The organism is Streptomyces sp. NPDC001604 (assembly GCF_042893475.1).
Lineage (GTDB): Bacteria > Actinomycetota > Actinomycetes > Streptomycetales > Streptomycetaceae > Streptomyces.
In genome coordinates this window covers 57,672-114,403 of record NZ_JBIAUY010000004.1, presented here as the reverse complement: position 1 = coordinate 114,403, position 56,732 = coordinate 57,672, and the positions used below count along the sequence as shown (strand labels likewise).

The following is a 56,732-nucleotide window of genomic DNA, read 5'->3' as shown; positions in this document are numbered from 1 at the left end:
CAACAACGAGGGCTCGCTGGCCGTCGCGGCCCGTCTCGCGTCCCGTGAACCGGTCTTCAGGACCGTCGTGGGCGTCAACATCGGCAAGACGAAGGTCGTGCCGGAGGCGGACGCCGTGGGCGACTACGTGAAGTCGACCGAGCGGCTGGCACCGTACGCCGACTACCTGGTCGTGAACGTCTCCTCGCCGAACACGCCCGGTCTGCGCAACCTGCAGGCCACCGAGGCGCTGCGGCCGCTCCTGAGCGCCGTCCGCGAGGCCGCCGACCGCACGGTGACCTCCCGCCGCGTCCCGCTGCTGGTGAAGATCGCACCGGACCTCGCCGACGAGGACGTCGACGCCGTCGCCGACCTGGCCGTCGAGCTCGGCCTGGACGGGATCATCGCCACGAACACCACCATCGCGCGCGAGGGCCTCGGTTTGAAATCCGAACCCTCTCTGGTGAAGGAGACCGGCGGATTGTCCGGCGCGCCCCTGAAGACCCGCTCCCTGGAGGTGCTGCGCCGCCTCTACGCGCGCGTGGGCGACCGCATCACACTCGTGGGCGTCGGCGGCATCGAGAACGCCGAGGACGCCTGGCAGCGCATCCTGGCCGGCGCCACGCTGGTCCAGGGCTACAGCGCCTTCATCTACGAAGGGCCCTTCTGGGGCCGCGCCATCCACAAGGGTCTCGCCGCCCGTCTGGGCACCAGCCCGTACGCCACCCTCGCCGACGCTGTCGGCGCCGACGTGAGGAAGACCGCATGAGTGGCCTCGAACCCTTCGGTTCACGGCTTCGCCGCGCCATGGACGAGCGCGGGGCGCTCTGCGTCGGCATCGACCCGCACGCCTCCCTGCTGGCCGAGTGGGGCCTGAACGACGACGTCGCAGGTCTGGAGCGGTTCAGCCGCACGGTCGTCGAGGCGATGGCCGACCGGGTCGCGGTCCTCAAGCCGCAGAGCGCGTTCTTCGAGCGCTTCGGCTCGCGTGGCATCGCGGTCCTGGAGAAGTCGGTGGCGGAGGCCCGCGCGGCCGGTGCGCTGGTCGTGATGGACGCCAAGCGCGGCGACATCGGCTCGACCATGGCCGCGTACGCCGAGACCTTCCTGCACAAGGACTCCCCGCTCTTCTCGGACGCGCTCACCGTCTCGCCCTATCTCGGCTACGGCTCGCTCTCCCCGGCCGTCGCGCTCGCCCGTGAGAGCGGCACCGGCCTGTTCGTGCTCGCGCTGACCTCCAACCCGGAGGGCGGCGAGGTGCAGCACGCGGTGCGCACCGACGGACGGAACATCGGTGCGACGATGCTGGCGCACCTCGCCGCCGAGAACGCGGGGGAGGAGCCCCTGGGGTCCTTCGGGGCCGTCGTCGGCGCCACGCTGGGTGACCTGTCGTCGTACGACCTGGACATCAACGGGCCGCTCCTGGCGCCCGGCATCGGCGCCCAGGGTGCCACCGCGGCCGACCTTCCCGCCGTCTTCGGTGCCGCGGTCCGCAACGTCGTGCCGAACGTCAGCCGGGGGGTGCTGCGGCACGGGCCCGACGCCGGGGCACTGCGCGCGGCCGCGGAGCGCTTCGCCGAGGAGATCAGGACCGCCGTGGGAGCCGTATGAGGCTTTCGCGACGGTCGTAGCGGGTGTTCGATGCGCTCGCCCGAGTCCTCCGATGAGTGCCGGTTGGGTGCTTCCAGGCCCGCTTGAGTCTGAATACATCCTCAAATCCGGGGCATTATGTCCTAAATGTCCGGCCTGGCAGAGGCTGACCAGGACTTTTCCGCTGTTCTCGCTGACTCTGGCGCGCTCGCCCGCTAGTCTCCGACGAGTGGGGACACCCCCACACCCTTAGGTAGTGGGGGACAACGGGCAAGCGTGTTGCTCGTGGCTCCCCAGGTGTGGGGCGACTAGGTTCCTCACCGGTCCGTATCCGACAGTTCGACATCCGAGGTGACGTAGGCGTGGCTCTTCCGCCCCTTACCCCTGAACAGCGCGCAGCCGCGCTCGAAAAGGCCGCCGCGGCTCGCCGGGAGCGGGCCGAGGTCAAGAATCGACTCAAGCACTCCGGCGCCTCCCTGCACGAGGTCATCAAGCAGGGCCAGGAGAACGACGTCATCGGCAAGATGAAGGTCTCCGCCCTGCTCGAGTCCCTGCCGGGCGTGGGCAAGGTCCGCGCCAAGCAGATCATGGAGCGTCTGGGCATCTCCGAGAGCCGCCGTGTACGCGGCCTCGGTTCCAACCAGATCGCTTCCCTGGAGCGTGAGTTCGGCAGCACCGGCTCCTGAGTCCGGCCGCTGCGGACCGGGGGTCCCGGGCACTCCGGGATTGCTGGAATAATCGCTGCATGGCTGCAACATTCCGGGGGACGACCCCCGAGCCCCCGGACGTACGTCCGCGGCTGACCGTGCTCTCCGGCCCCTCCGGGGTCGGCAAGAGCACGGTCGTCGCCCATATGCGCAAGGAACACCCCGAGGTCTGGCTCTCGGTGTCGGCGACGACCCGCAAGCCCCGCCCCGGCGAGAAGCACGGAGTCCACTACTTCTTCGTCACCGACGAGGAGATGGACAAGCTGATCGCCAACGGCGAGCTGCTGGAGTGGGCCGAGTTCGCCGGCAACCGCTACGGCACACCGCGTGCGGCCGTGCTGGAGCACCTGGAGGACGGCGTGCCGGTCCTCCTGGAGATCGACCTCCAGGGCGCCCGGCAGGTCCGCGAGACCATGCCGGACGGCCGGCTGGTGTTCCTGGCTCCGCCCTCCTGGGAGGAGCTCGTGCGCAGACTCACCGGCCGGGGGACCGAGCCGCCAGAGGTGATCGAGCGCCGTCTCGACGCAGCCAGGATCGAGCTGGCGGCCGAGCCGGAGTTCGACATGACCTTGGTCAACACCTCCGTCGAGGACGTGGCTCGCGAGCTGCTAGCCTTGATGGATGTTCTGTGATCACCAGCGCTGGAACAACCGGTGCTGTGATCACGACCGATCTTTTCCCATCCATCGGAAGGTAGAGCGTGTCCTCTTCCATCTCCGCGCCCGAGGGCATCATCAACCCGCCGATCGACGAGCTCCTCGAGGCCACCGACTCGAAGTACAGCCTCGTGATCTACGCGGCCAAGCGTGCCCGCCAGATCAACGCGTACTACTCGCAGCTCGGCGAGGGCCTCCTCGAGTACGTCGGTCCGCTCGTCGACACCCACGTCCACGAGAAGCCGCTCTCGATCGCCCTGCGTGAGATCAACGCCGGTCTGCTGACGTCCGAGGCCATCGAGGGCCCGGCCCAGTAGTACTTTCGTATTGCAGTTGGCTTTTCCACAGGCCCGACAGCGCGACTGTCGGGCCTGTGGTGTGTGATGGAGTCGTTGATGGACTCGTACGTTGCCGAGCCGGGGAGAGACGGTGGACAAGCCCAAGGTCGTGCTGGGGGTCAGCGGTGGCATCGCCGCCTACAAGGCCTGTGAGCTGCTGCGCAGACTGAGCGAGTCCGGCCATGACGTACGCGTGGTCCCCACCGCTTCCGCGCTGCACTTCGTCGGCGCCGCCACCTGGTCCGCCCTCTCCGGAAACCCCGTTTCCACCGAGGTCTGGGACGACGTCCACGAGGTTCCGCACGTCCGCATCGGGCAGCACGCCGACCTGGTCGTCGTCGCCCCGGCGACCGCGGACATCCTCGCGAAGGCCGCCCACGGCCTGGCCGACGACCTGCTCACGAACACGCTCCTGACCGCGCGCTGTCCCGTCGTCTTCGCGCCCGCCATGCACACCGAGATGTGGGAACACCCGGCCACCCAGGAGAACGTGGCCACGCTGCGCCGCCGCGGCGCCGTCGTCATCGAACCGGCCGTCGGCCGTCTGACCGGCGTCGACACCGGCAAGGGCCGCCTGCCCGACCCGACGGAGATCTATGCGATCTGCCGCCGGGTGCTGTCCAGAGGCGTCACCGAGCCCGACCTCAGGGGCCGGCACGTCGTCGTCAGCGCCGGCGGCACCCGCGAACCCCTGGACCCGGTGCGCTTCCTCGGCAACCGCTCCTCCGGCAAGCAGGGCTACGCCCTCGCCCGCACCGCCGCCGCGCGCGGTGCCCGTGTCACGCTCATCGCCGCGAACACCGGTCTGCCGGACCCGGCGGGCGTGGACGTCGTCCAGGTGGGCACGGCCGTTCAGCTGCGCGAGGCGGTGCTGAAGGCGACCCCGGACGCGGACGCCGTCGTCATGGCCGCAGCGGTCGCCGACTTCCGGCCGGAGACCTACGCGGCCGGGAAGATCAAGAAGAAGGACGGCCAGGACCCGGACCCCATCGTGCTGGTGCGGAATCCGGACATCCTCGCGGAGATCTCGGCGGAGCGCGCCCGCCCCGGACAGGTGATCGTCGGCTTCGCCGCCGAGACCGACGACGTCCTGGCCAACGGCCGCACCAAGCTGGAGCGCAAGGGCTGCGACCTCCTCGTGGTGAACGAGGTGGGGGAGCGCAAGACCTTCGGCTCCGAAGAGAACGAGGCCGTGGTGCTGGGCGCCGACGGCAGCGAGACCCCCGTGCACCGCGGGCCGAAGGAACATCTGGCCGAAACCGTCTGGGACCTGGTGGCGGAGCGGCTCGGCTGAATGTTTCATTCGCCTCTCGGTCCCCTCAAACCTCTGCAACCTCTGTGACAGGAGCGTGGCAACCCTGGCCAAGAGCGCTCGGAATTGGGCAGAATGCCCGTGCCGCAGGTCACAGCACTCCCGAGGGGCGAGATGGGGGGGCCGGTGGCCGAGCACGACCGATAAACTGTTCTCGGACGACCACGGGCGCAGCCTCCGGGCCGTCCGCCAATGATCAGCCAGCAGCCGCTGCAACCCCAGGGAGCGTTGTGTCCCGTCGCCTGTTCACCTCGGAGTCCGTGACCGAGGGTCACCCCGACAAGATCGCTGACCAGATCAGCGACACCATTCTCGACGCGCTTCTGCGCGAGGACCCGTCCTCCCGGGTCGCCGTCGAGACGCTGATCACCACCGGTCTGGTGCACGTCGCCGGTGAAGTCACCACCAAGACCTACGCGGACATCGCGACCCTCGTCCGCAACAAGATCCTCGAGATCGGCTACGACTCCTCGAAGAAGGGCTTCGACGGCGCCTCCTGCGGCGTCTCGGTGTCCATCGGCGCGCAGTCCCCCGACATCGCTCAGGGTGTCGACACGGCGTACGAGTCCCGGGTCGAGGGCGACGAGGACGAGCTGGACCGCCAGGGCGCCGGCGACCAGGGCCTGATGTTCGGGTACGCGACCGACGAGACGCCCACCCTGATGCCGCTGCCGATCTTCCTGGCGCACCGGCTGGCGAACCGGCTGTCCGAGGTCCGCAAGAACGGCACCATCCCCTACCTGCGCCCGGACGGCAAGACGCAGGTCACCATCGAGTACGACGGCGACAAGGCCGTCCGCCTCGACACCGTCGTCGTCTCCTCGCAGCACGCCAGCGACATCGACCTGGAGTCACTCCTCGCCCCCGACATCCGCGAGTTCGTCGTCGAGGCCGAGCTGAAGGCGCTCCTGGACGACGGCATCAAGCTCGACACCGAGAACTACCGCCTGCTGGTCAACCCGACCGGCCGCTTCGAGATCGGCGGCCCGATGGGCGACGCCGGCCTCACCGGCCGCAAGATCATCATCGACACGTACGGCGGTATGGCCCGCCACGGCGGCGGCGCCTTCTCCGGCAAGGACCCCTCCAAGGTGGACCGCTCCGCCGCGTACGCGATGCGCTGGGTGGCGAAGAACGTGGTCGCCGCGGGTCTGGCCTCCCGCTGCGAGGTGCAGGTGGCGTACGCCATCGGCAAGGCCGAGCCGGTCGGTCTGTTCGTGGAGACCTTCGGCACCGCCAAGATCGACCACGAGAAGATCGAGAAGGCGATCGACGAGGTCTTCGACCTGCGTCCGGCCGCGATCATCCGCGACCTGGACCTGCTGCGCCCCATCTACGCCCAGACGGCCGCCTACGGCCACTTCGGCCGTGAGCTGCCCGACTTCACCTGGGAGAAGACGGACCGCGTGGACGCGCTGCGCAAGGCGGCGGGGCTCTAGGCTCCGCGGTTCCCATCGGGCCCGGTTCCCTCGGGGAGCCGGGCCTCGGTGTGTTCCGGTCGTAAATCGCTCGCCCGCCGTGCCGGTCGCTCCCTACGCTGATCATCTCCCGGTGCGATGGCCGTGGTTCCTTCGGTGGAGTGCGCCTCGTGCGCGCGGTGATTCTGGAAACGTGTGCCGCTGCCGTGCCGATCTCGGGAGAGCCGACCAGGTCCGGTGCGATGGTTGCGGATACTTCTGGGTTGACCCCTCGCAGGTTCGAATCCTGCTGCCGGTCCTGGACCGGTATGGCCGAGTGGCCCAAGGCGGAAGCGCCTGACGGCGTTCGTGATCCGCGGCCGGACTGATCTCGGGCGGCGTCGGTTGTCAGTGGCGTTTGGTAAGAATGCAAGCGTGAGCAGCGAGAACGGGCGGACGGACGGCGGGGCGGAGGGTGCGCCGCCCGAGCAGCTTGCGCTCATCAGGGAGAGCGTGCGCAAGGCCGAGGTGCCCAGGGCCAAGCCACGGACCTGGCGGGGCGCTGCGCTGGCCAAGGAGCTGCCGGTCGCCCGGGTGCTGGTCGACAAGGGAGTGCTGCATCTCGACCGGTACTTCGACTATGCGGTGCCCGAGGAGCTCGATGCGGATGCTCAGCCCGGGGTGCGGGTGCGGGTGCGGTTCGGGGCCGGACGGCATCGAGTGCGGGAAGGGCGGCGTGAGGGCGGCGGGCTGATCGACGGGTTCCTCGTCGAGAGGCTTGCCGAGTCCGACTACTCCGGGCCGCTTGCCGCGCTGGCCCAGGTCGTGTCTCCCGAGCGGGTGTTGAGCGAGGAGTTGCTGGGGCTGGCCCGGGCCGTCGCCGATCGGTATGCGGGAAGCCTGGCCGATGTGCTCCAGCTGGCCGTGCCGCCGCGCAGCGCGCGGGCCGAGCAACGGCCCTCGCCCGAGCCACTGCCGCCGCCGGCGATGCCGGAGGCGGCGTCCTGGGTGCGGTACGAGCGGGGGGCCGCCTTTCTCGAGTCGCTCGCCTCGGGGGCCGCGCCGCGTGCGGTGTGGAATGCGCTGCCGGGGCCCGAGTGGAGCGACGAGCTGGCGCGGGCCGTGGCGGCGACGCTGGTCTCCGGGCGCGGTGCGCTCGTGGTGCTGCCCGACGGGCGGACGGTCGCCCGGGTCGATGCCGCGCTGACCGCGCTGCTCGGGGAGGGACGGCACGCGGTGCTCACCGCCGACGCAGGTCCCGAGAAGCGGTACCGGGAGTGGCTCGCCGTGCGGCGGGGAGCCGTCCGGGCGGTCATCGGGACCCGGGCCGCCATGTTCGCCCCGGTTCAGGATCTCGGCCTCGTCGCCATCTGGGACGACGGGGACGACAGCCACAGCGAGCAGCACGCGCCGCAGCCGCATGCGAGGGAAGTGCTGCTGCTGCGGGCCGCCCTGGACAAGTGCGCATTCCTGCTGGGCAGTTGGAGCTGCACCGTCGAGGCGGCGCAGCTGGTCGAGAGCGGCTGGGCCCGGCCTCTCGTCGCCGGGCGGGAGCAGGTGCGGGGGGCCGCGCCGCTGGTGCGGACCGTGGGGGACGCGGACCTCGCGCGGGACGAGGCGGCCCGGGCCGCCCGGTTGCCGACCCTCGCCTGGCAGGCCGTGCGGGACGGGCTGCGGCAGGGGCCGGTGCTGGTGCAGGTGCCCCGGCGGGGTTACGTCCCCCGGATGGCGTGCGCCAACTGCCGGGCGCCCGCGCGGTGTCGGCACTGCTCCGGCTCGTTGGAGGGGCAGGAGTCCGGGGCCGCGCTGCGGTGCGGGTGGTGCGGGCGGGAGGAGAGCGGCTGGCACTGTCCGGAGTGCGGCGGGTTCCGGCTGCGGGCGCAGGTCGTGGGGGCGCGGCGCACCGCCGAGGAGTTGGGGCGGGCGTTTCCCGCCGTTCCGGTGCGGACCTCCGGGCGTGAGCATGTGCTGGACACCGTGCCGGGCGCGCCCGCGCTGGTCGTGAGCACACCGGGGGCCGAGCCGGTCGCCGAGGGCGGCTACGCGGCGGCCCTGCTGCTGGACGGCTGGGCCATGCTCGGCCGCCCCGACCTGCGCGCCGGCGAGGACGCGCTACGGCGCTGGCTGGCGGCCGCCGCGCTCGTCCGGCCGCAGGGTGCCGGCGGCACCGTGGTGGTCGTCGCCGAGCCGACGCTGCGGCCCGTACAGGCGCTGGTGCGGTGGGACCCCGTCGGACATGCGGTGCGGGAACTCGCCGAGCGGGCCGAGCTGGGCTTTCCGCCGGTGTCACGGATGGCGGCGGTGTCCGGGGAGGGGGACGCGGTCGCCGAATTCCTGCGCACGGCCGAACTGCCCCGGGAGGCCGAGGTGCTGGGACCCGTGCCGCTGCCGGTCACGGCAGCCGGGCGGCCGCGCCGGGTGGGCGCGCCTCCGCCCGGGGAGCACTGGGAGCGGGCACTTGTTCGCGTACCACCGGGGCGCGGAGCCGCACTGGCCTCGGCACTGAAGGCCGCGCAGGCTGCACGAATGGCACGGGGGGCGGGCGAGGCCCTGGTCCGGGTGCGGATCGATCCGCCTGACATCGGGTGAGGCGGTTGGAGCGGGGTTGCTGGGGGCCGGCTGAGGTTGGGTGAGCCGGTTGGAGCGGGGTGCTGGGGCCGTCTGACGTCGGGTGAGGCAGTTGGGGGCGCTGGAGACGGCTGACATCGGGTGAGGCGGTTGAGCGGAGTTGCTGGGGTCGGCTGAGGTTGGGTGAGGCGGTTGAGCGGGGTTGTTGGGGTCGGCTGAGGTTGGGTGAGGCGGTTGAGCGGGGTTGCTGGGGCCAGCTGACATTCGGTGAGGCGGTTGGGGGCGTTGGGGCCCGCCCGTCGGGTGAGGCAGTTGGGGGCTCTGGGGCCGACTGACATCGGCGAGGTGGTTGGGGGCCGCCGGCTTGCTGGGTCGTTGGTCGTTGGGGGAGGTGGTTGGGCGCCGGGGCGCAGGGTCCGTTGGACATCGAGTGCAGCGGGTGGACGGGGGCCCTGCGCGGTCGGACAGCGGGTGACACCGTGTGACTTAGGTGAGGTCACCGGAGAGCGACCGAGGCTGCGTGGCTCAGGTCAGGTGGCTCCCGAACATTGGGCGAGGCAAGTGGGATGCCGAGTGGGGCCGCCCGGCCTGAGGGGCACTCTCCGGCACGGCCCGAGGGGTTCCTGAGGCTCACCCGTGATGCTTCCGAGGGAGCGTCGCCGCTGCCGTGCGCGCCGGCGCGGCGCAGCCCGCCCACGGTCCTCGATGTGTGCCCCGACGTGCAACTGCCCTCCCGAGGTCGGCCGGGAGGGCAGGGGGAGAGGTGGTTCAGCCGTTGCGGGGGCCGGGGAAGGCTGTCGGCCTGGCCTCGTCGCGGAGGGACGGGCTGCCGGCCGTCGGCTGGGTCGGCATGGAGCGCGCGGCGGGGACCGTCGGCACCGTCGGGATGCCGGTGTTCACACTGACCGTCCGGGAGCCCGCCGGCTCGGTGGCCCGCTCGGTCTCGGCGGCCGCCTGGGCCGCGGCGCGACGTGCACCGTAACGGCGGTGCACCGCCTGCTTGGTGACCCCGAGTGCGGAACCCACCGCGTCCCACGAGAAACCGAGGGAGCGGTCGAAGTCGACCGCGGCCGTGACCAGGGTCTCGACACTGTCCCGCAGCTCCTGCGCGAGACGGACCGTCGGGGCGGGAGCGCGTCCGTACACGACGAAGCCCGTGGAGGGGCCGGAGCGGCGCGGGCGGTAGACATTCCCCAACTGCGCCGTGAGCGTGCGCAGTGCGTCCACCTGCCGGCGGACCCGCTCGATGTCCCGCACCAGCAAGTGCAGGCTGGCCCGAGCCTGGGCGTCGTGGGTTGCGTGGTCGGCCATGAACAAGCCTCTCGAACCGGCGTTGAAAAGGATCCGGGCCGCGCGATTGCGGCCCGTTGTGGTCAACTCTTTCTTGACCAACGTGTTTTTGCTCCGGGGGTCACGGTCTGGGGGCGTAGGGGCATATGCGTACGCCCCCCAAGGGGCAGGTTCGCGCCCGGGGCGCAGGCGTGGAGCTTTCCGTGCGTGGTCATAGACTTGTGCGTTGCCGCAACAGCCCCCGTCCGAGAGGCCCCGCCCACCCATGAAGCTCGTCTTCGCCGGTACCCCCGAGGTCGCCGTTCCCGCTCTGGACGCTCTCATCACCTCCGGGCGGCACGAGGTGGCCGCCGTCGTCACGCGGCCCGACGCGCCGGCCGGGCGGGGGCGCAGGCTGGTCGCCTCGCCCGTGGCGCAGCGGGCGCAGGAGGCCGGCATCGAGGTGCTGAGGCCGCTCAAGCCGCGGGACCCGGAGTTCCTCGAGCGGCTGCGGGAGATCGGGCCCGACTGCTGCCCCGTCGTCGCCTACGGGGCGCTGCTGCCGCGCGTCGCGCTCGACGTCCCCACCCACGGCTGGGTCAACCTGCACTTCTCACTGCTGCCCGCCTGGCGGGGTGCGGCGCCGGTGCAGCACTCCATCATGGCGGGCGACGAGATCACCGGCGCGTCCACCTTCCTCATCGAGGAGGGGCTCGACTCCGGGCCCGTCTACGGCACCGTCACCGAGGAGATCCGGCCCACCGACACCAGCGGTGACCTGCTGACCCGGCTCGCCTTCGCCGGCGCGGGACTGCTCGCCGCGACCATGGACGGTATCGAGGACGGCACCCTGAAGGCCGTACCGCAGCCGAACGAGGGCATCACCCTCGCCCCGAAGATCACCGTTGAGGACGCCCAGGTCGACTGGGCCGCCCCGGCGCTGCGCGTCGACCGGGTGGTGCGCGGCTGCACTCCTGCGCCCGGCGCCTGGACCACCTTCCGCGGCGAGCGGCTCAAGCTCATCCAGGTGACGCCCGTGCCGGACCGGACCGATCTCGCACCGGCGCAGCCGGCCGTCGGCAAGAACAGCGTCCACGTCGGCACCGGTTCGTACGCCGTCGAGCTGCTGTGGGTGCAGGCCCAGGGCAAGAAGCCGATGCGGGCGGCCGACTGGGCGCGCGGGGTGCGGATCGCGGACGGGGAGACGCTCGGCGGGTAGCGGGCCGGCGGGCGGGACGTACCCTTGGTGCGTATCCACATCAGACATCCGGAGCACCTTTTTCGTGAGCGACACCTCCCGTGGGCCCCGCAAGCCCGGCAAGCCCTACCGTCGGCCCAAGAAGGACCCCGTCCGCATCCTCGCCTTCGAGGCGTTGAGGGCCGTGGACGAGCGGGACGCGTACGCCAACCTCGTGTTGCCGCCGCTCTTGCGCAAGGCGCGGGAGAAGGAGGGACCCGACAAGTTCGACGGCCGGGACGCGGCGCTGGCGACCGAGCTGGTGTACGGGACGCTGCGCCGGCAGGGCACGTACGACGCCGTCATCTCGGCCTGTGTGGACCGGCCGTTGCGCGAGGTCGACCCGCCGGTGCTGGATGTGCTGAGTCTCGGTGTGCACCAGCTGCTCGGGACGCGGATTCCGACCCATGCCGCGGTCTCCGCCTCCGTCGAGCTGGCCCGGGTCGTGCTCGGCGACGGGCGGGCCAAGTTCGTCAACGCCGTGCTGCGGAAGGTCGCGCAGCACGACCTGGACACCTGGATCGAACGCGTCGCACCGCCCTACGACGAGGACCCCGAGGATCACCTGGCGGTCGTGCACTCGCATCCGCGCTGGGTCGTCTCCGCGCTGTGGGACTCGCTCGGCGGCGGCCGGGCCGGCATCGAGCGGCTGCTGGAGGCGGACAACGAGCGGCCCGAGGTGACCCTGGTCGCGCGCCCCGGGCGGGCCACGACCGATGAGCTGCTCCGGGAGGAGGCCGCCGTCGCGGGGCGCTGGTCGCCGTATGCCGTGCGGCTCAGCGAAGGCGGTGAGCCCGGCGCGATCGAGGCCGTACGGGAGGGCCGCGCGGGTGTGCAGGACGAAGGCAGTCAACTCGTGGCGCTGGCGCTGGCCAACGCTCCGCTGGACGGCCCGGACGAGAAGTGGCTCGACGGATGTGCCGGACCCGGAGGCAAGGCGGCGCTGCTCGGTGCGCTGGCCGCCGAGCGGGGGGCGACCCTGCTCGCCTCCGAGAAGCAGCCGCACCGGGCCGGCCTGGTGGCGAAGGCCCTGCGCGGCAACCCCGGGCCGTACCAGGTCATCGCCGCGGACGGCACCCGCCCGCCGTGGCGGCCCGGCTCCTTCGACCGCGTCCTGATGGACGTGCCCTGCACCGGGCTCGGCGCGCTGCGCCGGCGGCCCGAGGCGCGCTGGCGGCGCCGTCCCGAGGACCTGGACGGTTTCGGGCCGCTGCAGCGCGCCCTGCTGCGCACCGCGCTGGACGCCGTACGGGTCGGCGGTGTCGTCGGCTACGCCACCTGCTCGCCCCATCTCGCCGAGACCAGGGCCGTCGTCGACGACCTGCTCAAGCAGCACCCCGAGGCCGAGCTGATCGACGCACGGCCCCTGCTGCCGGGCGTACCGGACCTCGGTGACGGCCCCGACGTACAGCTGTGGCCGCATCTGCACGGGACCGACGCCATGTATCTGGCGCTCATCCGGAGGACTGGCTGACCCTCGCGCCGAGCGTTTCACGGGGGTGTGTCTCCCCGTCAGCGTGCGCCAGGTGGTGCGGCCACCACGCCTTCTTCCCCACGTCGAGGAAGAGGGAGGTGACCAGCACGGAACGGACGACGAACGTGTCCAGCAGGACGCCCAGCGCGACCGCGAAGCCGATCTCCGCGAAGCCCACCATCGGCAGGGTGCCCAGGGCGGCGAACGTGCCCGCGAGGACCAGTCCGGCCGAGGTGATCACCGCGCCGGTGGTGGCCAGGCCCGTCACCACACCGGGGCGGGTGCCCTGACGCATGGCCTCCTCGCGGATGCGGGTGGTCAGGAAGATGTTGTAGTCGATGCCCAGGGCGACCAGGAACACGAAGACGAACAGCGGGAAGGCCACGTCCTCGCCTGCGTAGTCGAAGACGTACCGGAAGGCGAGGGCGCTCAGCCCGAGCGCCGTGGCCAGGGACAGCACCACCGTCCCGATCAGGAGGAGCGGGGCCACCAGGGCCCGTAGCAGCACGCCGAGCACGAGCAGTACGACGGTCAGGACCAGCGGGATGACCAGGTAGTTGTCGTGGGTCTGGGCGTTCTCCATGTCCAGCAGCGCGGCGGTGCCGCCGCCCACCTGCGCGTCGGCGCCGGGCACGGCGTGCACCGCGTCGCGCACCCGCTGCACGGTCGCCTTGGCCGCGTCGCTGTCGGCCGGGGCGCGCATGGTCGCCTCGAACAGCACCTGCCCGTTGTGCTCGGGCGCGGTGCCGGGCGGTACGCCGATGCTCTGCGGCACTACTCCGCGGTCCGCTGCAACGGCGCGGCCCACCTGGGTGGCCTGCGCCTTGTTGGAGACGATCACCAGCGGATCGCCGGTGCCCGCCGGGAAGTAGCGCGCCGACACCTTCTGCCCGACGATCGAGTCCGGTGTGTCGGTGAAGGCGTCCGCATTGGCGATCCCCGCCGCGCGCAGCTGGAACAGGCCCAGGGACAGCGCCACGAGAACCACGGCAGTGGCGCCCCAGACAACACGCGGACGGCGCGCGATACGGCGGCCCATCCGGGCCCACAGGCCCCGCTCGGTCGGATCGGCGGACCCGAAGTGCGGGACGGTCGGCCAGAAGATCCAGCGGCCGAAGACCAGCAGCAGGGCCGGGAAGAGGGTGAGCATGGCCAGCAGGGCGATCGTCACACCGATGGCGGCCACCGGGCCCAGGCCCCGCGTCGAGTTCATCTCTGCGACCAGCAGCACCAGCATGCTCAGGACGACCGTCAGACCGGAGGCCATCACCGCCGGCCCCGCGCGGTTCATCGCCAGCTCCATCGCCTCGTGGCGGTCCTCGTGCCGGCGCAGCTCCTCCCGGTAGCGGGCGACCAGGAGCAGGGCGTAGTCCGTGCCCGCGCCGAAGACGAGCACCGTGAGAATGCCGGCGCTCTGGCCGTTGACCGTCAGACCGGCGTGTCTGGCGAGGAGGTAGATCAGCGCCTGTGCGGTGAACAGGGCCGCCACCACACCGAGCAGCGGCACGAACAGCAGCGTCGGACTGCGGAACGTCAGCAGCAGCATGACGATCACGACCGCCATCGCGGAGAACAGCAGCGTCGTGTCGATGCCCTCGAAGGCCTTGGAGAAGTCCGCCGACGTACCGCCGGGCCCGGTGATGTGGACCGTGATTCCGCTGCCGCCCCTGCCCACCTGGTGGCGGATGGAGTCGACGGCGGGCGCGATTCGCTGCCAGCCCTGCGCGTCCATGGTGATCGGGACGTAGATCTGGGCGGCCCGCGGTGCTGCCGGCCGGTCGTAGACCGGTCCGCGGGTCTCCACGCCGCGAATGCCGTGGTCGTGCAGCGCCTTGATCTGCCGGACGTCCTCGGCGATCTGCTGCCGGTCACGGACGGTCAGCCCGTTCGCGCGCGCGTAGACGACGACCGCCGGGATCTGCTCGGGCCTGAAGTGCTCGGAGCTGTCGAGGACCTGGGTGGACTCCGCGGAGCCGGGCAGCCAGGACTGGGCGTCGTTGTCCTGGGCGCTGTTCAGCTTCGCCCCGAACGGCGCCGCGATCACCAGGACCACCAGCCACAGGGCCACGACCAGCCACTTGGATCGCCGCCCGCAGACGATCCGGATGGTGTTCCGCTTCCAGACGTCGAGCTGCCTCATGGCGAACCCCGCAGTCCTACGTGGTGCCGATCACCCACCGAGCATGGCACGTACCGCCCCTGCCGGGCATGGGCTGAACGGCCCAGGTCCGGACCGGCGCGAACAAACGTGCCCGGACGTGGGAGGCTTGGGTCATGGCCGTGCAGATCAACCCCAGCATCCTGTCCGCCGACTTCGCCCGCCTCGCGGACGAGGCGAAGGCGGTCGAAGGAGCCGACTGGCTCCACGTCGACGTCATGGACAACCATTTCGTCCCGAACCTCACGCTCGGCGTGCCGGTCGTAGAGTCCCTGGCGCGTGCGACGGACACCCCGCTGGACTGCCATCTGATGATCGAGGCCCCCGATCGCTGGGCCCCGCAGTACGTCGAAGCGGGGGCCTCCTCCGTCACCTTCCACGTCGAGGCGGCCGCCGCGCCGGTCCGCCTCGCCCGGGAGATCCGGGCCAAGGGCGCCCGCGCCTCCATGGCCCTGAAGCCCGCCACGCCCATCGAGCCGTACGAGGACCTGCTCCCCGAGCTCGACATGCTGCTGATCATGACGGTTGAGCCGGGGTTCGGCGGGCAGGCGTTCCTCGACATCATGCTTCCCAAGATCCGCCGCACCCGCGAGCTGATCAGCAAGCATGGCCTCGAACTGTGGCTCCAGGTGGACGGCGGAGTCTCCGCCTCCACCATCGAGCGCTGCGCCGAGGCCGGTGCGGACGTCTTCGTCGCGGGTTCGGCGGTGTACGGAGCGGAGGACCCGGCGCACGCGGTACGTGCACTGCGCACCCAGGCGGAGACGGTGACCGCCAGGGCGAGCTGGGCGTGCGACCACTGAGCCAAGACAACGTGAACGGCGCCCATCAGGGCGGATCAAGTGCGCCGAATCTGCAAGGATGAACGGCGAATCCAGAGTGTGAACAGCAGTGAGGAGATCGCCGTGTCGGGTATGTCGGCGGGCCGGTCAGCAGTGCGGATGGGACCCGCTGAGCTGGTGCAGGCGGCGGCCATGGCCCGCCGCTTCTACCTCGAGGGGAAGTCCAAGATCCAGATCGCGGAGGAGTTCGGCGTCAGCCGCTTCAAGGTGGCCCGGGTCCTGGAGACGGCTCTCGAACGGGATCTCGTACGTATCGAGATCCGCGTCCCGGCCGAGCTGGACGCCGAGCGCTCGGACGCGCTGCGCGCCCGCTACGGCCTCAGGCACGCCGTCGTGGTGGAGTCCCCGGCCGAGGCCGAGGAGACGCCCGACCCGGAGAACCTCGGTGAGGTGGCCGCCGACCTGCTCGGCGAGCTCGTCAACGAGGGCGATGTGCTGGGCCTTGCCTGGGGCCGCTCCACCATCCACATGGCCGCGGCCCTGGACCGGCTGCCGCCGTGCACGGTGGTGCAGCTGACGGGCGTGTACGACGCCGGGACCGCCGAGCGCGGCTCCGTGGAGGCCGTGCGCCGCGCCGCCCAGGTCTCCGGCGGCGACGCCCACCCCATCTACGCGCCGATGCTGCTGCCGGACGCGGCGACCGCGGCCGCGCTGCGCAACCAGACCGGGATCGCCCGGGCCTTCGAGTACTTCGACAAGGTCACGGTCGCCTGTGTCTCCATCGGCTCCTGGGAGCCCGGCATCTCGACGGTGCACGACATGCTCAGCGACGAGGAGCGCGCGCACTACGCCTCGCTCGGTGTCGCCGCCGAGATGTCCGCGCACCTCTTCGACGGCCAGGGCCGCCGGGTCGGCCGGGACCTCGGCGAGCGGTGCATCACCGTCAAGGCCGACCAGCTACGCCGTATCCCCGAGGTGGTCGCGATCGCGGGCGGGGCGCGCAAGGCGTCCGCCATCGACGCGGTGCTGCGGTCCGGTCTGGTCACCAGCCTGGTGACGGACACATCGGCCGCGGACGTGCTGATGACGGCAGGGCCGACGCCGAAGCCGGCGCTCAACAGGGCCGACCCGGACGGGATCTGACAGATGGTCAGGAAATTTGCCAGGACCTCTTCGGGCCGGTACTGAGATGGCGGAACTCGTGGTCACGCTGGACCTCGACGGGGTGACGGACAAGGCGGGCCTGATGGACCGCTGCGTGGACGCCCTCCGGCTGCCCGGCTGGTTCGGCCGCAACTGGGACGCGCTCGTCGACAGCCTCAGCGACATCTCTGTCTGGCCCGAGGAAGCAGGGGACGGGATGCTCGTGGTCGTACGGAACTGGCAGTCGTACGCGAAGGTGCGCCCGGAGGAGTGGGAGGTCGCGCGAGAGGTGTTCTCCGCGGCCATGGACCGGATGCCGGCGCTCACCGTGGCACTCGCCCTTGGAGGAACCTCCTAAGACCCCTCTGACCTGCCTGGATGATCTGCCCGTGTCTCGCGATCCGGTCGACATGGGACAATGAAGTACGTGCTCTTCCCCCTGGCTGACCTGTCCGGGGGCCACCTCTGATCGACTGGGATGTGCAGCACGTGCGTTTCCTCAACGACATCCAGCCCCCGTACGACCTGACGTACGACGACGTCTTCATGGTCCCCAGCCGCAGTGCGGTCGGCTCGCGGCAGGGTGTGGACCTCAGCTCCCCGGACGGCACGGGCACCACGATCCCGCTGGTCGTCGCCAACATGACCGCCATCGCCGGCCGCCGCATGGCCGAGACGATGGCCCGGCGCGGTGGCCTCGTCGTCATTCCCCAGGACATTCCGATCGAGGTCGTCACCGAGGTCGTCTCCTGGGTGAAGAGCCGCCACCACGTGCTGGACACCCCGATCGTGCTGGCCCCGCACCAGACCGTCGCCGACGCGCTGGCCCTGCTGCCCAAGCGTGCCCACAACGCCGGAGTGGTCGTCGACGAGGACGGCCGGCCGGTCGGCGTCGTCACCGACCAGGACCTGAGCGGCGTGGACCGCTTCACGCAGCTCGAGGTCGTCATGTCCCGGGATCTGCTCCTCCTGGACGCGGACATCGACCCGCGCGAGGCGTTCAACCGGCTCGACCACGCCAACCGCCGCTACGCGCCCGCGGTCGACAAGGACGGCAGGCTGGCCGGCATCCTCACCCGCAAGGGCGCCCTGCGCGCCACGCTGTACACGCCCGCCACCGACGCGCAGGGCAGGCTGCGCATCGCCGCCGCCGTCGGCATCAACGGCGATGTCGCGGGCAAGGCCAAGCAACTGCTGGACGCGGGTGTGGACACGCTCGTCATCGACACCGCGCACGGCCACCAGGAGTCGATGATCAGCGCGATCAAGGTGGTGCGCGCCCTCGACCCGCAGGTCCCGATCGTCGCCGGAAACATCGTCGCCGCCGAGGGCGTGCGCGACCTGATCGAGGCGGGCGCCGACATCATCAAGGTCGGCGTCGGCCCCGGCGCCATGTGCACCACCCGCATGATGACCGGCGTCGGCCGGCCGCAGTTCTCCGCGGTCCTGGAGTGCGCGGCCGAGGCGAAGAAGTACGGCAAGCACGTGTGGGCCGACGGCGGTGTGCGTCACCCGCGTGATGTCGCCATGGCCCTGGCGGCCGGTGCGTCGAACGTGATGATCGGGTCGTGGTTCGCGGGCACCTACGAGTCCCCCGGCGACCTGCAGCAGGACGCCAACGGCCGCCTGTACAAGGAGTCGTTCGGCATGGCCTCCGCGCGTGCGGTGCGCAACCGTACGTCGGACGAGTCGGCGTACGACCGCGCCCGCAAGGCGCTGTTCGAGGAGGGCATCTCCACCTCGCGCATGTTCCTCGACCCGGCCCGTCCCGGCGTGGAGGACCTGATCGACTCGATCATCGCGGGCGTCCGCTCCTCCTGCACCTACGCCGGTGCCGGTTCCCTGGAGGAGTTCGCCGAGAAGGCCGTGGTCGGCATCCAGAGCGCGGCCGGCTACGCGGAGGGCAAGCCACTGCACGCCAGCTGGAGCTGAGCCAAGTCCCTTGCCGACGGCCCCCGTTGAAAATCGGGGGCCGTCGGCATGTCCGGGTCCGCCGTCGGGTGCATGGAGATCACCGTCTTCCGGGGCGCCGCCTCCGCTCGCGCGGGATCGGCACCCAACTGATCCGAGCGGCCGAGGAGTTGGCCCGGGAACGGGCCCTGCCGCTCGTCGGCATCGGTGTCGGCAGGGACAACCCGCGCGCGGCCGCGCTGTACGCGCGGCTCGGGTATCTCCCGGTGACGGACTGCCTCGACCGCCATACGTACGTCGACGCCTGCACCCTCCTGGTGGAGGAGCTGCACCGAGCATCCGTACGCAACGCTCGGCAGTCCTCGTGCAACGAACGCCCGCCGGGCTGCGATGAACGCAACGAAGTTGCACGTATGCGCAAGGTTGCTGCATTTCGCCTGCGAACGCATGCCCCGTAGGGTCATGCCCTGTACGTGGCGTGGCAGGGACCCCGCTCGGTGGGTCCCTGCTCGCGCAGGGATGCCGCCGGTCCCCGCCGCCCTGACCGCAGTGACGAAGGAGTCAGCGCGTGCTCGATCAAGGCGCACCCCCGCAGGACCGCACCACGAACGCTCCACCGTCCCTGGGCGTCGGCGCGCGCCTCATGCGGCGCAAGCCCGTGGAACGCCTGGTCGCGGAGGGCGGCCAGGGTGAGGGAGGGGCCCTGCGCCGTTCCCTCGGACTGTGGCAGCTCACCATGATCAGCATCGGTGCGACTCTCGGCACCGGCATCTTCGTGGTCCTCGGCGAGGCCGTGCCCAAGGCCGGTCCCGCCGTCACCCTGTCCTTCGTGATCGCCGGTCTGACCGCGCTCTTCTCGGCCCTCTCGTACGCCGAGCTGGCGGGTAGCATCCCGGTCGCCGGGTCCTCGTACTCGTATGCATACGCAACCATGGGCGAGCTGATCGCCTGGATCTGCGGCTGGTGCCTGGTCCTGGAGTACGGCGTCTCGGTCGCCGCCGTGGCCGTCGGCTGGGGCGAGTACCTCAACGAACTGCTCGACGGGACCATAGGCGTCACCATCCCGGACGCGCTGTCCGCCCCGCCCGGTGCCGGCGGCATCTTCAACCTGCCCGCGCTGATCGTGGTCCTGCTGGCCATGGCATTTCTGCTGGGCGGCGCGCGGGAGTCCGCCCGCGCCAACACGATCATGGTCTGTGTGAAGATCGCCGCGCTGGTGCTGTTCTGCGCCATCGGCATCCAGGGCTTCAGGTCCGGGAACTACGCGCACTTCATGCCGCTCGGCATGGCGGGCGTGAGCGCCGCCGGTGCCACGCTCTTCTTCTCCTACATCGGCTTCGACGCCGCCTCCACCGCGGGTGAAGAGGCCAAGAACGCCCAGCGCGACCTGCCGCGGGCCATCATGCTGTCGCTCGTGATCGTCACCGCGCTGTACGTGCTCGTCGCCGCCGTCGCCGTCGGTGCCAAGCCCTGGCGGCGGTTCAACGACTCGGAGGCCGCGCTCGCCCAGATCATGCGTGACGTCACCGGCCAGTCCTTCTGGGGCACCCTGCTCGCCGCCTGCGCCGTCATCGCCATCGCGAGCGTCGTGCTGACCGTGCTCTACGGCCAGACCCGCATCCTCTTCGCGATGTCCCGGGACGGGCTGGTGCCCAAGGTGTTCGGCAAGGTCCACCCGAAGACCGGAGCGCCCCGCGCGGGCACGGTCATCGTCTCCCTGTTCTGCGGGGTCCTCGCCGCCGCGATCCCGCTCGGCCAGCTCGCCGACGCCACCAGCATCGGCACCCTCTTCGCCTTCGCCCTGGTCAACATCGCCGTCGTGGTGCTGCGCCGGACCCGGCCGAACATGCCCCGCACCTTCCGGGTGCCGCTCTCCCCGGTCCTGCCCGCCGTGGGCTTCGCGTTCTGCGTCTGGATGATGGGCAGCCTGTCCGCCGTCACCTGGGTGGTCTTCGGGGTCTGGATGGCGGTGGGGCTCGTGTTCTACTTCGGGTACGGCTATCGCCGCTCCCGCCTTGCCACGCGAGCAGAACTCGCAACCCCGGAAGTACTTACGACTCCAGAGAAGTGAACCACCAGCAGTGCTGAACGATCTCGACGAACGCATCGTGCACGCCCTCGCCGAGGACGCCCGCCGCTCCTACGCGGACATCGGGCAGCTCGTCGGCCTGTCCGCGCCCGCCGTGAAGCGGCGCGTGGACCGGCTGCGCGCCACCGGCGCCATCACCGGCTTCACCGTTCGGGTGGACCCGGGGGCGCTCGGCTGGGAGACCGAGGGGTTCGTCGAGATCTACTGCCGGCACAACACCTCGCCGGAGGTCATCCGGCGGGGTCTGGAGCGCTACCAGGAGGTCGTGGCCGCCTCCACGGTCACCGGTGACGCGGACGCGATCGTGCAGGTCTTCGCCTCCGACATGCGCCACTTCGAGCGGGTCCTGGAGCGCATCGCGGGGGAGCCGTTCGTCGAGCGCACCAAGTCCGTGCTGGTGCTGTCGCCGCTGCTGCGCCGCTTCTCGTCGGGATCACCGACATAATCACCGGACGGGATCGCCGCACGGGCCTACCATCGGTGCCATGACCTGGCGACATTGATCCACCAGCCGTGCCTCCCGAGGGCCGCCTCGGACGCCGTACCTCCGGCATCCGATCCATCCCTGCGGGAAGGCCTCATGACACTCTCACCTGCACGCGTGCCCGTCACCGCCGACGTCCGTCGGCTCACGGCCACGCTGTACGGCTACGCGTTCCTCGACGACTTCGTCCTGCTCTACCCGGTGTACGCGCTGCTGTTCAGCGACACCGGTCTGTCCGTCTGGCAGATCTCCTCCCTCTTCGCCCTCTGGTCGATCACGGGCGTGGTTCTGGAGTTGCCCTCCGGTGCCTGGGCCGACGCCGTGTCCCGGCGGCTGCTGCTCTGGCTCGGCCCGCTGCTCACCGCGGCCGGCTTCACCCTGTGGGTGCTCACCCCGTCGTACTGGGCCTTCGCCCTCGGCTTCGTGCTGTGGGGCGCGCGCGGAGCACTCGGCTCCGGCGCGCTGGAGGCCCTGGTGTACGAGGAACTGGAACGGCTCGGTGAGGCCGACCGGTACGCCCGGATCATGGGCCGGGCACGGGCTGCCGGACACGTCGCCGTCATGGCGGCCATGGCGCTGGCCGGACCCGTCTTCGCCTGGGGCGGCTACCCCGCCGTAGGAGCGGCGAGCGTGCTGGCCTGCCTGGCGAGCGCCGCGACGGCGACCCGGTTCCCGGAGGACCGGGCGGTGCCGGAGGCCGACGCGGAGGACTGGTCCACGACCCTGAGGGAGGGGCTCACCGCGGTGCGCCACGACCGGTCCTTGCGCGGAGCGCTCCTGCTCGTCCCGGCGGTGGGGGCCGTGTGGGAGGCGCTCGACGAGTACACGCCCCTGCTGGTGCGGGACACCGGCGTGGCGGAGACGACGGTCCCGTATCTGCTGCTGCTGATCTGGGCGGGAGCGACCGCCGGTGGCCTGCTGGCGGGGCCCTGGGAACGCATGGGCACGGCGGGACTGGCGGCGGTCCTCGCGGTGGCCGCCCTCGCCATGGCCGTGGGCGCCGCGGCCCGTACCCCGGGCGCCCTGGTCCTGCTGGCCCTCGCGTTCGGCGGGTTCCAGCTGGCGACCGTACTGGCCGACGTCCGCCTCCAGCAGCGCATCGACGACACCCGCCGGGCCACCCTGACCTCGGTCGCGGGACTGGGCAGCGACCTCGCCACGGTCGCGGCGTACGGCGGCTACGCGGCGATCGAGACGAGAGCCGCGCACAGCACCGCGTTCGCCCTGTTCGCGGTGCCGTATCTGGTGACGGCGATGCTGCTGGTGCTCAAGTGGCCATTGCGGTCCCGGCAGAGCTTCCCGTAGGTTGTGCGACGTCGTTACCGACGGGTAGCACTGGCGAGTAACTCCGGGGGAGGGAGCATGCGCCGGCTCATCGGACGTCCCAGCACGGTACGGGCCCGGATCGTCGCGCTCGCGTTCGCTCCCGTGCTGGCGCTGCTGGTGCTGTGGAGCTTCGCCATGGTCTCCGTCACCGGGGAGCTGCGCGCGCTCGTCCGGGTGCAGGGCGTCTACGAGGAGTTCGGCACCCCCGTCGACACGGCGATCGGGCAGATCCAGATCGAACGGCGGCTGTCCGCCGCGTACTTGGGCACGGACAGCCGTACGCCGCCCGTCGCCGGCCTGCTGGAACAGCAGCGCCGTACGGACCGGGCCGTGGACGCGATGCGCGAGGCGATCCGGTCCGGGGACCGCGACGAGCTCTCCGACCGGCAGCGGCAGGCGCTGGACGCCATGGTCACGACCGCCGGCCGGCTGGAGGGGCTGCGGGAGCGGGTGCTGTCCCGGGACATCTCCTGGGACCGGGCGGTGAGCGAGTACAGCGCGCTGGTGGAACCCGGCTTCGACGTCGAGTCGACGCTCACCGCCCTGCAGGCCGGGCAGCTCGCGCGGGAGGCCCAGGTCGTCGTCGAGCTGGTCCGGGTACGGGAGTTCGTCTCGCGGGAGGACGCGCTGGTCGCCGGGGCGCGGGCCGCCGGGACCCTGACCGACCGGCAGTACGACACGCTCACGGCGACCGTCGAGGACCGGCGGGTCTTCGAGCGGACGTATGTGCCGGACCTGCCGGGCGACTCGCGGGCGCTGTTCGAGGCGTTCCAGCGGGGGCAACTGCACCGGAAGCTGGTGACGAGCGAGGACGCGCTGCTGCGGGCCGGAGCGGCGGGCGCGGGGAACGCCGTCGCGGCCGACTCCTGGCGTTCCACCACCGACCGGGCGGTCAAGCAGTACATGCGGCTGTGCACCCGGTCCGCCATGAACTCCGCCGCGCGCGGGCGGCAGTTCGCCTACCGGGAGCTGGTCAGGGCCGCCGCGGTCGGAGTGGTCGGACTGGCTGCCGTAGGACTGTCGCTGTGGTTCGCGGTGCGGGGTGCGCGGCGGATCTCGCGACGCCTCGAGACGCTGCGGGATGCCGCCGATCTGCTGGCCACCAGCCAACTGCCCGACGTCATGGCCAGGTTGAGTGCGGGTGAGGACGTGGACGCGGTCACCGAGGCGCCGCCGCTCGCGGACGGGGAGGCGGGTGCCGACGAGATCGGCGACGTGGGGCGGTCCTTCAACGCGGCGCGTCTCGCGGCCGTCGAGGCGGCCGTACAGCAGGCGAACCTGCGCCGTGGGCTCTCCGCGGTGCTGCTCAACATCGCCCGCCGCAACCAGTCGCTCGTGCACCGTCAGCTGAAGCTCGTCGACACGCTGGAGCGGCGCACGGACGACCCGGACGTGCTGGAACAGCTCTTCCGCATCGACCATCTCACCACCCGGATGCGGCGCCACGCCGAGAACCTGATCGTCCTCTCCGGCTCGGCGCCCGGCCGCAGATGGCGGCGCCCGGTGCCCGTCGCCGACGTCGTCGCCTCCGCGGTCGGCGAGATCGAGGCGTACGCCCGGGTCGAGGTGCCGCCGATGCCCGCGGTGGGCGTCGCCGCGGACGCCGTCGCCGACGTCGTCCATCTGATCGCCGAGCTCGTCGAGAACGCCACGGTGTTCTCGCCGCCGGACACCCGCGTGACCATGCGCACCGCACGGGCCGACGGCGGCTTCGTCCTGCAGATCGACGACCGGGGGCTCGGCTTCGACGCCGGGCAGCTGGCGGAGGCGGAACGGACGATCAGGAATCCCGGCGGCTTCGATCCGACCCGGCACGACCGGCTCGGGCTGTACGTCGTGGGACGCCTCGCCGCCCGGCACGGGATCGAGGTGGCGTTCGGCCCGTCGCCGTACGGCGGGACGACGGCGGTGGTGACCCTGCCGGAGGGCGTGCTGGCGGAGGAGGGCGTGGCGGCGCGGGCTGCCCTGCCGTGAGCGACGAGCACTGGTACGAGGACGAGACCGGGGGGATGGTGCGGCCGTACACCGTCACTCGGGGGCGGACCCGGCCGTCCGAACGGCATCGCATCGACCTGATGGCGCAGGTCACTGCCGTGCAGGGGGAGGGGCGGGCCGGTATCGACCATGCCGGTGCTGCCCTGCTGGACCTGGTGCGTCGTCGGTCCCGGCCGGTCGTCGAGCTTGCCGCGGATGCGGATCTGCCGCTGACGGTGGTGCGCGTGCTGTTGGGGGATCTGGCCGAGGCCGGGCTTGTGCGGGTCGATCCGCCGCGGCGCGTGCCTGCGGGCGGGCCCGCGGATGATCCCGCATTGTTGCGGGAGATCATTGAGCGGTTGCGGGAGCTTTAGCGCGGGGCGGGATCGTCGGTTGTCTGCCGGGGCTTCGTGGCTCGTCCCGCCCGCGCGGCGGAGCCGCATATCGGCACAGCCCCGCGCCCCTTCGGGGCGCGCAACGAATCGTCGTCTGGACCGTGGTGTACGCAACGAACTGCTCACCAGCGCGCAACGGGTTCTTCTTGCTGAGCCCGGACCCGCGACCGTACCGTCTAATCAGCCCCCGAACCCCTCCGTACCGCTGAGGAACACGCATGCGTACCGCCCTGCTCCAGAGCTCCGGTCGTCCCGGGTCCGTCGGCGAGAACCTCAAGGTGCTCGACGCGGCTGCCGGGCGTGCCGCTGCCGCGGGTGCCCTGCTGCTGGCCGCGCCGGAGATGTTCCTGACCGGGTACGCGATCGGCGACGACATCGGCCGGCTCGCCGAGTCCGCCGACGGTGAGTCCGCGGACGCGATCGCCGACATCGCCGGGCGGCACGGGCTCGCGATCGCCTACGGGTATCCGGAGCGGGACGGTGAGACCGTCTTCAACTCCGCGCAGATGATCTCCGCCGAGGGCATCCGGCTCGCGAACTACCGCAAGACCCACCTCTTCGGCTGCTTCGAGCGCGACCACTTCACGCCGGGTGAGCAGCCGGTCGTCCAGGCCGAGCTCGGCGGGCTCACCGTCGGCCTCATGATCTGCTACGACGTCGAGTTCCCGGAGAACGTCCGCGCCCACGCCCTGGCCGGCACCGATCTGCTCGTGGTGCCGACGGCCCAGATGCACCCGTTCCAGTTCGTCGCCGAGTCGATGATCCCGGTCCGGGCCTGGGAGAACCAGCTGTACGTCGCGTACGTCAACCGGGTCGGCGAGGAAGGGGAGTTCGACTTCGTCGGGCTCTCCGCGCTGGCCGGTCCCGACGGGGTCGCCCGCGCCCGCGCCGGGCGCGGCGAGGAGCTGGTGTTCGCCGACGCCGACCCCGCCTTCCTCGCCGCCTCCCGTGAGGCGAACCCGTATCTGAAGGACCGCCGGCCCGGTCTCTACGGGTCCCTCGTCTGAACCCCTCACCCCGTACCCGAACTTTCTGTCTTTCCGTGCAAGGAGTCCGTACCCCATGACGTCCACCGTGCCCAACGCCGTCGAGCACGCAGACGAGCAGCAGCTGCCGCCGATCACCATGTTCGGCCCGGACTTCCCGTACGCGTACGACGACTTCCTCGCCCACCCCGCGGGCCTCGGCCAGATACCGGCGACCGAGCACGGCGCCGAGGTCGCGGTCATCGGCGGCGGACTGTCCGGCATCGTGGCCGCCTACGAGCTGATGAAGATGGGCCTCAAGCCGGTCGTGTACGAGGCCGACCGGATCGGCGGGCGCCTGCGGACCGTGGGGTTCGAGGGCTGCGACCCCTCCCTCACCGCCGAGATGGGCGCGATGCGCTTCCCGCCGTCCTCGACGGCCCTGCAGCACTACATCGACCTGGTGGGACTCGAGACCCGGCCCTTCCCCAACCCCCTTGCGGAGGCGACCCCTTCGACCGTCGTCGACCTCAAGGGGGAGTCGCACTACGCCGAGACGGTCGAGGACCTGCCGCAGGTCTACCGCGATGTCGCCGAGGCCTGGAACAGGTGCCTCGAAGAGGGCGCCGACTTCTCCGACATGAACCGCGCCCTGCGCGAGCGTGACGTGCCGCGGATCCGCGAGATCTGGTCGAAGCTGGTCGAGAAGCTCGACAACCAGACCTTCTACGGCTTCCTCTGCGACTCCGAGGCGTTCAAGTCCTTCCGCCACCGCGAGATCTTCGGCCAGGTCGGCTTCGGGACGGGCGGCTGGGACACCGACTTCCCCAACTCCATCCTGGAGATCCTGCGGGTCGTCTACACCGAGGCCGACGACCACCACCGCGGCATCGTCGGCGGCAGCCAGCAGCTCCCGCTGCGGCTCTGGGAACGCGAGCCCGAGAAGATCGTCCACTGGCCGTACGGGACGTCCCTGAAGTCCCTGCACGTGGACGGCGAGCCCCGCCCGGCCGTGACCCGGCTGCACCGCACGGCGGGCAACCGGATCACCGTGACCGACGCGAACGGCGACATCCGCACCTACCGGGCGGCGATCTTCACCGCCCAGTCCTGGATGCTGCTGTCGAAGATCGCCTGCGACGACTCGCTCTTCCCGATCGACCACTGGACGGCCATCGAGCGCACCCACTACATGGAGTCCAGCAAGCTCTTCGTGCCCGTCGACCGGCCCTTCTGGCTCGACAAGGACGAGGAGACCGGCCGGGACGTCATGTCGATGACGCTCACCGACCGCATGACCCGCGGCACCTACCTGCTGGACGACGGCCCGGACAAGCCCGCCGTCATCTGCCTCTCCTACACCTGGTGCGACGACAGCCTGAAGTGGCTGCCGCTGTCCGCGAACGAGCGGATGGAGGTCATGCTGAAGTCGCTCGGCGAGATCTACCCGAAGGTCGACATCAGGAAGCACATCATCGGCAGCCCGGTGACCGTGTCCTGGGAGAACGAGCCCTACTTCATGGGCGCGTTCAAGGCCAACCTGCCCGGCCACTACCGCTACCAGCGGCGCCTGTTCACGCACTTCATGCAGGACCGGCTGCCCGAGGACAAGCGGGGCATCTTCCTCGCCGGCGACGACATCTCCTGGACGGCCGGCTGGGCCGAGGGCGCGATCCAGACCGCGCTGAACGCGGTCTGGGGCGTCATGCACCACTTCGGCGGCGAGACCGACGCGACCAACCCCGGGCCGGGCGACGTGTACGACGAGATCGCGCCGGTCGAGCTGCCGGAGGACTAGGCCCTAGAGACCGGCGGCGCGCACCGACTCGTAGAGCTCGGCGGCCACGTCCTTCAGCTCCTGGGCGTCCCGCGCGCCGCCCTGGAGCTCGAAGAAGAACTCGTCGAGGCCGCTTTCGGCATGGACGGCGAGATCCTCGACGAGCTGGGCGACGCTGCCCTGGAACGGGGAGCGGTCGGCCCCGTCGTAGGCCTTGGGCGTGTACCGGGCGTTGACCCGTACCACCGTCTCGATCGGCGCGGTGCGGCCGCGCTCGGCCGCCAGGTCCTGCAACTGACGCCACTGCGCGGCCAGTTGCCCGGCCCCCATGGCGATCGGCATCCAGCCGTCGGCGCGGTCGACGAGCCGGGTCATCGCCTTCCTGCTGTTGGTGGGCAGCAGGATCGGGATGGGACGGGCGGGCTTGGGGCCGACCACGGCCGAGGCGATCTTGGTGATCCGGCCCTCGTACCTCACCGGGTCCGGGCCCCACACCGCCCGGCAGACGTCGATGATCTCGTCCAGGACCCGGCCCCGCTCCTCGAAGGGCGCCACGCCCGCGGCCGCGTACTCGTCGAGCGACCAGCCGGTGCCGAGGCCCGCCAGCACCCGGCCGCCGCTCGCCGCATCCAGCGTGGCGAGCGACTTGGCCAGCTGGAAGGGGTTGTGCAGCGGGGCCACCAGGATGCTCGTGCCGAGCCGGGCCCGGTCGGTCGCCGCGGCCGCCAGGGTCAGCGTCACCAGCGGGTCCGGCACGCCCCGGTACACATCGGGCCACGGCAGGCCCTCGACGCCGTACAGCCCCTGGGTCGCGGGTTCGGGGAAGAGGGCACGCTCATAGACCCACAGGCTCTGGTAGCCGATCTGTTCGGCGGTGCGTGCCACGTCGGGCACATCGCGTCCGATGTGGTACTGCCGCGCCTGAGGAAGGCTCAGTCCCAGCCGAATGGCCATACGTCCGCTCCTTTGCGTCAGTTCAACACTCAACCTAACTCGGGAGTGGCGTCAGCAGCATGCGTCCCGCGAAGCCCACCGCCGCGTCGAGGCGCTCGGTGAACTCCGCGGCGACCTCGGGCAGTCCGCGCAGCGCCCACAGCGCCCGCGCCGCGGTCCAGGTGGCGTCCCGGGCACGCTCCAGACTCCATGCGCCGAGCAGATGGGTGAGCGGGTCGGCGATCTGGAGGAGGTCGGGGCCCGGCATCAGCTCTTCGCGGATGCGCTCCTCCAGCGAGACGAGGAGGTCGCCCACGCGGTCGAACTCGTCCTCCAGTTCGGCCGGTTCGCAGTCCAACGTACGGCAGCTGTCCACGACGGCGAGCGCCAGGTCGTGGCCGATGTGCGCATTGATGCCCGCCAGCGCGAACTGCAGCGGTCGTACTCCGGGATGACGGCGGAGCTGGAACAGCGGCCGCCAGCAGGCCGGCGGGTGCCGCTCGGCGGTGACCGCGTCGACGGCGGCGAGATAGCGCTCGGCGAACCGTACGTCCAGCGTGGTCGCCGCCCGCGCGTCCGCGAACCGATGGGCGTCGATGCTCCGGTCGACGGCCTCGGTGACGGCGAGGTAGACGCGGTTGAAGACCGCGACACCGTCCCGTTCGGGCAGGGCCGCGTCGAGGGCGCGCATCCGGGAGACGACTGCGTCTACAGAAGTGGTGAACTGTTCCAATTGCGCCATGGGGGAAGGGTCCCAGTCCTAGGCTGACGGGGGTGTCGGCGGGCCCGGCGCTTCCCCAGAACGGGGGAACGGAGTGGGGGGAGCAGCACCGTGTCAGGCTTACGCGCGCAGCGGCTGGCCGCACGCAGGGCCGAACGCAGACGGGCTCACCGGCGCGGCGCCATGGTCGCGGTGGCCTCCGTGGTGGTCGCCGTCGGCACCGCGACCGGCATGATGTCGGCGCTCGACGACGGACGCGGTGCGCAGCAGGCGAAGCCCGAGGTGACCAGTTCGCCGCAGTTCGAGCAGCTGCCCGTGGTGCCCTCCGCGTCGGCCACGGCCGTCAAGTCCGCGTCCCCGACGCCCAGTTCATCCCCGAAGGCCAGTCCGTCGCCCACCAGGACGGAGCAGAAGCGGCAGCCCGCCACGGTGTCCGCCCGCCTCTACCGGCACTCCGACTCGAAGGTGCTCGACTGGGTCCGCGCCCATCCGGACGACCCGCGCACACCGGTCATCGAGTCCCGGATAGCCGACCAGCCGGCCGCCGTGTGGTTCGCCGACTACACGCCGGCGACCATCACCTCCCGCGTCCGCGCGGTCACCTCGGACGCCGCGGCGCAGGGCCGGGTGCCCGTCGTCGTGCCGTACGCGATACCCGGCCGCGACTGCGGGGGCGCCTCCAGGGGCGGGGCGCCCGACCTCGCCGCGTACGACGCCTGGATCGACGGCTTCGCGGCGGGGCTCGGCTCCGGCGAGGTCGTCGTCGTCCTGGAGCCCGACTCCATCGCCCAGTCCGGCTGCCTCTCCGACCGCGCCCGCGCTGACCGGTTCGCCTCACTGGCCCGCGCCGGCCGCGTCCTGAAGGCCGCGGACCCGAAGGCCCGGGTCTACTACGACGCCGGGCACTCCGGCTGGAACCCGGCCGCGCAGCAGGCGGCGCTGCTGAAGAAGGCGGGCGCCGCCTCGGCAGTATCCTCCGACGGGATCTTCAGCAACGTCTCCAACTTCCAGACGACGCCCGACGAGATCGCCTACGACCGTCAGGTCCTCGCCGCCCTCGGCGGTGCCGCGGGCCTGGGCGCCGTCATCGACACCAGCCGCAACGGCAACGGCGCCCCCGCCGACGGCGAGTGGTGCGATCCGGCGGGCCGCAGGATCGGCCGGGCGCCCACGCTCAGCACCGGCGAGGCGCGCATCGACGCCTATCTGTGGGTGAAGCTGCCGGGGGAGTCGGACGGCTGCAAGGGAGCTCCGGGCACGTTCAGCCCGTCGTACGCCTACGACTTGGCCTCGTCGTAGGAGGACGTGCCCTCGCACGCCGAGATCCACGGTGGGGTTTCTCTTTCCCTGTGCATGAAGACGGTCCGGACCATTGTCACGGCCATCTGGCGCCTCTACGCTCGCACGGTCCTTCTCATGAACTGCGTTCACATTCCTGACCCTTCGTTCGATGGATCGGAGTGCTCGATGAGTGGAAGATCCCGTGCCGCCGTCCTGCTGGCCGCGGCGACGACCCTCGCGGCCGTCCTCGTCCCCTCCGCGCAAGCGGCACCCGCCGCTCCCGACACGGCCGTCCTCGACGGCGCCCGGCTGCAACGGACCAAGCTCCGCCTGGACCAGGGCGATCCACAACTCAAGCTTGCTCTGAGGGAGTTGACGGACCGTGCCGACAACTGGCTGACCCAGGGCCCGTGGACGGTCGTCGACAAACCCAGACCGGCACCCGGCGGCGACCGCCACGACTACCTGAGCCAGGCCCCCTACTGGTGGCCCACCCAGGCCCCGACGGCCGACAACCCGTGGGGCTGCCCGTACGTTCAGAGGGACGGACAGCGCAACCCGGAGGTCGACTCCGGCACCGACCGCCAGGACGTAGAGAAGGTCTTCGACTCGACCTACGACCTGTCCCTGGCCTGGTACTACACCGGCAAGCGGGCCTACGCCGAAAAGGCGGCCCAGGTCCTGCGCACCTGGTTCCTCGCCCCGGCCACACGCATGAACCCCAACCTCGACCACGCCCAGTTCATCCCGTGCAAGTACGACGGCCGGGCCATCGGCATCATCGACTTCTCGCAGTCGTACACCAGCGTCGTCGACGCCCTCGCGATCCTCGGCACGGGCGCCCCCGGCTGGACGAAGACCGACCGGACGGGGATGGCGAAGTGGAACGCCGACTTCCTCGACTGGCTGAAGAACAGCACTTTCGGCAAGGAGGAGGGCGCGGCGGCGAACAACCACGGCACCTTCTACGACATGCAGCTCGCCGCCCTCGCCTATGCGACCGGCGACCGGGCGCTGGCCCGGCGAACCGTCCTCGGCGCGCGCACCAGACGCATCGACCCGCAGATCGCCGCCGACGGCAGCCAGCCGCAGGAACTCGCGCGGACGCGTAGCTGGCACTACTCGACCTTCGACCTGGTCGCGTACGCGCGGCTCGCGGCGATCGGCCGGCACGTCGGCGTGAACCTGTGGGCCTATCAAGGCCCGGACGGGCAGGGTCTGTTCAAGGCCGTCGACTATCTCCTGCCCGCGGCGAGCGGCTCCACCGCATGGCCGCACCCGGAGCTGGAGTTCCACCGCTACGCGGCGAGCGACGTCGTGCACGCGGCGGCGGACGCGGGCGACAAGGCGGCACAGCAGGCCGTCCCCCAGCTGGAGACACCGCCCGGCGGCGACCTCTGGGCACTGCGCCCGGCGGCCGAGCAGATGGACTCGATAGCAGGCTGACCAGGGCCTTTCCGGTGACCCTCCCCGCCGGGGCTCCTGAGCGCCCGCTTAGGATGGAGTGTCCCCACCGCTTCGTCCCTTGCTCAGGAGCCCCACCCGTGACCGCCGAAGCCACGATCGCCCCCGCCCTGTCCTACGGTCGGCTGATCCCCGTCACCGTCCACTTCGACGACCTGGACGCCCTCGGACTGCTTCACAACGCCCGCTACCCGCTGATGGTCGAACGGGCCTGGGCCGAGCTGTTCCAGGAGTACGGCTTCAGCTTCGAGGGCGACTGGGCCGCGGCGGGGGACGCCTGCAACGCGGTCAAAGAGCTCCGGATCGGCTACGAGGCCCCGGTCACCCGGCCGGGTGCCTACGCCGTCCACCTCTGGCTGGAACGGCTCGGCACCACCGGACTGACCTACGGCTTCCGGTTCTGCTCCGTGGACGGCTCGGTGACCTATGCGCACGGCATCCGGGTGCTGGTCCGGCTGGACCCGGAGACGATGCGGCCCGCGCCGTGGAGCGAGCGGTTCAGGGCCGCGGGTCGGGAACTGCTGCGCTCGGACGGCTGACCTCCTGGCGGCTGCGGTCGCCGGTGCGCAGGACGCCCGCGAAGGCCGCGAGACCGCACGCCAGGACCGTCACCAGCACGAACGACACCACCAGGCTCGTCGCCTGCGCCACCCCGCCGATCAGGCCGGGTGCGATCAGGCCCGAGGTGTACGTGATGGTCGCGACGCCCGCGATGGCCTGACTCGGGTTCGGGCCGCTGCGACCGGCTGCCGCGAAGCACAGCGGTACGACCACCGCGATGCCGAGTCCGAGCAGCGCGAAACCGCCCATCGCCACGGCCGGATGGCCCGCGACGACGATGAGCAGACCGCCCAGGACCGCCAGCGCGCCGCCCGCCCGCACGGTGCGGACCGCACCGAAGCGGTCGACCACCACGTCGCCCACGAGCCGGGCCACCGCCATGGTCAGCATGAAACCGGTCGTGCACGCTGCGGCGAGGCCCGCCGAGGTGTCGAGTTGGTCGCGCAGATACACCGCCGACCAGTCGAGACTGGCGCCCTCGGCGAAGACCGCGCAGAAGCCGACGGTGCCGATCAGCAGCGCGGACTTCGGAGGCAGTGCGAACCGCGGCGGCGGCTCCTCGTCCTCGGCGGCCTGCACGTCGAGGACCCAGCGGCAGGCCAGCACGCCGAGCAGGGTGAGGGTGGCCGCCGCCAGCGCGAAGTGCAGGCGCGCGTCCGAACCGAGGTGCGCGGCGAGGGTGCCCGCCGCCGAGCCGATCAGCGCACCCGCGCTCCACATGCCGTGCAGGCTCGACATGATCGACCTGTCGAGCAGCCGCTCCACCTCGACACCGAGCGCGTTCATCGCGACGTCGGCCATGCCCGCGCTCGCCCCGTACGTGAACATCGCCAGGCACAGCGTGAGCATGTTCGGCGCGAGCGACGGCAGGACGAGGGACAGCGTCCACAGCGCGATCAGGCCGCGCAGGGCCGTCCGGCTGCCGAAACGGTGACTGATCCGCCCCGCCAGCGGCATGGAACAGGACGCGCCGAACGCGGTGAAGGCGAGGGCGAAGCCGAGCTGTCCCGCACTCAGCGAGGCATGGTCCTGGACCCATGGCACGCGGGTCGCGAACGAACCGGTGACCGCCCCGTGCACGGCGAACACGGCGGCCACGGCGTACCGGCTCCGCCTCACCTCGCGCAGGTCGTAGACCACGTCGCCCATTCTCGGCCCCACCCCTCTCCCACACGGTTCCCAGCGGCGTCGAGTAAACTATCAGGAACCCTGCCTGATAGATAGGGGATTTACGGCCGCCCGAGGGCAGGCTCGCCTCGGGCCGGTCCCGTCGATCTGGAAGGATCCCGGCATGCCCGCTTCCCCCAGCACCGCCCGGGCCATCAACGACCGGCTCGCCCTGCGTCTGCTGCAGCAGGAGGGTCCGTTGACGGCAGGCCAGTTGAAGCAGCTGACCGGCCTGTCCCGGCCCACGGTCGCCGATCTGGTGGAGCGCCTCACGGCCTCCGGCCTGGTCACCGTGGTCGGGGAGGCGGGGGAGCAGCGGCGCGGACCGAACGCGAAGCTGTACGGGATCGTCGCGGACCGTGCGCATCTCGCCGCCCTGGACGTCCGTACCGAGGGCGTGTCCGTGGCCGTCTCCGACCTGCTCGGCCGGGTGCTCGCCGAGGCGTCCCTGCCGATCGGCGGCGACACGGGGACGGGCCCGGCGGTGGAGCAGGCGGTCGCGCTGGTCGAACGCGCGGCGAAGGAGGCCGGCGCCGACCGCCTCCACACCGTCGGAATCGGCGCCCCCGGTCTGATCGACCCGTCGACCGGCGCCCTCCGCAACTCCTCGGGCCTGCCCGAGTGGCACCGCCGCCTGGTCGCCGCGCTCCAGGAGCGCCTCCCGGAGGCCCGGGTCAGCGTGGAGAACGAGACCAACCTCGCGGCACTCGCCGAACAGCGCGACGGCGCCGCCCGGGACCGCGACACCTTCGTCCTGCTGTGGCTCGGCCACGGCACCGGCGCGGCCGTGGTCCTGGACGGCACCCTGCGCCGCGGCACCTCCGGCGGCACCGGGGAGATCGGCTTCCTGCCCGTACCGGGGACCACTGCCCTCCCGTCGGCGACGGACTGCGAGGGGGGCTTCCACTCCCTGGCGGGTTCGGCGGCGATCGCGGACCTGGCACGGCAACACGGGCTGACGACGCAGGGGGCGGGGCATGAGCCTCTTGCTGCGGGGGTGGTGCGGGGGGCGGTTGCGCTGGTTTCCGGGGATGGCGCGGGGGCAGCGCCGTCTGGGCAAGCGCGGGGGAGTGCCGGGGCGGGGGCGCGTGGTGACGGAGCGGGGAGGGGCGGGGCGGCAGCAGCCGGGGGTGCTTTGCGTGGCGGGGAAACCGGGGTGGGTGCGTCTGCGCCTGGGCAAGCGCGAGGGAGTGCCGGGGCGGGGGCGCGTGGTGACGGAGCGGGGAGGGGCGGGGCGGCAGCAGTTGGGGGTGCGTTGCGTGGCGGGGAAACCGGGGTGGGTGCGTGTGCGCCTGGGCAAGCGCGAGGGAGTGCCGCGGCGGGGATGCGTGGTGATGGAGCGGAAAGGGACCGGTCGGTAGCGGCTGGGGATACGCGGGCGGAGTTGCTTGGCGGCGAAGCCCGGGTGGGTGGGGATGCGCCGGAGGGGATTGCTGCGGTGCCGGCACTCGGCGCTGAAGCTTCGGCCGGAGGCGTCGAGCGCGCCGGGGTCACCGGTGACACCAGGGGCGCAGCGCCGACGCCTGACGGCGCACACGTCCCCGATGCCCGGTCCGCCGACCGTTTCCTCGACGCCCTCGCCGATCGGCTGGCCGTCGGTGTCGCGTCCGTGGTGGCGATCCTCGACCCCGGCTGCCTCGTCCTGGGCGGCGAGGTCGGCCAGGCCGGCGGCGACGAGCTCGCCGCCCGCGTGGCCGAACGGGTCCGCCGTATGTCCCCGCTGCCCACCGAGGTCCGGGCGAGCGCCCTCGGCGGCAGTGCCGTACTCCGCGGAGCCCTGCTCACCGCACGCGACGGCGCTCAGGACGAGTTGTTCGCGCCGCCCGGGCGGTAGTGCGCTTCTTGAGCGGTGTGCGGCGGGCTCCGGTGCCGCGAAGGCGGAGGCGTCCGCCGCCGGCGTGCCCTACTCCGCGGAGCCCTGACCACCAGGCGCCGCTCCGTCGTCACGACCGCAGCACACAGGCCGAGCCCGAGCTTCACCCCGCCGAGGTCCCGCAGCAGGTGGAGCAGCCCGCGGCCCCCGCGGAGCCCGGCGCCGGCGGCTCAGCCGCGGCGCCCCGCGAGGTACTCCTCGAACGTCCCCTTGCCGAGGGCGTGTTCCGGCGCGAGGTGTCCACCGCTGCGGAACGCCCGGTACGCCTTGCCCCAGAGCGGCACGTTCAGCACCGCCCGCCGGCGCCCGGTCGCCTTCAGAAAGGCGCGCGCCAGCGACTCGAACGTCCGGACCTCCGGCCCGCCCATGTCCTCGACCCGTCCCGCGGGAGCACCGGCGGCCAGCTCCGCCAGCCGCGCCGCGACCTCCGCCACCTCGACCGGCTGGTCGCTCACCCGCGCAGGCAGCAGCATGACCGGCAGTTTGGCCAGCGCCTTGAACACCATCACGAGCAGGTCGTGGAACTGGGTCGCGCGCAGCACGGTCCAGCCGAGCCCGGACTCCTCGATCTGCTTCTCGACGGCGAACTTGGTCCGGTAGTACGGATACGGCACCCGGTCGACGCCGACGATCGAGATGTAGAGCAGGTGCTCCACCCCGGCCCGCCGCGCCGCCGCGATGAGGTTCCCGGCCGCCTTCTCGTCACCGCCGGTCTGCGTCGTCGCACAGTGCACGATCGTGTCCACGCCCGCGACCGCCGCCTCCAGCCCGGCACCGCCCTCGCGCAGATCGACGGCGTACGGCCGGCTGTGACGGCTGAGCACCCGCACCTCGTGCCCGTCCGCGCGCAGCCGCTCGGTGACGAGCCGGCCAAGGGTTCCGGTGCCGCCGGTCACCAGGATCGTGGTCATGCTGTTCAGTCCCTTCGGACGCCGGGCGCGCCCGGATGGAGCGCCCTACGTCAGCTGAGACCGAGCAGTCGCGTGGAATGTGACAGCCACTAGGCCGCCCGCGTGAGCTGCCGCCGGACGAAGCCCAGCTTGTCCGGGTTCACCACGACCCGGATATGGGCGATCAGACCGTCCCGCACCTCGAACGCCACCATGCCGACCAGCGCGTCGCCCGCCCACGCGGCCAGCCCCGTCTCGCCGTTGACCTCGGCCGCCGTGAAGTCCAGGCCGGCCGCGAACCGCTCGGCGCCGCCCACCGAGAGCCGCGCCACCTTGTCCAGCCCCACGACCGGCCGCCGGGCCGCACTGACCTGGCCGCCACCGTCGCTCGACCAGACCACGTCCGCGGTCAGCAGCTTCTCCAGCCCGGCCAGATCACCGTCCCGGGCCGCCGTGAGGAACGACCTGACGAGTTCCTCCTGCCGCTCGGGCGCGGGCTCGAAACGGGACCGGTCCTCGCCCACGCGCTGCACCGCCCTCCGGTACAGCTGCCGGCAGTTCGCCTCGCTCAGGTCCAGTACGCCGGCGATCTCGCGGTGCCCGTACCCGAAGGCCTCCCGCAGGACGTACACCGCGCGCTCGGTCGGACTGAGCCGCTCCAGCAGGATCAGCATCGCCATCGACACGGCATCGCGCTGCTCGGCCGACTCCAGCGGCCCGAGCGCGCCGTCCGAGGTGATCACGGGCTCCGGCAGCCAGGTTCCGACGTAGTGCTCGCGCCGGGCGCGGGCCGAGGTCAGACGGGTGAGACAGAGGTTGGTGACGACCTTCGCCAGCCAGGCCGCCGGGTACTCGATGCCCGTGCGGTCGGCCCCGCTGAAACGCAGATAGGCGTCCTGCACCGCGTCCTCCGCCTCCTCGGCCGAGCCCAGCATGCGGTAGGCGAGGCCGAACAGCCGCGGGCGGTGCGTCTCGAACTCGTCGGCGATCGCGCTGCTCATGCGCACCACCCTGCCAGAGCCCGTGCGCGGGGGAGCTGAGAGGCCCGGCGGTGGGCAAGGGCCGTCGTCACCACCGCCGGACCGGTCCGTGAAGATCCGGAAAGGACTAGACCAAAGCGTCCATCAGTTGGGCCGGGTTGAGAAGTCCATCGACAGCGGCTGTGAGCCAACCCACACCGTTCGCCCGTATGGACCTCGATCAGGCGTGGCACACTGACCCTGTACCAGAAGCAGCGCACTCCGGGGTCGGTGAAAGTCCGAACCGGCGGTTACAGTCCGCGACCCGACCGCTTCCAGCGGCCGGTTGACCAGGTGAAATTCCTGGACCGACGGTTAAAGTCCGGATGGGAGGCAGTGCGTGGCGGGCGGGCATCCACGTATGCGCGCCGCCGTATCTGGGCTCGTCCTCGGGGCGGGTCCCGTCCGGCGTCGCCCCCGGTGTCCTCGCTCGTTCATTCTGTCGTCATCGACAGGCCCCGGAGTCCGTGCCCGAAGAGGCAGGAGGACCCGGGAAGTGTTCACCGGAATCGTCGAAGAGCTGGGCGAGATCACGGCCGTCGAAAACCTCGGCGACGCCTCCCGCTTCCGGCTGCGCGGCCCCGTCGTCACCGAGGGCGCAAAGCACGGCGACTCCATCGCCGTGAACGGTGTCTGTCTCACCGTCGTCGAGCACGAGGGCGACGAGTTCACCGCCGACGTCATGGCGGAGACCCTCGACCGCTCCAGCCTCGGCGCCCTCGCCGTCGGCTCCCGCGTCAACCTGGAACGCCCCATGGCCGTGGGCGCCCGCCTCGGCGGCCACATCGTCCAGGGGCATGTCGACGGCACGGGCCAGGTGCTGGAGCGCAAGCCCTCCGAGCACTGGGAGATCATCAAGATCTCCCTGCCCGCGGACCTGACCCGCTACGTCGTGGAGAAGGGCTCCATCACCGTCGACGGCATCAGCCTCACCGTGGTCGACGCCGGCCCGGACTACTTCACGGTCAGCCTCATCCCCACCACCCTCGCCCTGACCACGCTCGGCATCAAGCAGCCCGGCGACCCGGTCAACCTCGAGGTGGACGTCGTCGCCAAGTACGTCGAGCGCCTGCTCGGGGCCGGTCAGGGGGCGGACCGGTGAACTGGCTGAACTCGCAGGCCTTCACCCTCCTCGGCCAGCACATCATCTGGTCGGACATGATCGGCAACATCCTCGGCCTGATCACCCTGGCCCTCGGCTGGCGCCGCTCCCTGCTGACCTGGCCGGTCCAGTTCCTCTCCGGCCTCGTCCTGTTCATCGCCTTCTACGGCCACCTCGCCGGCAGCGCCGGCAAGCAGGTCGTCGTCATGGTCGTGGCGCTGTACGGCTGGTGGCAGTGGAACCGCAACAAGGGGCAGGCGGCGGACGGTCACATAGCCCCGCGCTTCGCCACCTGGCGCGAGCGCGGCGCGATGATCGCCGCCGCGGCCGTCGGCACGGTCGCCGTCGCCCTGCTCTTCAAGGCCTACCCGTCCCTGTCCTGGGACCCCTGGCCGGACGCCTACATCTTCGTCGGCACCATCGTCGCCATGTACGCCCAGGCCCGCGGCATGACCGAGTTCTGGATCGCCTGGCTCCTGGTCGACGTGGTCGGCGTCCCCCTCAACTTCGCCAACGGCTACGCCTTCTCCGGCTTCGTCTACGTCATCTACGGCGCACTCGTCCTGTGGGGCATGCGCGACTGGTGGCTGCGCTCCCGTCAGGCGTCGCAGCCCGTCCTGGAAGGAGCGCCGGCATGACCACGGCACCGATCCTGTACAGCACCGACGGCATCGAGGACTGGTCGCTCGACCCGATCGAGCAGGCCATCGCCGACATCGCCGCCGGCCGCCCGATCGTGGTCGTCGACGACGAGGACCGCGAGAACGAGGGCGACCTCGTCGTCGCCGCCGAGAAGATCACCCCCGAGATCGTGGCCTTCATGATGAGCGAGTGCCGCGGCCTGATCTGCGCGCCCATGGAGGGCGAGGAGCTGGACCGGCTCAAGCTCCCGCAGATGGTCGAGGACAACACCGAGCAGATGAAGACAGCGTTCACGGTCTCCGTGGACGCCTCCGCCGCGCACGGCGTGACCACCGGCATCTCCGCCTCCGACCGCGCCACCACCCTCCAGCTGCTGGCGAGCGGAGAGGCCCACGCCGACGACTTCGTCCGGCCGGGCCACATCTTCCCGCTGCGCGCCAGGTCCGGCGGTGTGCTCGTGCGCAACGGCCACACCGAGGCCGCCGTCGACCTCGCCCGCCTCGCAGGGCTGCGCCCGGCCGGCGCGATCGTCGAGATCGCCGGCGAGGACGGCCGCATGCTGCGCCTGCCCGAGCTGATCCCCTTCGCCCGCAAGCACGGCCTGACGATCATCTCCATCGAGGACCTGATCGCCTACCGCCGCAGTTCCGAGCCCACCGTCCGCCGCGAGGCCGAGACCCAACTGCCCACCGCCCACGGTGAGTTCACGGCCTACGGCTACCGCTCCACCGTCGACGGCGTCGAGCACGTCGCCCTCGTCCACGGCGAGATCGGCGACGGCGAGGACGTCCTGGTCCGCGTCCACTCCGAATGCCTGACCGGCGACATCTTCTCCTCCCTGCGCTGCGACTGCGGCCCCCAGCTGGACGCCTCCCTCCAGCGCATCCAGTCCGAGGGCAGGGGAGTGGTCGTCTATCTGCGCGGCCACGAGGGCCGCGGCATCGGCCTGCTGTCCAAGCTGCGGGCGTACGAGCTCCAGGAGCGCGGCCGCGACACCCTCGACGCCAACCTGGAACTCGGCCTGCCCGCCGACGCCCGGGACTACGGCGCCGGCGCCCAGATCCTGGAGGATCTCGGCGTCCGCAGCGTCCGCCTGATGACCAACAACCCCGACAAGACCGACGCGCTCGTCCGGCACGGCCTCAAGGTCACCGGCCGCGAGCCGATGCCCGTACAGGCGGGCGAGCACAACCTCCGCTACCTGCGCACCAAGCGGGACCGGATGGGACACGACCTGCCCTGGCTGGACACGGCCCCCGTGTCCACCTGCAGCAACCAGTAAGACCAGAGCACACCGAGGAGACACGAGAACGTGAGCGGCAAGGGCGCACCGGAGCTGTCCGTACGCAATGTGGGTGACCTGCGGGTCGCCGTCATCGCGGCGCAGTGGCACGAAAAGGTGATGGACGGCCTGGTGGACGGCGCCCTGCGCGCCCTGCACGACCTGGGCATCGACGAGCCGACCCTGCTCAGGGTCCCCGGCAGCTGGGAGCTCCCGGTCGTCGCCAAGGTGCTCGCGGGCCGTGGCTACGACGCGATCGTCGCCCTCGGTGTCGTCATCCGCGGCGGCACCCCGCACTTCGAGTACGTGTGCCAGGGCGTGACCCAGGGCCTCACCCAGGTCTCCGTCGAGACCGGCGTCCCCGTCGGCTTCGGCGTCCTCACCTGCGACACCGAGGAGCAGGCCCTGGACCGGGCCGGCATCGAGGGCTCCAACGAGGACAAGGGGCACGAGGCGGTGACCGCGGCGGTGGCGACCGCGGCGACCCTCCGCTCAGTATCTGAACCGTGGCACTGACGTATACGGGGTTTGGCATAGGCTGAGCGTCACCATGTCCAATAAGACGTTCGAGGAGCTCTTCACCGAGCTCCAGCAGAAGGCCGCCCACGGCGACCCCGCCACTTCCCGTACCGCTGAGCTGGTCGGCAAGGGCGTCCATGCCATCGGCAAGAAGGTCGTCGAAGAGGCCGCCGAGGTCTGGATGGCCGCCGAGTACGAGGGCAAGGAAGCGGCCGCCGAGGAGATCTCGCAGCTGCTGTACCACGTCCAGGTGATGATGGTCGCCCGCGGCATCTCCCTGGACGACGTCTACGCCCACCTCTGAGCCGTCACAGCCGCAGGAAACCCCGCACACACCCCCGTACGCACGAACGAAGGAAGCCGACCTCATGCTGCGCATCGCCGTCCCCAACAAGGGTTCCCTGTCAGGCCCTGCGGCGGAGATGCTGCATGAGGCCGGCTACCAGCAGCGCCGGGAGTCCAAGGAGCTCAGGATCGTCGACCCGTCCAACGAGGTCGAGTTCTTCTACCTCCGCCCGCGCGACATCGCGATCTACGTCTCCTCCGGCCGCCTCGACATCGGCATCACCGGCCGCGACCTGCTGATCGACTCCGGCGCCAACGCCGAGGAGATCCTCCCGCTCGGCTTCGCCCGCTCCACCTTCCGCTACGCCACCAAGCCGGGCACGGCCAAGGGCGTCGAGGACCTGAACGGCATGACGGTCGCCACCTCCTACGAGGGCATCGTCGCCAAGCACCTCGCCGACAACGGCGTCGACGCCTCCGTCGTGCACCTCGACGGCGCCGTCGAGACCGCCATCGAGCTGGGCGTCGCCGAGGTCATCGCGGACGTCGTCGAGACCGGCACCAGCCTGCGCAACGCCGGCCTGGAGGTGATCGGCGAGCCGATCATGAAGTCCGAGGCCGTCGTCATCCGCCGCACCGGCGAGAACGGCGAGGAGCCCAAGGTCCAGCAGTTCCTGCGCCGGCTGCAGGGCGTCCTGGTGGCCCGGACGTACGTGATGATGGACTACGACTGCCGCGCCGAGCACCTGGAAGAGGCGGTCGCCATCACCCCCGGCCTGGAGGGACCGACCGTCTCGCCGCTGCACAACGAGGGCTGGGTCGCCGTCCGCGCCATGGTGCCCGCCAAGGACGCCCAGCGGATCATGGACGACCTGTACGCGATCGGTGCCCGGGCCATCCTGACCACGGCCATCCACGCCTGCCGTCTCTGAGAGCACAAGAAGAGGCACACAGAGATGTCCGACCTGCCCGCTCTCCCCGTCACGTTCCGGCCGGGCCGCACCCGGGCCGTCCTGCTGACCTCCGGTGCGGTGATCTTCGCGGTGATCACGACCGTTGCGCTGCTCCTGGAGCAGCTCAGCCCCGGCGAGAAACTCAGCTTCGTCTTCACCGGAGCGATCCTCTTCGGCGTGCTCGCGCTGCTCGCCCGGGTGAAGGTCGTCGCGGATGAGACAGGCGTCACGGTCGTCAACATCGCCAGCAGGCGGCACCTGGAGTGGGCCGAGATCCTCCGTGTGAACCTGCGTCCGGGCGACCCCTGGGTCTTCCTCAACCTCAGCGACGGTACGAGTCTGCCCGCGCTCGGCATCCAGCCGGGCATCGCCAAGGAGCGCGCCATCGCCGATGCGCGCACCCTGCGGGCACTCGCCGAGGCCCGCTCGACCAGGGATCTGCCGTAACGGCCCCTGTCTTGATTAATCTGTTGGCGGAGGCGTTTTCGTTGCGCCTCCGCCGCTGAAGTTCCCGACGGACTTCAGTGGCCCCCTGCTACCCGAGGAGTGACTCCCTCCAGCGATGGACGGATCGTCCTGTAGTACCTGCGCCGCCACCTCACGACATACCGAGGCGGCGGCATCATGACCACCCCCCTGCTGCTCCTCGGAGCGGCCCTCCTGCTGATCCTGGCCAACGGCTTCTTCGTGGCCGCCGAATTCGGGCTGGTCACGGTCGAGTCGACGGACGCCGAGAAGGCGGCCGCCGAAGGCGACAAACGGGCCCGAAGGGTCGCCGAGTCGCTCAGGGAGCTGTCCTTCCAGCTCTCCGGCACCCAGCTCGGCATCACCATCACCTCCCTCGTCGTCGGCATGCTCGCCGAGCCCGCACTCGCCGAGCTGCTGCACGGCCCGTTCACCGCGATCGGCATCCCCGAAGGCGCCGTCTCCGGTGTCGCCGTGGTCGTCGGCATGCTGCTGGCCTCCGCCGTGCAGATGGTGATCGGCGAGCTGGTGCCCAAGAACTGGGCGGTGTCCAAGCCGATGCAGGTCGCGCGCTTCGTCGCCGGCCCCCAGCACACCTTCGCCCGCCTGTTCCGCCCGGTCATCGCCGCCCTGAACGCGGTGGCCAACCGCCTCGTCCGCGCCCTGGGCGTCGAGCCCGCCGAGGAGCTGGCCTCCGCCCGCACCCCCGGCGAACTGGTGTCCCTGGCCCGGCACTCCGCACAGGCCGGCGCCCTGGAACAGGACACGGCCGACCTCTTCGTACGGACCCTGTCGCTCGCCGAGCTGACCGCGCAGCACGTCATGACCCCGCGGGTGAAGGTGAGTGCGCTGCAGTCGACGGCGACCGTCGAGGACGTGGTGAACCTGACCCGCGCCACCGGCCTGTCCCGCTTTCCCGTCTACAAGGAGCGGATCGACGAAATCGTCGGCATGGTCCATCTGAAGGACGCCCTGGCGGTCCCGGCGCACGAGCGCCTGCGCACCCCCGTGGGCCGCATCGCCCGTCCGGCGCTGCTCGTCCCCGAGACCCTGCCGGTTCAGCCGCTCCTCGCCCAGCTGCGCAGCGAGCAGCCCATCGCCGTCGTCGTCGACGAGTACGGCGGCACGGCGGGCGTCGTGACGCTGGAGGACATCGTCGAGGAGATCGTCGGCGAGGTCCGCGACGAGCACGACGGGCAGGACGTGCCCGAGCTCGCCGCCGCCCCGGCGGAGGACGGCAGGCCCGCCTGGGACGCCGACGGCAGCTGTCGCGTCGACATCCTGCAGCGCATAGGACTCGACGTGCCCGAGGGGCCGTACGAGACCGTCGCCGGACTGGTGGCCGATCGCCTCGGCCGCATCCCGGCCGTCGGCGACAAGGCCGAACTGCCCGGCTGGCGGCTGACCGTGCGCCGCGTCGGCCACTACCGCGCCGAGCGGGTCCGGCTGGTGCGGACCGGCATGGTCGTGGAGGTCGCCCGATGAGCGTGCTCCAACTCCTGTTCGCCGGCCTGCTCGTGCTCGCCAACGGCTTCTTCGTCGGCGCCGAGTTCGCCCTCGTGTCCGTACGCCGCAGCCAGATCGAACCGCTCGGCACGGCCCGCGCCCGCCAGGTCCTCTACGGCCTGGAGCGGCTGCCGCAGATGATGGCCGCGGCCCAGTTCGGCATCACCGTCTGCTCGCTGACCCTGGGCGCGGTCGCCGAACCGACCGTCGCCCATCTGCTGGAGCCGGTCTTCGAGTGGATCCACCTCCCGGCCGGGATGATCCACCCGCTGGGTTACGTCATCGCGCTCGCCGCCGTGGTCTTCTTCCACCTCGTGATCGGCGAGATGGTCCCGAAGAACCTGGCGATGGCGGCCCCGGAGAAGGCCGCACTGTGGCTCGCCCCGGGCCTGGTCGCCTTCGCCCGCGTCTGCAAGCCGATCACCGTCGCCCTCGGCGCCGTCGCCCAGGGGATCCTGCGGCTCTTCCGGGTCGAGCCGAAGGACGAGGTCGAGGCCGTCTTCACCAGCGAGCAGCTCAACCGCCTGGTGGAGGACTCCGGCCAGGCGGGCCTGCTCGACCCCGAGGAGCAGGAACGCCTCGAGGACGCCCTGGAACTGGGCTCCCGCCCGGTGACGGACGTGCTCCTGCGACGCGAGTCCCTGGTGACGGTGCCCCCGTCGGTCACCCCGGGCCGCATCGTCGAACTCACCGCGCGCACCGGGTACTCCCGCTTCCCCATAGCCGCGGAGAACGGCGCCTTCATGGGCTATCTGCATGTGAAGGACGTACTCGACCTGGAGGACTCGGACCGGGCGGTGCCGCAGCAGCTGTGGCGGCCGATGACGACACTGCGCTCCGAACTCCCCCTGGACGACGCCCTGACGGTGATGCGCCGAGCCGCCACCCACCTGGCCCAGGTCGCCGACGCCTCCGGCAAGGTCCTTGGCCTGGTGGCCCTGGAGGACGTACTGGAACTCCTGGTCGGCGAGGTCACGGACCCGGCCCACCGGGACGTGCCGGAGGTGCGGGTCACAGAGCCAAGGGCAAGCGGCGAGCCGGAACAGGCCCTGGCTGGTTAGCGCCGGGTCCCCGCGCCCCGAAAGGGGCGCGGGGAACTGCGCGATCAATCACAGTGATCCTTTAGCCGCACGGGCTGAGAACCGACCGAGCCAGTGGGAGCAGCTCACAACCCCGACGGATCCTGCGGCCCCCGCCCCGACAGCACCTCTCCATACGCCTGCATCAGATCCGGCAACCGCAATGTCGACAAGTCGTCCCGCGACAACACCCCCGGGTACGTCGACAACCGCAGATCCCGGTACGCGCAGCTCTTCTCGTACAGCGTCCGCAGAAACCGCCCGTTCCCCAGCTCGTCGATCCACCCCTGATCCACCACATGCCCAGCAACGGACCGCAGCTCGTCCAACGCCTCCTCGTCCCACACGTCACCGTTCTCGGCAGCCAGCACCTCACCGATCGAGGTGAGTTCGAGCGGCCGGTACGAGGGAAAGTCGACGCGGGTGGTGAAGCGGGACGACAGACCGGGGTTGGCGGCCAGCAGGCGGTCCATGCCCTCCGGGTAGCCGGCCAGGATGACCACCAGGTGGTCGCGGTTGTCCTCGGCCCGCTTCAGCAGCACCTGCAGCGCCTCGTCGCCGTATGCGTCGCCCTTGCCGTACCCGGAGTTGGACAGCGAGTAGGCCTCGTCGACGAACAGCACACCGCCGATCGCCGAGTCGATCAGCTCGTTGGCCTTCACGGCCGTCTGGCCCAGGTACTCACCGACCAGGTCGGCCCGCTGCGCCTCCACGAGGTGATCGCCGCCGAGCAGCCCGAGGGCGTAGAAGACGCGGCCGAGGATGCGGGCGACCGTGGTCTTGCCGGTGCCGGAGGGGCCGGAGAAGACGAAGTGCCGTTTAGGCGGCTGGACCGGCAGGCCCTGACCGGCGCGCAGCCGCGCCATGTTCAACTGGGCGGACAGCGCCTTGACCTGTCGCTTGACCGGCTCCAGGCCGACCATGCGCTCCAGCTCGGCGAGTGCCTCCTCGAGCAGTGCGGGGTCGGTGGGCCCGGCGGGCAGCGGGGACCCCGGCGGGCCGACCGTCTTCTCGCGCACCGTCGGGCCGATCGAGGACGGCAGCGGGCCCACCGGCGGGAGGTCGGACTCGGAGAGCCTCAGGTCCCGGCCCTCGGTGCCGAAGAGCGGGTCCAGGGTGTCCGGGCCCTCCAGGGTGTCCTGGCCGCCGGAGAGCGTGATCGCGGCGAGGTCGGTGGCCTCGTCGTACCCGTCGCCCTCGGCGATCGCCGCGAGCCGGGCCGAGGTGTCCATGAAGGCGGGGTCGACGCGGTGCACGGCCCGGTAGAGGGGGAGGGCGGCGGCCGAGCGGCCCGTGCCCTCGTGGGCGCGCGCCAGCCAGTAGCGCAGCTCCTTGCGCTGGGGCTGCTCGCTGCGGCAGCGCATCAGGGCTGACGAGAGGAGTGGCTCGGCCTGTCCGTACATCTCCAGGCGGACCCGGGCCATGCCGCCGAACAGGCCTGCCTCGATACCGAGCAGGGCGTCGTCGATCAGCGGGTCGGTGTGGCGGACGAGCTGGTCCCAGTCCTTGACGAGATAGGCGCGGCAGGCGTGCAGAAAGCGGACCTGCGGGTCGGTGTCCACGGGCGGCAGGCCCGCGAGCGCCCGGTCCAGCTCCGGCACATGGCGGCCGTCCAGCCAGTGCGAGGCGTGCGCCAGCAGCAGGTCGCGCGGGCTCTCCAGTACGGGCTGCACCCACCAGCCCAGCCAGTACCAGGAGTTGAGGGAGCGGCGGTGCCGGGCGCGCTGTTCGCCGAAGCGGTCGCGGTGCCGGAACATCCGTAACAGCGCCGTCGTCGTGTCGATGCGCAGCGCATGCAGTCCGAGCCAGCCGTCGGCCATCCCGGGATCCATCCGCACCGCGGCCCGGAACTCCTCCTCCGCCTGCGGATAGGCGCCCATCGTGTAGGCGTCCACACCTCGCAGCCAGGCGAGGTCGGCCGGGGCCTCGGGGCCCTGCGTGCCGAAATCCATCACGTCCCCCACAAACCGTGCCCCCGTCGGTTGACCGCCGGACCGATGTCCGCCGGCCGCCTTGATCGAACCGCCGTGCCGCGGACCGGAGTTGCGGTGCGCGCAGCCGTCCATCAGGTCGCACCGAGGGCATCGTACCTGCGGGGGTGTCGCCCGCCGAAGGGTGCCGCACGGGCCGTTTGGCGAGGTGGGAGCAGACGGGGCGCACTTCGGACGGTAACGGTGCGTGAGCGAAATATGCCGCGGAGCGTCCGGAAAACGAGGTACGGGCAGAACGAAGCCCCCGATCACGGGGGAACAACCGGGGGCTTCGCGAAGGTGGGCGGCTTCGAATGGCCGCACATTGAGAACGTAAGTCCTGTACGGCCCCCCGGTCAAGCGGAGTTGAGGCACTCCGGGAAGTTCTCCGGCGGGCGTCTTCACAAGTTCAGCACACTGCCGATGACCCGTCACCGTGCGTGAGCGTCTGGTCCGGTCCAATAGTCTTCACCGGTCCCGGAAGCACCTCGTACCCCTTCTCCGACTGCCGTATCAGGAGGTCGGCGAACGGCCTCGAGGGATCCTCGGCGAAGTGTCGTCGCTCCGCCCTGACCCAGTCGGCCCAGAACTCCCGCTGCTCCTCCCCGTCCCGCTGCCGTCCGCGCGTCCAGGACTCCTCGTGCGGCAACTCCATCCACAGCAGTGCCGCGAGGTGCGGGCGCAGTGCGCGGCGGCCGGCTCCGACGCCCTCGACGAGGATCAGCGGGGCCGGCGGCAGTGTGCGGGGCGGTCCGAAACGGCGGGTGTGCCAGTCGTAGGGGGCGTAGCGGGCGCTCTCGCCGCGGCTCAGCGGTTCGATCACCTGCGCCAGCAGCCGCCCGGTCCACTCGAACAGCTCGTCGTGGCTGGCGATGTCGTCGAGGTGGAGCACGGGCGCTCCGTCCAGGGCCCGGGCCAACCGCCCGGCGAGGGTGGACTTTCCGGAGCCGGCATGTCCGTCGACAGCGACCAGGCGGACCGGGCCGCAGGACGGTGCCAGACGGCGGAGCCGGGAGGCGAGGGCGTGAATGGCTGTTCCTTGGTCGGCTGGAGATCGGGCATATTCGACAGGAACATTCTAGTGGTGGGTTAAACCGGGGCGAATGGGTGGGTCGGGAAAATAGTGTCGCATTGAACCAGTTGTTGGCTGGCTGGGAGCCAGTGTTAATCCCGTTCCGAAACCTCGGACCACCATCTCGAAAAGCGCGTTCCGGTTGCGCTCTTGCTGAGTAAGGTGCTGAGTGCACAACTGCGAGTCGTCGTACGGGGAGACAGGAGCAGATGGCCGCTGGGTTATTCGAGGGGCAGTATGTGTGGCATCCGGCCGCCGACGACCGCTTGCTCGCGAGCGTATGCGTCGACGTACGTGCCGGCCGATACCGGAGCGCCCATGAAGCCCTCGCCGAAACACGTGGCGACTTCGGTCTGCGCGCCCACCGCTCCCTGGTCCTCGCCTCCGAGGCGGCCGACTCCGACCTCGCCGAGCGCTGGCTGGCCGAGGAGCCGACCCCCGAGTCGGCGCTGCTGTGGGCGCGGGTGGCGGTGCTGCGGGCGGTGCGCGCGGCCGACGCGAGGGACGACCGGGCCGAGGCGCTGGAGCGGATCGCGCTGACCGCCTGCGACCGGGCGGCGGCGATGAACCCGGCCGATCCCACGCCCTGGGCGGCCCGGCTGGCCATGGCCCGGCTGCACCGGCTGGCCGATCCCGCCCCGCGCGGGCTGCTCACCGCGCCGCCCGGCCCCTGGCGGCTGTTCGCGCACGTCCTGTCCCTCGACCCCTGGCACCGCGAGGCCCACCACCGCTTCCTGGCCTGCTTCTTCACCCGCCACGGCGGCTCCGTGAACGCCGCCTGGGACGTCGCCGCCTTCCTCGGCCAGCGCGCACCCGCCGACTCCCCGCTGCGCCTGCTGCCCCTCGTCGCCCTGGTCGAGAGCTACAACCCGACCCAGTTGCTCGCCGACCGCGTCTGGGAGCAGCCGCAGTGGCGCTCCACGGCCCTCGCGATCTACCAGAACTGGCTGCCCACGATGCCCGGTTACCGCTTCACGCCGGTGCTCGACCTGGCCTACCTGGCGCACGCGCTGGTCATGGGCAAGCGCGAGTTCGAAGCTCGCGCGGTCTTCGCGGCGATGGGGCCGTACGCCTCCCGTATGCCCTGGTCCGCCTTCGGGGAGCCGGCCGACCAGCTGTCCCGCGCCCGCCGCGCCTGCGGCCTCCCCGTCCCCCCGTAGACCCCCCACCGAGAGAAGGGCCGACCAGTGCCGGAACGGATATCGGACGACGACGCCGTACTCCATGAGATGGGTTACCCGAGAAAACTCACCCGTCGCTTTCAGGCGTTCGACAATTTCGCCATCTCGTTCACCATCATCAACATCATTTCGGGAATCTTCTCCAGCTTCGGATTCGGGCTGAACGCCGGAGGCCCCCGTATTCTCGTCTTCGGCTGGATCGGCGTCTCCGTCATGGTGCTCTTCGTCGGTCTCGCCATGGCGGAAGTCGCCTCCGCCTATCCGACGAGCGGCGCCCTGTATTTCTCCGCCGGTAAACTCGCCAGACGGCACAAGGGAGCCTGGTCCTGGTACACCGGCTGGCTGAACTTCGTGGGCCAGATCGGCGGCACCGCCGCCACCGGCTACGCGGCCGCCACCTTCATCCAGGCCTTCGTCGCCCTGCAGTGGCCCTCCTACCTGCCGACCACCCACCAGACAGTGCTGATCACGGCACTGCTCATCGTGCTGCAGGGGCTGGCCAACACCTACACCGTCCAACTGGTCGCGCTCCTCAACCGGATCTCCGTGTGGTGGCTGCTGATCGGTCTCGTGGTGATCGTGGGCGCTCTGATCGTCGGACCCGACCAGCACCGGTCCGCGTCGTTCGTCACGCATTTCGCGAACAACACCGGTTTCACGAACGGGCTTTACGGCGGGATGCTCGGCCTGCTCGTCACCAGCTGGACCTTCACCGGCTTCGACGGCAGCTTCCACATGTCCGAGGAAACGGTGCGGGCCACGGTCAACGCCCCGAAGGGCATCACTCGTGCGATCGGCTACTCGGCGATCACCGGTCTGATCCTGATGCTTGCACTGGTCTACAGCATTCACGACTACGACCATGTGGCGAGCGCATCCGCTCCGCCCGTCCAGATTCTCATCGACGGTCTCGGCCTGACCACCGCCAAGGTGCTCCTGCTGATCGTGATCGGCGCGATGCTCTTCTGTGGCCTCGCCAACCTCACCAGCAACACCCGGCAGATCTTCGCCTTCTCCCGCGACGGCGCGATGCCCGGCTCCCGGCTGTGGCACTCGGTCTCGCCGCGCACCCGTACCCCCGTGAAGGCCGTCTGGCTCGCGGTCGCCTGCTCGCTGGCCCTCGTCCTGCCCGGCTGGTGGTCGCACACGGCGTTCACCGCCATCGTCAGCGTCAACGTCGTCGGGCTCTTCCTCGCCTACGCCGTGCCGATCCTGCTCCGGCTGAGCCTCGGCGACGAGTTCCAGCGGGGCCCGTGGCACCTGGGCCGCTGGAGCAAGCCCGTCGGCGTGATCGCGGTGGCCTGGATCCTGCTCAGCAGCCTCCTGTTCATGCTCCCGCAGGCCTCGCCGATCACCGTCGACTCCTTCAACTACGCGCCGATCGCCCTCGTCGTGGTCCTGGCCGTCGCCACCGTCTGGTGGTTCGCCACCGCCCGCCGCCGCTTCCAGGGTCCGGTCAGCTACGGCCGCCCCGACGAGGTGGCTGCGATGGACCTGATCTGAGCGCCGCGCCCGGCGCGCGCCCGCGTGCGCCGGGCCGGACGGCCCAGCAGGTCATGCCAGTGGTCCAGGCCAATATTGGTGGGCGTGGCATGGGCCGAAGTGCTGGCAGGAGGTGCCGCCCGCGGCCATAGTTGGCGCACAACCATGCAGCGCAACCGCGCATGTGGACCTGCCCGACTCGGACACCTGGGGGTCGTTCCACCCATGAGCAGAGCCGAACAGCCGTCCCGCAGAACCGTCCTCGCCGCCGCGGTGGCCGCCGCGGTGGCGGGCCCCGCCGTCACCGCCGACGTGGCCCACGCCGAGGAGTCCGCCGTCGCCCCGACCCTTCCCCACTCCGAGGGGACCCCCACGGTCGGCTACCACTCCTGGACCTCGTACCGGGACTGGCACGCCGGCACCGAGCAGGGCACCCGTGCGGTGGCGGGCGCCCGCCCCGGCGTGGTGATCGCCGCCCCGGCCGGCACCACCGACTACACTGACCCGCACACCGGCAAGGCTGCCACCTGGGAGTACGCGACCTGGACGTCCCCCGTGCACCGGCTCCGCGTCCCCGCCACCGAGGTGATCGCCTCCTGGAACGTGCACACCCCCGCCGGCACCTGGCTCCAGGTCGAGCTGCACGGCACGTACTCCGACGGCACCGAGACCCCCTGGTACGTGATGGGCCGCTGGGCGGCCGGTGACCAGGACATCAAGCGGACCTCGGTGGACGACCAGAAGGACGGCAAGAGCGCCATCTGGACGGACACCTTCGCCATCGACGACGCCTCGACCGGCCTGCGCCTGGTCTCGTACCGCCTCCGCCTCACCCTGTACCGCAAGCCCGGCACCAAGCTCACCCCCACCGTGTGGCGGCTCGGCGCGATGGGCTCGGACATCCCCGACCGCTTCACCGTCCCGGCCTCCACGCCCGGCCTCGCAAGGGAACTGATCGTCCCGCGCTACTCGCAGGAGATCCACAAGGGTCAGTACCCCGAGTACGACAACGGCGGCGAGGCCTGGTGCAGCCCCACCTCCTCGCAGATGATCATTGAGTACTGGGGAGGCCGGCTCACCCGCGAGCAACTGGCCTGGGTGGACCCGAGCTACGCCGACCCGCAGGTCGACCATGCGGCCCGCTTCACCTACGACTACCAGTACCAGGGCTGCGGCAACTGGCCCTTCAACGCCGCCTACGCGGCCACGTACAAGGACCTGCAGGGCGTCGTCACCCGGCTCCGCTCGCTCACCGACCTGGAGACGCTGATCGCGGCCGGCATCCCGGCCATAACGTCCCAGTCGTTCCTCAAGGAGGAGCTGACGGGGGCGGGTTACGGCACCTCGGGCCACCTGATGACCGTCATCGGCTTCACCGCCGACGGCGATGTGATCGCCAACGATCCCTTCTCGCCGAGCGACGAGGCCGTGCGCCGTGTCTACAAGCGGCGCGAGTGGGAGAACATCTGGCTCAGGACCAAGCGGTACAACGCCTCCGGCAAGGTCGTCTCCGGCACCGGCGGCGTCTGCTACCTGTACTTCCCGGCCCGGCCCACACCCCGCCAGCGCAAGGCGCTCGCGACGGTCGGCGTGCGCTGAACGACAGGCGAGGGGCCCGGGGAAACCGGGCCCCTCGCCCGTGTACGACGTCTCCGCCTCTGGGGCAGCCCCCTGCGGCCGCACGTCGAGTGGACTCGAACGAGTGGACGTGGTTGTTCTGACATACTGCGGATGTCCCGCAGCCTGCCCGAGACCAGGGTCGAAATTGAAGATCAGCGAACAGAGAGACGCCACCCGGCCCCGGGCGCGCGGCACCGAGCGCTCCCTGGCGCGCCGAGCCGAACTCATCGCCATCGGGCGGAAGTTGTTCGCCGACAGGTCGTACGACGCGCTCTCGATGGACGACATCGCACGCCAGGCGCGTGTCGCCAAGGGGCTGATCTACTACTACTTCCAGTCCAAGCGGGGCTACTACCTGGCGATCATCAACGATTCCGTCGCCGACCTGGTCACCTTCGCGGCGAGCGAGGTCGAACTGGAGCAGCTGGACCGGGTCCATCGCACGATGGAGGGCTATCTGCGCTACGCCGAGCACAACCAGGCCGCCTTCCGCGCGATCGTCAGCGGCGGCGTCGGCTTCGATGCCGAGGTGCACGCCATCCGGGACGGAGTGCGTGAGGCGATAGTGGCGACCGTCGCCGAGGGGGCGTACGGCCGCACGGACATCGCCCCGCTGGCCCGTATGGGCCTGTTCGCCTGGGTGTGCGGCGTGGAGGGCGCCACCCTCGACTGGATCGACCGCCCGCAGCTGTCCCGCGAACAGATGCGCGAACTCCTGGTCAAGCAGCTCGGCGGCGCCCTGCGCGCCATCGAGGAACTGGACCCGGCCTACCCCACTCCGGCCCCGGCCCGCCGCGACACCTGAGCGAGGGGCGAAGGCTCCCGTACGCCCGGCTGGTTTTTTGCGTCACCTTTCCCAGGGCGCGTCCCGTCACGTTCCGCTGGACATCGCATGCAGTCGGTGGCCGGGATATTCTTGAAGTAAGCGGTCGTTAACTGGTGACGGGATGCCTGCGATCGGGCATACTCACAGCGCACAGCCGCTGGTCAGCAGCTTCCGAGACCCGGGAGAGCGGAGCATCGGCCGGCCCAGGAAGACCCGGCGGAGCCGCCCCCACCCAAGGCGCACGCCGGCCGATGTGCCCGAACAGGGAGGAGAGCGTCGCCATGCCCGACCGCGCCCCGCAGCCGGTGGACCGTCAACTGCCCACGGACGAGGCCCGGGATCTGATCTCGCTCGTCCGCGACATCGCCCAGCGCGAGATCGCCCCGAAGGCGGCCGAGGAGGAGGACGCCGGACGCTTCCCGCGCGAGGTCTTCACGCTGCTGTCGGAGTCGGGACTGCTCGGCCTGCCGTACGACTCCGAGTACGGCGGCGGGGACCAGCCCTACGAGGTCTATCTCCAGGTCCTCGAGGAACTCGCCGCGGCCCGCCTCACCGTCGGCCTCGGCGTCAGCGTGCACACGCTCGCCTCCTACGCGCTCGCCGCCTACGGCACCAAGGAGCAGCAGGTCGAGCACCTGCCCGCGATGCTGGGCGGCGGCCTGCTGGGCGCCTACTGCCTGTCCGAGCCGTCGTCCGGATCCGATGCAGCCTCTCTTCGTACCAAGGCGGTGCGCGACGGCGAGGACTGGGTGATCGCCGGCACGAAGGCCTGGATCACCCACGGCGGGATCGCCGACTTCTACACGGTCATGGCCCGCACGGGGGAGGAGGGGCCGCGCGGCATCACCGCCTTCCTGGTCCCGGGCGACGCCGAGGGCCTGAGCGGCGCGATGCCCGAGAAGAAGATGGGGATGAAGGGCTCACCCACCGCCCAGGTGCACCTCGACGGGGTCCGTGTCCCGGACGAGCGGCGCATCGGCGAGGAGGGCCAGGGCTTCGCGATCGCCCTGTCCGCGCTCGACTCCGGCCGGCTCGGCATCGCCGCCTGTGCGATCGGCCTCGCCCAGGCGGCGCTGGACGAGGCGGTCGCGTACGCCACGGGGCGGCAGCAGTTCGGGCGGCCCATCGCCGACTTCCAGGGGCTGCGCTTCATGCTCGCCGACATGGCGACCCAGATCGAGGCAGGCCGGGCCCTGTATCTGGCGGCGGCGCGGCTGCGTGACGCGGGGCGGCCGTTCGCCAAGCAGGCGGCCATGGCCAAACTGCACTGCACGGACACCGCGATGAAGGTGACCACGGACGCCGTCCAGGTCCTCGGCGGGTACGGCTACACCGCGGACTTCCCGGTGGAGCGCTATATGCGCGAGGCCAAGGTGCTGCAGATCGTCGAGGGCACCAACCAGATCCAGCGCATGGTCATCGCCCGTCACCTTGCGGGTCCTGAAACGCGCTGAACTGGCCTCGGGTGACCTGCGGGGCCGCCAGCCTGATCCACTCCGGGTCGTGGCGGCCCGGCAGGGTGCGGCCCCGGTCGGCCCAGGCCCGCATCAGTTCGCGGTAGATCGGCGGATCCTGCAGGTGCGGCGGCACCGACGCAACCGTCCCTGAGGGCGGCGGAACGAACACGCGGCGCTGACGCCCGATCACGGAATAGGTGGGGGTCATACCAGGGCAACGCGGAGGTAGGAGGACAGGTCACCCATCCGCGGAATCGAGCGTGAGTTCCCGGACGTCCGGCTCCCTCTCTGGCCTCCGCCAGCTGTCTGACGTACCGTCAGCCCAGCCGTCTCCAGGGAGGGTTTGGCGTGGCCGACGACCGCCCCGTACCACTCGACGAGTACCCCGTGCACCAGGTCCCGCTGTCCATGAAGCATGTGGCGACCGGGGACCGGAACGCCTACGACCGCTGTATCTTCCACGTCCTCGACCACGAGGGGCGCGCCCTGCTCATCGTGGGTCTCGGGGTCTACCCCAACCTCGGCGTGATCGACGCGTACGCGACCCTGCGGACCGGGGACGCCCTGCACGCCGTGCGCGCCTCGGACGCCCTGGGCGAGGACCGTATGCGGCTCGCCGTCGGCCCGCTCAGGATCGAGGTCGAGGAGCCGCTGCGGCGGCTGCGGCTGGTGGGTGACGACGACCTGTTGTCGTACGACCTCACCTGGACCGCCGGCTTCCCCGCCCTGTGGGAACCCCACCACCTCCAGCGCCGCGGCGAGCGGCTCACCCTAGAAGGGCGCCGTTTCGTCCAGGCGGGCGGTGTGGAGGGCGTGATCCGTGCCGCTGGTGAGGAGTTCCGGGTCACCGCCGGCGGATGGACCGGCACCCGCGACCGCAGCTGGGGCGTGCGGCCCGTACCGGGGGAGGAAGGCGGCCGCCTCGCGGAGGAGCACCCGACCGAGGGCTTCCACTGGCTGTGGTGCCCGGTGCGCTTCGAGGACCGCTTCCTCATGGTCGTCGTCCAGGAGGACGCCGACGGCTACCGCTCCCTGAACGACGCCACCCTGGTGCGCCCCGGCCACCGCGACCGCCAACTCGGCTGGCCCCAGCCGGAGATCACCTACCGCTCCGGCACCCGCCACCCGGACCGCGCCCTGATCCACCTCGGCGACCTGCGCAAACCCCAGGAACTGGAGGTCGAGATCCTCACCTCCTCGCCGCTGGCGATCGGCGCCGGCTATCCGCCCGCCGACGACTGGCAGCACGGCACCTGGCGCGGCCGCGGCTGGACGGACCGCCGTACCTACGACCTGACGCAGCCGCACGCCCTGGCCGCCTACGGGGTCACCGACCATGCCGCCCGCTTCCGGCTGGACGGCCGGACGGGCCACGGCATCTTCGAGCACGGCTCGTTCGGGCGGCACGATCCGAGCGGGTTCACGGACTTCACTTCGGTCGCACCGTAGGCGGTATGAGACATGGCACCCACTGCGCCCCGCCCCCGCACCACCACCCGCGACCCGGAGGAGCTCACCCGCCGCCTCACCGCCTGGCTCTCCACCCGGCTGCCGGGCGCCAAGGCGGTCGGCGTCACCGTTCCCGAGTCCAACGGCATGTCCAGCGAGACCCTGCTCTTCGACATCGAGCACCCCGAACCGCCCGTGCACCGCTGCGCGTTGAGGCTCGCGGCGGACCCGGCGGCGTACACCGTCTTCCCGGTGTACGACATGCCGCGCCAGTACCGCACGATGCGCGTCGTGGCGGAGCACTCTGACCTGCCCGTGCCGAAGGTGCTGTGGCTGGAGGAGGATCCCGGACCGCTCGGGGCGCCCTTCTTCGTGATGGAGCGCGTCGAGGGACGCGTGCCG

Annotated in this window: 51 protein-coding genes, 2 pseudogenes and 1 riboswitch (2 of these 54 cut by a window edge); of the genes and pseudogenes, 43 read left to right on the top strand and 10 right to left on the bottom strand. The window is 71.1% G+C overall.

What is annotated here, in order from left to right; genetic code table 11:
- The 8 genes from ACFY1E_RS13580 to ACFY1E_RS13545 all read left to right on the top strand — a co-directional run.
- Nucleotides 1-748: the 3' portion of a quinone-dependent dihydroorotate dehydrogenase gene (locus ACFY1E_RS13580; RefSeq protein ID WP_389075110.1), read on the top strand. Its footprint begins 359 nt before the window's first position; 748 of the gene's 1,107 nt are visible here — the last part of the coding sequence; the start codon falls outside the window, past its left edge; the stop codon is at nucleotides 746-748.
- Nucleotides 745-1,590, top strand: coding sequence for an orotidine-5'-phosphate decarboxylase (gene pyrF, locus ACFY1E_RS13575; RefSeq protein WP_389075107.1), 846 nt, complete (start codon nucleotides 745-747; stop codon nucleotides 1,588-1,590). The genes ACFY1E_RS13580 and pyrF overlap by 4 nt, the downstream gene beginning before the upstream one ends.
- A gap of 341 nt (nucleotides 1,591-1,931) precedes the next feature.
- The gene (locus ACFY1E_RS13570; protein ID WP_003977346.1) at nucleotides 1,932-2,255 is read left to right on the top strand and encodes an integration host factor; all 324 of its coding nucleotides are present in this window, start codon (nucleotides 1,932-1,934) and stop codon (nucleotides 2,253-2,255) included.
- Nucleotides 2,256-2,314: 59 nt separating this feature from the next.
- A complete protein-coding gene (gmk, locus tag ACFY1E_RS13565) occupies nucleotides 2,315-2,908 on the top strand; it encodes a guanylate kinase (RefSeq protein ID WP_266953461.1) in 594 nt (197 codons plus the stop codon).
- 68 nt (nucleotides 2,909-2,976) lie between these two features.
- On the top strand, nucleotides 2,977-3,249 hold the full coding sequence (gene rpoZ / locus ACFY1E_RS13560) for a DNA-directed RNA polymerase subunit omega (protein WP_003977348.1): 273 nt from the start codon (nucleotides 2,977-2,979) through the stop codon (nucleotides 3,247-3,249).
- Between the two features lie 112 nt (nucleotides 3,250-3,361).
- Nucleotides 3,362-4,564, top strand: a complete 1,203-nt coding sequence (coaBC, locus tag ACFY1E_RS13555; protein ID WP_389075104.1) for a bifunctional phosphopantothenoylcysteine decarboxylase/phosphopantothenate--cysteine ligase CoaBC — start codon at nucleotides 3,362-3,364, stop codon at nucleotides 4,562-4,564.
- Between the two features lie 248 nt (nucleotides 4,565-4,812).
- Nucleotides 4,813-6,021: a methionine adenosyltransferase gene (gene metK / locus ACFY1E_RS13550; RefSeq protein WP_389075102.1), complete on the top strand. Its 1,209-nt coding sequence runs from the start codon at nucleotides 4,813-4,815 to the stop codon at nucleotides 6,019-6,021.
- Nucleotides 6,022-6,414: 393 nt separating this feature from the next.
- Complete coding sequence (locus ACFY1E_RS13545) at nucleotides 6,415-8,568, top strand: primosomal protein N' (protein ID WP_389075099.1); 2,154 nt, start codon at nucleotides 6,415-6,417, stop codon at nucleotides 8,566-8,568.
- A gap of 747 nt (nucleotides 8,569-9,315) precedes the next feature.
- Here the strand turns inward: ACFY1E_RS13545 and ACFY1E_RS13540 are convergent.
- Nucleotides 9,316-9,858 carry a hypothetical protein gene (locus tag ACFY1E_RS13540; protein WP_099927436.1) on the bottom strand — a complete coding sequence of 181 codons (543 nt, stop codon included), beginning with the start codon at nucleotides 9,856-9,858 and terminating at the stop codon, nucleotides 9,316-9,318.
- Nucleotides 9,859-10,102: 244 nt separating this feature from the next.
- Between ACFY1E_RS13540 and fmt the strand changes: the two genes are divergently transcribed.
- On the top strand, nucleotides 10,103-11,035 hold the full coding sequence (gene fmt, locus ACFY1E_RS13535; RefSeq protein WP_389075096.1) for a methionyl-tRNA formyltransferase: 933 nt from the start codon (nucleotides 10,103-10,105) through the stop codon (nucleotides 11,033-11,035).
- A 64-nt stretch (nucleotides 11,036-11,099) separates the two neighbouring features.
- On the top strand, nucleotides 11,100-12,527 hold the full coding sequence (locus tag ACFY1E_RS13530; RefSeq protein ID WP_389075094.1) for an RsmB/NOP family class I SAM-dependent RNA methyltransferase: 1,428 nt from the start codon (nucleotides 11,100-11,102) through the stop codon (nucleotides 12,525-12,527).
- Here the strand turns inward: ACFY1E_RS13530 and ACFY1E_RS13525 are convergent.
- On the bottom strand, nucleotides 12,508-14,667 hold the full coding sequence (locus ACFY1E_RS13525) for an MMPL family transporter (RefSeq protein ID WP_389075091.1): 2,160 nt from the start codon (nucleotides 14,665-14,667) through the stop codon (nucleotides 12,508-12,510). The genes ACFY1E_RS13530 and ACFY1E_RS13525 overlap by 20 nt on opposite strands.
- Before the next feature lie 134 nt (nucleotides 14,668-14,801).
- Between ACFY1E_RS13525 and rpe the strand changes: the two genes are divergently transcribed.
- From rpe to ACFY1E_RS13465, 12 genes and pseudogenes are all read left to right on the top strand, one after another.
- Nucleotides 14,802-15,488 carry a ribulose-phosphate 3-epimerase gene (gene rpe / locus ACFY1E_RS13520; protein WP_344405806.1) on the top strand — a complete coding sequence of 229 codons (687 nt, stop codon included), beginning with the start codon at nucleotides 14,802-14,804 and terminating at the stop codon, nucleotides 15,486-15,488.
- A gap of 78 nt (nucleotides 15,489-15,566) precedes the next feature.
- Nucleotides 15,567-16,610 carry a sugar-binding domain-containing protein gene (locus ACFY1E_RS13515; RefSeq protein ID WP_115909369.1) on the top strand — a complete coding sequence of 348 codons (1,044 nt, stop codon included), beginning with the start codon at nucleotides 15,567-15,569 and terminating at the stop codon, nucleotides 16,608-16,610.
- 46 nt (nucleotides 16,611-16,656) lie between these two features.
- The gene (locus ACFY1E_RS13510; RefSeq protein WP_389075087.1) at nucleotides 16,657-16,968 is read left to right on the top strand and encodes a barstar family protein; all 312 of its coding nucleotides are present in this window, start codon (nucleotides 16,657-16,659) and stop codon (nucleotides 16,966-16,968) included.
- A gap of 131 nt (nucleotides 16,969-17,099) precedes the next feature.
- Nucleotides 17,100-18,542, top strand: coding sequence for a GuaB1 family IMP dehydrogenase-related protein (locus ACFY1E_RS13505; RefSeq protein WP_389075085.1), 1,443 nt, complete (start codon nucleotides 17,100-17,102; stop codon nucleotides 18,540-18,542).
- Between the two features lie 101 nt (nucleotides 18,543-18,643).
- Nucleotides 18,644-18,850 (top strand): annotated as a pseudogene (locus ACFY1E_RS13500) (GNAT family N-acetyltransferase); the annotation flags it as partial.
- A gap of 239 nt (nucleotides 18,851-19,089) precedes the next feature.
- Nucleotides 19,090-20,592 carry an amino acid permease gene (locus ACFY1E_RS13495; protein WP_389075082.1) on the top strand — a complete coding sequence of 501 codons (1,503 nt, stop codon included), beginning with the start codon at nucleotides 19,090-19,092 and terminating at the stop codon, nucleotides 20,590-20,592.
- Between the two features lie 10 nt (nucleotides 20,593-20,602).
- Nucleotides 20,603-21,055 (top strand): Lrp/AsnC family transcriptional regulator, encoded by a 453-nt coding sequence (locus tag ACFY1E_RS13490; protein ID WP_030946804.1) that lies wholly within the window; start codon nucleotides 20,603-20,605, stop codon nucleotides 21,053-21,055.
- 135 nt (nucleotides 21,056-21,190) lie between these two features.
- On the top strand, nucleotides 21,191-22,399 hold the full coding sequence (locus tag ACFY1E_RS13485; RefSeq protein WP_389075078.1) for an MFS transporter: 1,209 nt from the start codon (nucleotides 21,191-21,193) through the stop codon (nucleotides 22,397-22,399).
- Nucleotides 22,400-22,456: 57 nt separating this feature from the next.
- The gene (locus ACFY1E_RS13480) at nucleotides 22,457-24,394 is read left to right on the top strand and encodes a nitrate- and nitrite sensing domain-containing protein (RefSeq protein WP_389075076.1); all 1,938 of its coding nucleotides are present in this window, start codon (nucleotides 22,457-22,459) and stop codon (nucleotides 24,392-24,394) included.
- 35 nt (nucleotides 24,395-24,429) lie between these two features.
- The gene (locus ACFY1E_RS13475) at nucleotides 24,430-24,768 is read left to right on the top strand and encodes a DUF742 domain-containing protein (RefSeq protein WP_389076012.1); all 339 of its coding nucleotides are present in this window, start codon (nucleotides 24,430-24,432) and stop codon (nucleotides 24,766-24,768) included.
- A 239-nt stretch (nucleotides 24,769-25,007) separates the two neighbouring features.
- Nucleotides 25,008-25,796: a carbon-nitrogen hydrolase family protein gene (locus tag ACFY1E_RS13470; protein WP_389075074.1), complete on the top strand. Its 789-nt coding sequence runs from the start codon at nucleotides 25,008-25,010 to the stop codon at nucleotides 25,794-25,796.
- Between the two features lie 55 nt (nucleotides 25,797-25,851).
- On the top strand, nucleotides 25,852-27,552 hold the full coding sequence (locus ACFY1E_RS13465) for a flavin monoamine oxidase family protein (RefSeq protein WP_389075071.1): 1,701 nt from the start codon (nucleotides 25,852-25,854) through the stop codon (nucleotides 27,550-27,552).
- A 3-nt stretch (nucleotides 27,553-27,555) separates the two neighbouring features.
- Here ACFY1E_RS13465 and ACFY1E_RS13460 read toward each other — a convergent pair whose 3' ends face one another.
- The gene (locus tag ACFY1E_RS13460) at nucleotides 27,556-28,485 is read right to left on the bottom strand and encodes an LLM class F420-dependent oxidoreductase (RefSeq protein ID WP_389075069.1); all 930 of its coding nucleotides are present in this window, start codon (nucleotides 28,483-28,485) and stop codon (nucleotides 27,556-27,558) included.
- 34 nt (nucleotides 28,486-28,519) lie between these two features.
- Nucleotides 28,520-29,206 (bottom strand): DUF5995 family protein, encoded by a 687-nt coding sequence (locus ACFY1E_RS13455; protein ID WP_351466717.1) that lies wholly within the window; start codon nucleotides 29,204-29,206, stop codon nucleotides 28,520-28,522.
- Between the two features lie 162 nt (nucleotides 29,207-29,368).
- On the opposite strand from ACFY1E_RS13455, the gene ACFY1E_RS13450 reads away from it, so the two are divergent.
- The 3 genes from ACFY1E_RS13450 to ACFY1E_RS13440 all read left to right on the top strand — a co-directional run bounded on the left by ACFY1E_RS13450 (nucleotide 29,369) and on the right by ACFY1E_RS13440 (nucleotide 32,469).
- On the top strand, nucleotides 29,369-30,484 hold the full coding sequence (locus ACFY1E_RS13450) for a glycoside hydrolase family 6 protein (RefSeq protein ID WP_389076010.1): 1,116 nt from the start codon (nucleotides 29,369-29,371) through the stop codon (nucleotides 30,482-30,484).
- Nucleotides 30,485-30,652: 168 nt separating this feature from the next.
- The gene (locus ACFY1E_RS13445) at nucleotides 30,653-31,912 is read left to right on the top strand and encodes an alginate lyase family protein (protein WP_389075065.1); all 1,260 of its coding nucleotides are present in this window, start codon (nucleotides 30,653-30,655) and stop codon (nucleotides 31,910-31,912) included.
- A 98-nt stretch (nucleotides 31,913-32,010) separates the two neighbouring features.
- Entirely contained in the window at nucleotides 32,011-32,469 is a 459-nt protein-coding gene (locus ACFY1E_RS13440) for an acyl-CoA thioesterase (protein WP_389075063.1), read from the top strand.
- Here ACFY1E_RS13440 and ACFY1E_RS13435 read toward each other — a convergent pair.
- Nucleotides 32,429-33,640 (bottom strand): MFS transporter, encoded by a 1,212-nt coding sequence (locus ACFY1E_RS13435; RefSeq protein WP_389075061.1) that lies wholly within the window; start codon nucleotides 33,638-33,640, stop codon nucleotides 32,429-32,431. The genes ACFY1E_RS13440 and ACFY1E_RS13435 overlap by 41 nt on opposite strands.
- 142 nt (nucleotides 33,641-33,782) lie before the next feature.
- On the opposite strand from ACFY1E_RS13435, the pseudogene ACFY1E_RS13430 reads away from it, so the two are divergent.
- Nucleotides 33,783-34,676 (top strand): annotated as a pseudogene (locus ACFY1E_RS13430) (ROK family transcriptional regulator); the annotation flags it as partial.
- Nucleotides 34,677-34,982: 306 nt separating this feature from the next.
- On the top strand, nucleotides 34,983-35,492 hold the full coding sequence (locus ACFY1E_RS13425) for an ROK family protein (protein WP_389076009.1): 510 nt from the start codon (nucleotides 34,983-34,985) through the stop codon (nucleotides 35,490-35,492).
- Between the two features lie 209 nt (nucleotides 35,493-35,701).
- Here ACFY1E_RS13425 and ACFY1E_RS13420 read toward each other — a convergent pair whose 3' ends face one another.
- Nucleotides 35,702-36,442: an SDR family oxidoreductase gene (locus ACFY1E_RS13420; protein WP_389075059.1), complete on the bottom strand. Its 741-nt coding sequence runs from the start codon at nucleotides 36,440-36,442 to the stop codon at nucleotides 35,702-35,704.
- Between the two features lie 89 nt (nucleotides 36,443-36,531).
- Entirely contained in the window at nucleotides 36,532-37,422 is an 891-nt protein-coding gene (locus ACFY1E_RS13415) for an RNA polymerase sigma-70 factor (RefSeq protein WP_389075057.1), read from the bottom strand.
- Nucleotides 37,423-37,653: 231 nt separating this feature from the next.
- Nucleotides 37,654-37,784: riboswitch (FMN riboswitch) on the top strand.
- Nucleotides 37,785-37,936: 152 nt separating this feature from the next.
- Between ACFY1E_RS13415 and ACFY1E_RS13410 the strand changes: the two genes are divergently transcribed.
- From ACFY1E_RS13410 to ACFY1E_RS13370, 9 genes are all read left to right on the top strand, one after another.
- Nucleotides 37,937-38,542, top strand: a complete 606-nt coding sequence (locus tag ACFY1E_RS13410) for a riboflavin synthase (RefSeq protein ID WP_389075054.1) — start codon at nucleotides 37,937-37,939, stop codon at nucleotides 38,540-38,542.
- Nucleotides 38,539-39,180 carry a nicotinamide riboside transporter PnuC gene (pnuC, locus tag ACFY1E_RS13405; protein WP_389075052.1) on the top strand — a complete coding sequence of 214 codons (642 nt, stop codon included), beginning with the start codon at nucleotides 38,539-38,541 and terminating at the stop codon, nucleotides 39,178-39,180. The genes ACFY1E_RS13410 and pnuC overlap by 4 nt, the downstream gene beginning before the upstream one ends.
- Entirely contained in the window at nucleotides 39,177-40,466 is a 1,290-nt protein-coding gene (locus tag ACFY1E_RS13400) for a bifunctional 3,4-dihydroxy-2-butanone-4-phosphate synthase/GTP cyclohydrolase II (protein WP_389075050.1), read from the top strand. The genes pnuC and ACFY1E_RS13400 overlap by 4 nt, the downstream gene beginning before the upstream one ends.
- A gap of 30 nt (nucleotides 40,467-40,496) precedes the next feature.
- On the top strand, nucleotides 40,497-40,982 hold the full coding sequence (gene ribH / locus ACFY1E_RS13395; protein ID WP_030946752.1) for a 6,7-dimethyl-8-ribityllumazine synthase: 486 nt from the start codon (nucleotides 40,497-40,499) through the stop codon (nucleotides 40,980-40,982).
- 34 nt (nucleotides 40,983-41,016) lie between these two features.
- The gene (locus ACFY1E_RS13390; RefSeq protein WP_266530748.1) at nucleotides 41,017-41,289 is read left to right on the top strand and encodes a phosphoribosyl-ATP diphosphatase; all 273 of its coding nucleotides are present in this window, start codon (nucleotides 41,017-41,019) and stop codon (nucleotides 41,287-41,289) included.
- Between the two features lie 64 nt (nucleotides 41,290-41,353).
- Nucleotides 41,354-42,202, top strand: a complete 849-nt coding sequence (hisG, locus tag ACFY1E_RS13385) for an ATP phosphoribosyltransferase (RefSeq protein ID WP_389075048.1) — start codon at nucleotides 41,354-41,356, stop codon at nucleotides 42,200-42,202.
- A gap of 24 nt (nucleotides 42,203-42,226) precedes the next feature.
- On the top strand, nucleotides 42,227-42,670 hold the full coding sequence (locus ACFY1E_RS13380; RefSeq protein WP_389075045.1) for a PH domain-containing protein: 444 nt from the start codon (nucleotides 42,227-42,229) through the stop codon (nucleotides 42,668-42,670).
- 177 nt (nucleotides 42,671-42,847) lie between these two features.
- Nucleotides 42,848-44,173: a hemolysin family protein gene (locus tag ACFY1E_RS13375; RefSeq protein WP_389075042.1), complete on the top strand. Its 1,326-nt coding sequence runs from the start codon at nucleotides 42,848-42,850 to the stop codon at nucleotides 44,171-44,173.
- Nucleotides 44,170-45,255 carry a hemolysin family protein gene (locus ACFY1E_RS13370; RefSeq protein ID WP_389075040.1) on the top strand — a complete coding sequence of 362 codons (1,086 nt, stop codon included), beginning with the start codon at nucleotides 44,170-44,172 and terminating at the stop codon, nucleotides 45,253-45,255. Before ACFY1E_RS13375 ends, ACFY1E_RS13370 begins: the two co-directional genes overlap by 4 nt.
- Before the next feature lie 104 nt (nucleotides 45,256-45,359).
- Here ACFY1E_RS13370 and ACFY1E_RS13365 read toward each other — a convergent pair whose 3' ends face one another.
- Nucleotides 45,360-47,225 (bottom strand): AAA family ATPase, encoded by a 1,866-nt coding sequence (locus ACFY1E_RS13365; protein WP_389075037.1) that lies wholly within the window; start codon nucleotides 47,223-47,225, stop codon nucleotides 45,360-45,362.
- 427 nt (nucleotides 47,226-47,652) lie between these two features.
- Nucleotides 47,653-48,273 (bottom strand): uridine kinase, encoded by a 621-nt coding sequence (locus ACFY1E_RS13360; RefSeq protein ID WP_389076007.1) that lies wholly within the window; start codon nucleotides 48,271-48,273, stop codon nucleotides 47,653-47,655.
- Nucleotides 48,274-48,524: 251 nt separating this feature from the next.
- Here ACFY1E_RS13360 and ACFY1E_RS13355 point away from each other — a divergent pair, with 251 nt between their 5' ends.
- The 5 genes from ACFY1E_RS13355 to ACFY1E_RS13335 all read left to right on the top strand — a co-directional run bounded on the left by ACFY1E_RS13355 (nucleotide 48,525) and on the right by ACFY1E_RS13335 (nucleotide 54,878).
- Nucleotides 48,525-49,475: a hypothetical protein gene (locus ACFY1E_RS13355; protein ID WP_389075035.1), complete on the top strand. Its 951-nt coding sequence runs from the start codon at nucleotides 48,525-48,527 to the stop codon at nucleotides 49,473-49,475.
- Between the two features lie 69 nt (nucleotides 49,476-49,544).
- Nucleotides 49,545-50,999 carry an amino acid permease gene (locus ACFY1E_RS13350; protein WP_389076004.1) on the top strand — a complete coding sequence of 485 codons (1,455 nt, stop codon included), beginning with the start codon at nucleotides 49,545-49,547 and terminating at the stop codon, nucleotides 50,997-50,999.
- 204 nt (nucleotides 51,000-51,203) lie between these two features.
- A complete protein-coding gene (locus ACFY1E_RS13345) occupies nucleotides 51,204-52,577 on the top strand; it encodes a peptidase C39 family protein (RefSeq protein WP_389075033.1) in 1,374 nt (457 codons plus the stop codon).
- A 166-nt stretch (nucleotides 52,578-52,743) separates the two neighbouring features.
- Entirely contained in the window at nucleotides 52,744-53,403 is a 660-nt protein-coding gene (locus tag ACFY1E_RS13340; protein WP_389075030.1) for a TetR/AcrR family transcriptional regulator, read from the top strand.
- A gap of 302 nt (nucleotides 53,404-53,705) precedes the next feature.
- Nucleotides 53,706-54,878, top strand: a complete 1,173-nt coding sequence (locus ACFY1E_RS13335) for an acyl-CoA dehydrogenase family protein (RefSeq protein WP_389075028.1) — start codon at nucleotides 53,706-53,708, stop codon at nucleotides 54,876-54,878.
- On the opposite strand, the gene ACFY1E_RS13330 is transcribed toward ACFY1E_RS13335, so the two are convergent.
- Nucleotides 54,841-55,089, bottom strand: a complete 249-nt coding sequence (locus ACFY1E_RS13330; protein ID WP_389075025.1) for a hypothetical protein — start codon at nucleotides 55,087-55,089, stop codon at nucleotides 54,841-54,843. The two genes, ACFY1E_RS13335 and ACFY1E_RS13330, sit on opposite strands and share 38 nt — an antisense overlap.
- 140 nt (nucleotides 55,090-55,229) lie before the next feature.
- Here ACFY1E_RS13330 and ACFY1E_RS13325 point away from each other — a divergent pair, with 140 nt between their 5' ends.
- Together ACFY1E_RS13325 and ACFY1E_RS13320 are read left to right on the top strand one after the other, a co-directional pair.
- On the top strand, nucleotides 55,230-56,330 hold the full coding sequence (locus ACFY1E_RS13325; RefSeq protein WP_389075023.1) for a hypothetical protein: 1,101 nt from the start codon (nucleotides 55,230-55,232) through the stop codon (nucleotides 56,328-56,330).
- A gap of 12 nt (nucleotides 56,331-56,342) precedes the next feature.
- A protein-coding gene (locus tag ACFY1E_RS13320) for a phosphotransferase family protein (protein ID WP_389075021.1) crosses the window boundary here: on the top strand, nucleotides 56,343-56,732 show its 5' portion. Its footprint extends 708 nt past the window's final position; 390 of the gene's 1,098 nt are visible here — the first part of the coding sequence; it begins with the start codon at nucleotides 56,343-56,345; its stop codon lies beyond the right edge, outside the window.

Coding starts and splice junctions, on each gene's coding strand:
- pyrF (WP_389075107.1), top strand. CDS start 745: ATGAGTGGCCTCGAACCCTTCGGTTCACGGCTTCGCCGCGCCATGGAC.
- gmk (WP_266953461.1), top strand. CDS start 2,315: ATGGCTGCAACATTCCGGGGGACGACCCCCGAGCCCCCGGACGTACGT.
- ACFY1E_RS13540 (WP_099927436.1), bottom strand. CDS start 9,858: ATGGCCGACCACGCAACCCACGACGCCCAGGCTCGGGCCAGCCTGCAC.
- fmt (WP_389075096.1), top strand. CDS start 10,103: ATGAAGCTCGTCTTCGCCGGTACCCCCGAGGTCGCCGTTCCCGCTCTG.
- ACFY1E_RS13525 (WP_389075091.1), bottom strand. CDS start 14,667: ATGAGGCAGCTCGACGTCTGGAAGCGGAACACCATCCGGATCGTCTGC.
- rpe (WP_344405806.1), top strand. CDS start 14,802: ATGGCCGTGCAGATCAACCCCAGCATCCTGTCCGCCGACTTCGCCCGC.
- ACFY1E_RS13510 (WP_389075087.1), top strand. CDS start 16,657: ATGGCGGAACTCGTGGTCACGCTGGACCTCGACGGGGTGACGGACAAG.
- ACFY1E_RS13485 (WP_389075078.1), top strand. CDS start 21,191: ATGACACTCTCACCTGCACGCGTGCCCGTCACCGCCGACGTCCGTCGG.
- ACFY1E_RS13480 (WP_389075076.1), top strand. CDS start 22,457: ATGCGCCGGCTCATCGGACGTCCCAGCACGGTACGGGCCCGGATCGTC.
- ACFY1E_RS13475 (WP_389076012.1), top strand. CDS start 24,430: ATGGTGCGGCCGTACACCGTCACTCGGGGGCGGACCCGGCCGTCCGAA.
- ACFY1E_RS13470 (WP_389075074.1), top strand. CDS start 25,008: ATGCGTACCGCCCTGCTCCAGAGCTCCGGTCGTCCCGGGTCCGTCGGC.
- ACFY1E_RS13465 (WP_389075071.1), top strand. CDS start 25,852: ATGACGTCCACCGTGCCCAACGCCGTCGAGCACGCAGACGAGCAGCAG.
- ACFY1E_RS13460 (WP_389075069.1), bottom strand. CDS start 28,485: ATGGCCATTCGGCTGGGACTGAGCCTTCCTCAGGCGCGGCAGTACCAC.
- ACFY1E_RS13455 (WP_351466717.1), bottom strand. CDS start 29,206: ATGGCGCAATTGGAACAGTTCACCACTTCTGTAGACGCAGTCGTCTCC.
- ACFY1E_RS13450 (WP_389076010.1), top strand. CDS start 29,369: ATGGTCGCGGTGGCCTCCGTGGTGGTCGCCGTCGGCACCGCGACCGGC.
- ACFY1E_RS13445 (WP_389075065.1), top strand. CDS start 30,653: ATGAGTGGAAGATCCCGTGCCGCCGTCCTGCTGGCCGCGGCGACGACC.
- ACFY1E_RS13435 (WP_389075061.1), bottom strand. CDS start 33,640: ATGGGCGACGTGGTCTACGACCTGCGCGAGGTGAGGCGGAGCCGGTAC.
- ACFY1E_RS13425 (WP_389076009.1), top strand. CDS start 34,983: ATGCGTGGTGATGGAGCGGAAAGGGACCGGTCGGTAGCGGCTGGGGAT.
- ACFY1E_RS13420 (WP_389075059.1), bottom strand. CDS start 36,442: ATGACCACGATCCTGGTGACCGGCGGCACCGGAACCCTTGGCCGGCTC.
- ACFY1E_RS13415 (WP_389075057.1), bottom strand. CDS start 37,422: ATGAGCAGCGCGATCGCCGACGAGTTCGAGACGCACCGCCCGCGGCTG.
- ACFY1E_RS13400 (WP_389075050.1), top strand. CDS start 39,177: ATGACCACGGCACCGATCCTGTACAGCACCGACGGCATCGAGGACTGG.
- ACFY1E_RS13390 (WP_266530748.1), top strand. CDS start 41,017: ATGTCCAATAAGACGTTCGAGGAGCTCTTCACCGAGCTCCAGCAGAAG.
- hisG (WP_389075048.1), top strand. CDS start 41,354: ATGCTGCGCATCGCCGTCCCCAACAAGGGTTCCCTGTCAGGCCCTGCG.
- ACFY1E_RS13380 (WP_389075045.1), top strand. CDS start 42,227: ATGTCCGACCTGCCCGCTCTCCCCGTCACGTTCCGGCCGGGCCGCACC.
- ACFY1E_RS13375 (WP_389075042.1), top strand. CDS start 42,848: ATGACCACCCCCCTGCTGCTCCTCGGAGCGGCCCTCCTGCTGATCCTG.
- ACFY1E_RS13370 (WP_389075040.1), top strand. CDS start 44,170: ATGAGCGTGCTCCAACTCCTGTTCGCCGGCCTGCTCGTGCTCGCCAAC.
- ACFY1E_RS13365 (WP_389075037.1), bottom strand. CDS start 47,225: ATGGATTTCGGCACGCAGGGCCCCGAGGCCCCGGCCGACCTCGCCTGG.
- ACFY1E_RS13355 (WP_389075035.1), top strand. CDS start 48,525: ATGGCCGCTGGGTTATTCGAGGGGCAGTATGTGTGGCATCCGGCCGCC.
- ACFY1E_RS13350 (WP_389076004.1), top strand. CDS start 49,545: ATGGGTTACCCGAGAAAACTCACCCGTCGCTTTCAGGCGTTCGACAAT.
- ACFY1E_RS13345 (WP_389075033.1), top strand. CDS start 51,204: ATGAGCAGAGCCGAACAGCCGTCCCGCAGAACCGTCCTCGCCGCCGCG.
- ACFY1E_RS13335 (WP_389075028.1), top strand. CDS start 53,706: ATGCCCGACCGCGCCCCGCAGCCGGTGGACCGTCAACTGCCCACGGAC.
- ACFY1E_RS13330 (WP_389075025.1), bottom strand. CDS start 55,089: ATGACCCCCACCTATTCCGTGATCGGGCGTCAGCGCCGCGTGTTCGTT.